The sequence below is a fragment of the Ligilactobacillus apodemi DSM 16634 = JCM 16172 genome, from assembly GCF_001434405.1.
GTDB classification, from domain to species: domain Bacteria; phylum Bacillota; class Bacilli; order Lactobacillales; family Lactobacillaceae; genus Ligilactobacillus; species Ligilactobacillus apodemi.
This window is the reverse complement of the sequence record NZ_AZFT01000053.1, coordinates 899636-956404: the sequence shown is the minus strand read 5'-3', so window position 1 is coordinate 956404 and position 56769 is coordinate 899636. Positions and strand designations below refer to the sequence as shown.

64 protein-coding genes and 2 tRNA genes (2 of these 66 only partly in view) are annotated in these 56769 nt (G+C 39.5%); 60 read left to right on the top strand and 6 right to left on the bottom strand.

The genetic code is table 11. The features are described from left to right. The 19 genes from FC32_RS10035 to FC32_RS09945 all read left to right on the top strand — a co-directional run. Nucleotides 1-1033, top strand: the final stretch of a protein-coding gene (locus FC32_RS10035) for an alpha-galactosidase (protein ID WP_056957427.1). It extends 1163 nt beyond the left edge of the window; 1033 of the gene's 2196 nt are visible here — the last part of the coding sequence; its start codon lies off the left edge, out of view; its stop codon occupies nt 1031-1033. A gap of 161 nt (nt 1034-1194) precedes the next feature. Then, nucleotides 1195-2046, top strand: a complete 852-nt coding sequence (locus FC32_RS10030; protein ID WP_025087840.1) for an alpha/beta hydrolase — start codon at nt 1195-1197, stop codon at nt 2044-2046. 418 nt (nt 2047-2464) lie between these two features. After that, nucleotides 2465-2902, top strand: a complete 438-nt coding sequence (gene fabZ, locus FC32_RS10025; RefSeq protein ID WP_035459647.1) for a 3-hydroxyacyl-ACP dehydratase FabZ — start codon at nt 2465-2467, stop codon at nt 2900-2902. A gap of 78 nt (nt 2903-2980) precedes the next feature. Next, nucleotides 2981-3421, top strand: coding sequence for a MarR family winged helix-turn-helix transcriptional regulator (locus FC32_RS10020; RefSeq protein WP_025086772.1), 441 nt, complete (start codon nt 2981-2983; stop codon nt 3419-3421). Between the two features lie 20 nt (nt 3422-3441). Then, the gene (locus FC32_RS10015) at nt 3442-4419 is read left to right on the top strand and encodes a beta-ketoacyl-ACP synthase III (protein ID WP_025086773.1); all 978 of its coding nucleotides are present in this window, start codon (nt 3442-3444) and stop codon (nt 4417-4419) included. Between the two features lie 21 nt (nt 4420-4440). After that, nucleotides 4441-4686, top strand: a complete 246-nt coding sequence (locus FC32_RS10010) for an acyl carrier protein (RefSeq protein ID WP_025086774.1) — start codon at nt 4441-4443, stop codon at nt 4684-4686. 12 nt (nt 4687-4698) lie between these two features. Continuing rightward, entirely contained in the window at nt 4699-5634 is a 936-nt protein-coding gene (locus tag FC32_RS10005) for an ACP S-malonyltransferase (RefSeq protein ID WP_025086775.1), read from the top strand. Beyond that, the gene (gene fabG, locus FC32_RS10000; protein ID WP_025086776.1) at nt 5631-6362 is read left to right on the top strand and encodes a 3-oxoacyl-[acyl-carrier-protein] reductase; all 732 of its coding nucleotides are present in this window, start codon (nt 5631-5633) and stop codon (nt 6360-6362) included. Before FC32_RS10005 ends, fabG begins: the two co-directional genes overlap by 4 nt. Nucleotides 6363-6382: 20 nt before the next feature. Beyond that, complete coding sequence (gene fabF, locus FC32_RS09995; RefSeq protein WP_025086777.1) at nt 6383-7624, top strand: beta-ketoacyl-ACP synthase II; 1242 nt, start codon at nt 6383-6385, stop codon at nt 7622-7624. A gap of 253 nt (nt 7625-7877) precedes the next feature. Further along, the gene (accB, locus tag FC32_RS09990) at nt 7878-8327 is read left to right on the top strand and encodes an acetyl-CoA carboxylase biotin carboxyl carrier protein (RefSeq protein WP_025086778.1); all 450 of its coding nucleotides are present in this window, start codon (nt 7878-7880) and stop codon (nt 8325-8327) included. Nucleotides 8328-8329: 2 nt separating this feature from the next. Continuing rightward, entirely contained in the window at nt 8330-8752 is a 423-nt protein-coding gene (fabZ, locus tag FC32_RS09985) for a 3-hydroxyacyl-ACP dehydratase FabZ (protein ID WP_025086779.1), read from the top strand. A gap of 14 nt (nt 8753-8766) precedes the next feature. Beyond that, complete coding sequence (gene accC / locus FC32_RS09980; protein WP_025086780.1) at nt 8767-10146, top strand: acetyl-CoA carboxylase biotin carboxylase subunit; 1380 nt, start codon at nt 8767-8769, stop codon at nt 10144-10146. Further along, nucleotides 10133-10996, top strand: a complete 864-nt coding sequence (accD, locus tag FC32_RS09975) for an acetyl-CoA carboxylase, carboxyltransferase subunit beta (protein ID WP_025086781.1) — start codon at nt 10133-10135, stop codon at nt 10994-10996. Before accC ends, accD begins: the two co-directional genes overlap by 14 nt. Continuing rightward, nucleotides 10983-11759, top strand: coding sequence for an acetyl-CoA carboxylase carboxyltransferase subunit alpha (accA, locus tag FC32_RS09970; RefSeq protein WP_035459623.1), 777 nt, complete (start codon nt 10983-10985; stop codon nt 11757-11759). The genes accD and accA overlap by 14 nt, the downstream gene beginning before the upstream one ends. Before the next feature lie 18 nt (nt 11760-11777). Continuing rightward, the gene (gene fabI / locus FC32_RS09965) at nt 11778-12542 is read left to right on the top strand and encodes an enoyl-ACP reductase FabI (RefSeq protein ID WP_025086783.1); all 765 of its coding nucleotides are present in this window, start codon (nt 11778-11780) and stop codon (nt 12540-12542) included. A gap of 106 nt (nt 12543-12648) precedes the next feature. Beyond that, nucleotides 12649-14130 (top strand): glucose-6-phosphate dehydrogenase, encoded by a 1482-nt coding sequence (gene zwf, locus FC32_RS09960; protein ID WP_035459625.1) that lies wholly within the window; start codon nt 12649-12651, stop codon nt 14128-14130. Between the two features lie 67 nt (nt 14131-14197). Next, nucleotides 14198-15283, top strand: coding sequence for a DNA polymerase IV (gene dinB, locus FC32_RS09955; protein ID WP_025086785.1), 1086 nt, complete (start codon nt 14198-14200; stop codon nt 15281-15283). A 58-nt stretch (nt 15284-15341) separates the two neighbouring features. Further along, entirely contained in the window at nt 15342-16292 is a 951-nt protein-coding gene (locus FC32_RS09950) for a DHH family phosphoesterase (protein ID WP_035459628.1), read from the top strand. 14 nt (nt 16293-16306) lie between these two features. Further along, complete coding sequence (locus FC32_RS09945; RefSeq protein WP_025086786.1) at nt 16307-17638, top strand: DEAD/DEAH box helicase; 1332 nt, start codon at nt 16307-16309, stop codon at nt 17636-17638. A gap of 207 nt (nt 17639-17845) precedes the next feature. Here the strand turns inward: FC32_RS09945 and FC32_RS09940 are convergent, their stop codons facing one another. Then, entirely contained in the window at nt 17846-18268 is a 423-nt protein-coding gene (locus tag FC32_RS09940; RefSeq protein WP_025086787.1) for an Rgg family transcriptional regulator, read from the bottom strand. 237 nt (nt 18269-18505) lie between these two features. After that, nucleotides 18506-18670 (bottom strand): helix-turn-helix domain-containing protein, encoded by a 165-nt coding sequence (locus FC32_RS10470; protein ID WP_081780046.1) that lies wholly within the window; start codon nt 18668-18670, stop codon nt 18506-18508. A gap of 217 nt (nt 18671-18887) precedes the next feature. On the opposite strand from FC32_RS10470, the gene FC32_RS09935 reads away from it, so the two are divergent. From FC32_RS09935 to trxA, 11 genes are all read left to right on the top strand, one after another. Then, the gene (locus FC32_RS09935) at nt 18888-19754 is read left to right on the top strand and encodes an ABC transporter ATP-binding protein (RefSeq protein ID WP_025086788.1); all 867 of its coding nucleotides are present in this window, start codon (nt 18888-18890) and stop codon (nt 19752-19754) included. A gap of 12 nt (nt 19755-19766) precedes the next feature. Next, nucleotides 19767-20378: a hypothetical protein gene (locus FC32_RS09930; protein WP_025086789.1), complete on the top strand. Its 612-nt coding sequence runs from the start codon at nt 19767-19769 to the stop codon at nt 20376-20378. A 150-nt stretch (nt 20379-20528) separates the two neighbouring features. Next, nucleotides 20529-20816 (top strand): hypothetical protein, encoded by a 288-nt coding sequence (locus tag FC32_RS09925; RefSeq protein ID WP_056957426.1) that lies wholly within the window; start codon nt 20529-20531, stop codon nt 20814-20816. 287 nt (nt 20817-21103) lie between these two features. Continuing rightward, nucleotides 21104-23749 (top strand): alanine--tRNA ligase, encoded by a 2646-nt coding sequence (gene alaS, locus FC32_RS09920; protein WP_025086791.1) that lies wholly within the window; start codon nt 21104-21106, stop codon nt 23747-23749. A gap of 155 nt (nt 23750-23904) precedes the next feature. Then, nucleotides 23905-24165 carry an IreB family regulatory phosphoprotein gene (locus FC32_RS09915; protein ID WP_025086792.1) on the top strand — a complete coding sequence of 87 codons (261 nt, stop codon included), beginning with the start codon at nt 23905-23907 and terminating at the stop codon, nt 24163-24165. After that, nucleotides 24166-24606 (top strand): Holliday junction resolvase RuvX, encoded by a 441-nt coding sequence (gene ruvX / locus FC32_RS09910; RefSeq protein WP_025086793.1) that lies wholly within the window; start codon nt 24166-24168, stop codon nt 24604-24606. Between the two features lie 16 nt (nt 24607-24622). After that, nucleotides 24623-24916, top strand: coding sequence for a DUF1292 domain-containing protein (locus tag FC32_RS09905; RefSeq protein ID WP_025086794.1), 294 nt, complete (start codon nt 24623-24625; stop codon nt 24914-24916). Nucleotides 24917-25031: 115 nt separating this feature from the next. After that, entirely contained in the window at nt 25032-25283 is a 252-nt protein-coding gene (gene zapA / locus FC32_RS09900; RefSeq protein ID WP_025086795.1) for a cell division protein ZapA, read from the top strand. 12 nt (nt 25284-25295) lie between these two features. Continuing rightward, a complete protein-coding gene (locus tag FC32_RS09895; protein WP_025086796.1) occupies nt 25296-25808 on the top strand; it encodes a CvpA family protein in 513 nt (170 codons plus the stop codon). Between the two features lie 11 nt (nt 25809-25819). Next, entirely contained in the window at nt 25820-28180 is a 2361-nt protein-coding gene (locus tag FC32_RS09890; RefSeq protein WP_025086797.1) for an endonuclease MutS2, read from the top strand. 80 nt (nt 28181-28260) lie between these two features. After that, nucleotides 28261-28572, top strand: coding sequence for a thioredoxin (trxA, locus tag FC32_RS09885; protein ID WP_025086798.1), 312 nt, complete (start codon nt 28261-28263; stop codon nt 28570-28572). A gap of 51 nt (nt 28573-28623) precedes the next feature. Here trxA and FC32_RS09880 read toward each other — a convergent pair whose 3' ends face one another. Next, a complete protein-coding gene (locus FC32_RS09880) occupies nt 28624-29157 on the bottom strand; it encodes a YslB family protein (protein WP_025086799.1) in 534 nt (177 codons plus the stop codon). Between the two features lie 158 nt (nt 29158-29315). Here FC32_RS09880 and FC32_RS09875 point away from each other — a divergent pair, with 158 nt between their 5' ends. The 5 genes from FC32_RS09875 (at nt 29316) to FC32_RS09855 (ending at nt 31236) form a co-directional block, all read left to right on the top strand. Next, nucleotides 29316-29909 (top strand): XTP/dITP diphosphatase, encoded by a 594-nt coding sequence (locus tag FC32_RS09875; protein ID WP_025086800.1) that lies wholly within the window; start codon nt 29316-29318, stop codon nt 29907-29909. Between the two features lie 10 nt (nt 29910-29919). Then, entirely contained in the window at nt 29920-30441 is a 522-nt protein-coding gene (locus FC32_RS09870) for a metallophosphoesterase (RefSeq protein ID WP_025086801.1), read from the top strand. After that, nucleotides 30431-30619 carry a hypothetical protein gene (locus tag FC32_RS09865; RefSeq protein WP_025086802.1) on the top strand — a complete coding sequence of 63 codons (189 nt, stop codon included), beginning with the start codon at nt 30431-30433 and terminating at the stop codon, nt 30617-30619. Before FC32_RS09870 ends, FC32_RS09865 begins: the two co-directional genes overlap by 11 nt. A 43-nt stretch (nt 30620-30662) precedes the next feature. After that, nucleotides 30663-30735: transfer RNA gene (locus FC32_RS09860), tRNA-Glu, on the top strand. Between the two features lie 177 nt (nt 30736-30912). After that, entirely contained in the window at nt 30913-31236 is a 324-nt protein-coding gene (locus FC32_RS09855) for a thioredoxin domain-containing protein (RefSeq protein ID WP_025086803.1), read from the top strand. A gap of 102 nt (nt 31237-31338) precedes the next feature. Here FC32_RS09855 and FC32_RS09850 read toward each other — a convergent pair. Continuing rightward, nucleotides 31339-31411 (bottom strand) — tRNA-Gln (locus tag FC32_RS09850). A gap of 194 nt (nt 31412-31605) precedes the next feature. Between FC32_RS09850 and yjeM the strand changes: the two genes are divergently transcribed. From yjeM to manA, 7 genes are all read left to right on the top strand, one after another. Further along, nucleotides 31606-33087, top strand: a complete 1482-nt coding sequence (gene yjeM, locus FC32_RS09845) for a glutamate/gamma-aminobutyrate family transporter YjeM (RefSeq protein ID WP_025086804.1) — start codon at nt 31606-31608, stop codon at nt 33085-33087. Between the two features lie 359 nt (nt 33088-33446). Next, the gene (locus FC32_RS09840) at nt 33447-34910 is read left to right on the top strand and encodes an amino acid ABC transporter substrate-binding protein/permease (RefSeq protein ID WP_025086805.1); all 1464 of its coding nucleotides are present in this window, start codon (nt 33447-33449) and stop codon (nt 34908-34910) included. Next, nucleotides 34910-35650, top strand: a complete 741-nt coding sequence (locus FC32_RS09835) for an amino acid ABC transporter ATP-binding protein (protein WP_056957425.1) — start codon at nt 34910-34912, stop codon at nt 35648-35650. The genes FC32_RS09840 and FC32_RS09835 overlap by 1 nt, the downstream gene beginning before the upstream one ends. Before the next feature lie 121 nt (nt 35651-35771). Continuing rightward, nucleotides 35772-36980: an MFS transporter gene (locus FC32_RS09830; protein ID WP_025086806.1), complete on the top strand. Its 1209-nt coding sequence runs from the start codon at nt 35772-35774 to the stop codon at nt 36978-36980. A gap of 186 nt (nt 36981-37166) precedes the next feature. Further along, nucleotides 37167-37826 carry a histidine phosphatase family protein gene (locus tag FC32_RS09825; protein WP_025086807.1) on the top strand — a complete coding sequence of 220 codons (660 nt, stop codon included), beginning with the start codon at nt 37167-37169 and terminating at the stop codon, nt 37824-37826. Continuing rightward, entirely contained in the window at nt 37826-38830 is a 1005-nt protein-coding gene (locus tag FC32_RS09820; protein ID WP_025086808.1) for a serine hydrolase domain-containing protein, read from the top strand. The genes FC32_RS09825 and FC32_RS09820 overlap by 1 nt, the downstream gene beginning before the upstream one ends. Nucleotides 38831-38915: 85 nt before the next feature. Then, on the top strand, nt 38916-39875 hold the full coding sequence (gene manA, locus FC32_RS09815; RefSeq protein ID WP_056957424.1) for a mannose-6-phosphate isomerase, class I: 960 nt from the start codon (nt 38916-38918) through the stop codon (nt 39873-39875). Between the two features lie 54 nt (nt 39876-39929). On the opposite strand, the gene FC32_RS09810 is transcribed toward manA, so the two are convergent. Further along, nucleotides 39930-40634 (bottom strand): type 1 glutamine amidotransferase, encoded by a 705-nt coding sequence (locus tag FC32_RS09810; protein WP_025086809.1) that lies wholly within the window; start codon nt 40632-40634, stop codon nt 39930-39932. Then, entirely contained in the window at nt 40634-41983 is a 1350-nt protein-coding gene (locus FC32_RS09805) for a Mur ligase family protein (protein WP_056957423.1), read from the bottom strand. Before FC32_RS09805 ends, FC32_RS09810 begins: the two co-directional genes overlap by 1 nt. A gap of 174 nt (nt 41984-42157) precedes the next feature. Here FC32_RS09805 and FC32_RS09800 point away from each other — a divergent pair, with 174 nt between their 5' ends. The 18 genes from FC32_RS09800 to FC32_RS09720 all read left to right on the top strand — a co-directional run. Next, on the top strand, nt 42158-42748 hold the full coding sequence (locus FC32_RS09800; RefSeq protein ID WP_035459654.1) for a thymidine kinase: 591 nt from the start codon (nt 42158-42160) through the stop codon (nt 42746-42748). A gap of 10 nt (nt 42749-42758) precedes the next feature. Next, nucleotides 42759-43844, top strand: coding sequence for a peptide chain release factor 1 (prfA, locus tag FC32_RS09795; RefSeq protein ID WP_025086810.1), 1086 nt, complete (start codon nt 42759-42761; stop codon nt 43842-43844). Continuing rightward, nucleotides 43837-44673 (top strand): peptide chain release factor N(5)-glutamine methyltransferase, encoded by an 837-nt coding sequence (gene prmC, locus FC32_RS09790; RefSeq protein ID WP_025086811.1) that lies wholly within the window; start codon nt 43837-43839, stop codon nt 44671-44673. Before prfA ends, prmC begins: the two co-directional genes overlap by 8 nt. A gap of 19 nt (nt 44674-44692) precedes the next feature. Further along, on the top strand, nt 44693-45721 hold the full coding sequence (locus tag FC32_RS09785) for an L-threonylcarbamoyladenylate synthase (RefSeq protein ID WP_056957422.1): 1029 nt from the start codon (nt 44693-44695) through the stop codon (nt 45719-45721). Between the two features lie 228 nt (nt 45722-45949). After that, on the top strand, nt 45950-46579 hold the full coding sequence (gene upp / locus FC32_RS09780) for a uracil phosphoribosyltransferase (protein WP_056957421.1): 630 nt from the start codon (nt 45950-45952) through the stop codon (nt 46577-46579). 260 nt (nt 46580-46839) lie between these two features. Next, the gene (atpB, locus tag FC32_RS09775) at nt 46840-47556 is read left to right on the top strand and encodes a F0F1 ATP synthase subunit A (protein WP_025086812.1); all 717 of its coding nucleotides are present in this window, start codon (nt 46840-46842) and stop codon (nt 47554-47556) included. Nucleotides 47557-47589: 33 nt separating this feature from the next. Next, nucleotides 47590-47811, top strand: a complete 222-nt coding sequence (gene atpE / locus FC32_RS09770; RefSeq protein ID WP_025086813.1) for a F0F1 ATP synthase subunit C — start codon at nt 47590-47592, stop codon at nt 47809-47811. Between the two features lie 57 nt (nt 47812-47868). Continuing rightward, the gene (gene atpF / locus FC32_RS09765; RefSeq protein WP_056957420.1) at nt 47869-48396 is read left to right on the top strand and encodes a F0F1 ATP synthase subunit B; all 528 of its coding nucleotides are present in this window, start codon (nt 47869-47871) and stop codon (nt 48394-48396) included. Beyond that, complete coding sequence (gene atpH / locus FC32_RS09760) at nt 48383-48925, top strand: ATP synthase F1 subunit delta (RefSeq protein WP_025086814.1); 543 nt, start codon at nt 48383-48385, stop codon at nt 48923-48925. Before atpF ends, atpH begins: the two co-directional genes overlap by 14 nt. A 22-nt stretch (nt 48926-48947) precedes the next feature. Beyond that, a complete protein-coding gene (atpA, locus tag FC32_RS09755; protein ID WP_025086815.1) occupies nt 48948-50459 on the top strand; it encodes a F0F1 ATP synthase subunit alpha in 1512 nt (503 codons plus the stop codon). Between the two features lie 19 nt (nt 50460-50478). Beyond that, nucleotides 50479-51420: a F0F1 ATP synthase subunit gamma gene (locus tag FC32_RS09750; RefSeq protein WP_025086816.1), complete on the top strand. Its 942-nt coding sequence runs from the start codon at nt 50479-50481 to the stop codon at nt 51418-51420. A 23-nt stretch (nt 51421-51443) separates the two neighbouring features. Continuing rightward, complete coding sequence (gene atpD / locus FC32_RS09745) at nt 51444-52850, top strand: F0F1 ATP synthase subunit beta (protein ID WP_025086817.1); 1407 nt, start codon at nt 51444-51446, stop codon at nt 52848-52850. Between the two features lie 14 nt (nt 52851-52864). Next, nucleotides 52865-53287 carry a F0F1 ATP synthase subunit epsilon gene (locus tag FC32_RS09740; protein WP_025086818.1) on the top strand — a complete coding sequence of 141 codons (423 nt, stop codon included), beginning with the start codon at nt 52865-52867 and terminating at the stop codon, nt 53285-53287. A 324-nt stretch (nt 53288-53611) separates the two neighbouring features. After that, nucleotides 53612-53845 (top strand): DUF1146 family protein, encoded by a 234-nt coding sequence (locus FC32_RS10465; RefSeq protein ID WP_081780048.1) that lies wholly within the window; start codon nt 53612-53614, stop codon nt 53843-53845. Nucleotides 53846-53869: 24 nt separating this feature from the next. Then, nucleotides 53870-55177, top strand: coding sequence for a UDP-N-acetylglucosamine 1-carboxyvinyltransferase (gene murA, locus FC32_RS09735; RefSeq protein WP_025086819.1), 1308 nt, complete (start codon nt 53870-53872; stop codon nt 55175-55177). Nucleotides 55178-55390: 213 nt separating this feature from the next. Beyond that, on the top strand, nt 55391-56383 hold the full coding sequence (gene mreB / locus FC32_RS09730; RefSeq protein ID WP_025086820.1) for a rod shape-determining protein: 993 nt from the start codon (nt 55391-55393) through the stop codon (nt 56381-56383). Continuing rightward, complete coding sequence (yidD, locus tag FC32_RS09725) at nt 56383-56640, top strand: membrane protein insertion efficiency factor YidD (RefSeq protein ID WP_035459631.1); 258 nt, start codon at nt 56383-56385, stop codon at nt 56638-56640. The genes mreB and yidD overlap by 1 nt, the downstream gene beginning before the upstream one ends. A 24-nt stretch (nt 56641-56664) precedes the next feature. Continuing rightward, nucleotides 56665-56769 carry the start of a DUF2969 domain-containing protein gene (locus FC32_RS09720; RefSeq protein WP_025086822.1) on the top strand. 117 nt of this gene lie beyond the right edge of the window, so 105 of the gene's 222 nt are visible here — the first part of the coding sequence; it begins with the start codon at nt 56665-56667; the stop codon falls past the right edge of the window.

The following is a 56769-nucleotide window of genomic DNA, read 5'->3' as shown; positions in this document are numbered from 1 at the left end:
CGCGCGTAAGTTTCCTAAGGGGTTGAAAAATTTTGCTGATTATGTGCACGCCCAAGGCTTACAATTTGGTATTTGGCTCGAGCCAGAAATGATCTCTTATGATTCAGATCTCTATCGGACTCATCCAGAGTATCTGATGCAAGTTCCTAAGCGAACACCAAGTCCATCGCGTAATCAATACATTTTAGATTTGACCCAAAAAGAAGTCCGGCAAAATGTGCTTAAACAATTAAGTGAGTTGCTTGATCAAGGCTTCATTGACTATGTTAAATGGGATATGAACCGCAATATTTCAGATGTTTATGCCCATGCTTTACCAGCAAATCAGCAAGGTGAAGTTTATCATCGCTATATTTTAGGACTATATGAAATATTAGAGCATCTGACCACTAAATACCCTGATATTTTGTGGGAAGGGTGCTCTGGTGGGGGCGGTCGGTTCGATACAGGCTTTGCATATTATATGCCACAGTCTTGGACAAGCGATAATACTGATGCGCTCGCACGACAGACGATCCAATATGGGACGTCACTTGTATATCCGCCGTCGGTCTTTACTGCGCATGTGTCAGCTGTGCCTAATCATCAAACTGGGCGGATCACGCCACTGGCAACACGTGGTGCCGTCGCGATGAGTGCTGTTTTTGGTTATGAGTTAGATCTGACTAAGTTGACTGCTGAAGAAAAAGCAGCGGTCAAGAAACAAGTTGCTACTTACAAGCAATTACGCCCACTTGTTCAATTTGGCGATTTTATTCGTCTAAAAGCCCCAGCTAAGCAAAATCAATGTGCTTGGATGTTTGTGGCCAAAGATAAAAATGAAGCCCTTGTCTTTGTTTTTGATCGTTTAGCTAGCGCGCAGCCAACTCATACACTAACTAAATTGGCAGGTTTAACAGCAAACAAGCATTACCAAGAACAGACGACTAAAGAGATTTTTACGGGGAGTGAATTGATGAACCTTGGTTTCTATGATCCACTTCACCGGCATGACTTTACGGCAGATATGTACCATTTTAAAGCTATTAACTAGCTAACATCATAGAACCTATGACAGCACTTTTGAGCTCAAAAGTGCGATGTCATAGGTTTTTTAGGTAGAAAAAAGTTTTTTGTTAAGTTATCGGAATTCTTGTGATATGATATGGTCGTGTTCTTAGAAATAAAAATAAACGCTAGAAGGGACTAACAACGGTGAGAAGAAAAATTTTGTGGCCACTGGCAATCGTGATCTTAATAGTTTTTGGAGGAGGGTTGATCGTTTCACAAAGTCTACGTGAAAATGCGAGTCAGCAGTACGAAAAGACTAAGGTTCCTACTTTGTTTTTACATGGTTACGGCAGTAGTTATCGCGCCGAAAAATATTTGGTCAATAAGATCGTGAAAGCTGGCGTAACTCAAAATGTTATTCGAGCTAATGTATCTGCTAACGGTAAGGTTACTTTAAGTGGTGCTTTACCCCAAAATGCCTACAACCCATTGATCGAAGTTAATTTTGAGAATAGTCGCGAAAAAGATTATCGTCAAAATGGTAAATGGCTCAAAAATGTGATCGTTAAGCTCCAAAAAACGTATGGTTTTACTAAATTTAATGTAGTAGCTCATTCAATGGGCAATATGACGCTAGCGTATTATATGTTAGATAACGGACAAAATAAAAAATTGCCCCAGTTACAAAAACAAGTTAACATTGCGGGACATTACAATGGAATTTTAGGTGTAGATGATACCGCTAATGAGATGAAGTTAGATGCTGAAGGTAAGCCCAAACAAATGGCGAAACCATACCAAGAGTTGCTGAAGCTAAATGAGACCTATCCCCAAAATCAAGTTTCCGTGTTAAATATCTATGGTGATTTAAAGGATGGGAGCGATTCTGATGGGCGCGTCTCCAATGCTTCATCGCTATCAGAAAAATATTTATTGCGCAATGTAGCTAAGAGTTACCAAACTTTAGAGATCACTGGTAAAAATGCCCAACATAGCAAATTGCACCAAAATGCTAAAGTAGCACAAGCAATCATCAACTTTATTTGGAAAAAATAAAAAAACAGGTCAAGTGAAAAAAGCTTGGCCTGTTTTTTAGTACAATTTGCATGCTTAAACTAGAAATGAGCGAATTTAAAGTATTAAAAAAGTTTAAAAGTTTGAATAACAAAATAAATTTGAAATTTAAAAAATACTTTTTATATTCGTTATAATTTATTTTATTATAAAATAAATTTGGTTTTTAACAAAAAAGATAAATCTTTTTTAACGGCGTTAGACTAATGATATCAAGCGGTATTTTGAAGTTATTAACTATTTTTTGAACTGCAGAAATAAAGTATAGTATTTTATATTTTTGACAATAAAAATGTCAAAAATACGGTTTGACACTGACCGATAAATATAATATTATTCGACTATCGAATATTTTGGTATTCGAAATACTTTGAAAGAGGTGGCGTGTTTGACAAAGATCATGGATGCTCAAGAGATCATGGAGCTTATTCCTAACCGCTATCCAATTTGTTATATTGATTATGTTGAAGAACTCATTTTAGGAGAAAAAGTCACAGCTGTAAAAAATGTGACGATCAATGAATCTTTTTTTAAGGGGCATTTCCCTAACAATCCGGTAATGCCGGGAGTTTTGATTATTGAAACTTTAGCGCAAGCTGCGTCGATCTTGATTTTAAAAGATCCTAATTTTTTAGGAAAAACAGCTTACTTAGGGGCGATCCACAATGCGCGTTTTCGTAAAGTGGTTCGACCAGGTGATGTTTTAAAATTAGAGGTCACAATGGAAAAACAAAAAGAAAATATGGGAGTCGTGAAAGCCAAGGCCTTAGTTGATGGTAAAAAGGTTTGCACGGCTGAACTGATGTTTATCGTAGGTCGAACTGATAAGGAGATTTAATGGTAATTTTGTCTTTTTTCTGCTATTATTTTGATAATCAAACTTTATGGAAACCAAAATATTAAGGCGGGATAATTTATGGATAAGACAAGTAGATACATTAATGACGCTTTGGTTCAGATCTATAGTGGTATTTTGTGGATCGAGGAAAAAGAGTTGAAAAAGAGCCGTTTTAATGATTTAACGATCAAAGAAATGCATGCAATCAATGCAATTTCGATGTACAACCATAAAACTGCTTCAGAAGTAGCGCGTGAGTTACATTTAACGCCAGGCTCTTTGACCGCTACGATCGACCGTTTAGTGAAAAAAGGCTATGTTGAACGAATTCGTGGTAATGACGATCGGCGGGTGATACGCCTTGGTTTAACTAAAAAAGGGCGCCTGATGTATCGGGCACATGATGCTTTTCATCATAAAATGGTCGAAGGATTCTTAAAAGATACCACTCCCGAAGAACTTCAGGTGATCGAAAAAGCGATCAAAAATTTAGAAAACTTTTTAAGTGAACATTCTTAAAGTAAAGTGGAAGTGTGGTAATGGAAAAATTAAAGGTCATTGCGACAGCAAGTGCTTTACCAGCACAACGCGTGACTAACGATGATTTGGCTTTGATCATGGAAACGTCTGATGAATGGATCAAGACACGGACGGGCATCAAGGAAAGACGGATCAGCCTAGCGGAAAATACAGCGCAACTTTGTACTAAAGTAGCGACAAAGTTGTTGGCCAAAGGCAAGCTTACAGCTGATCAGCTCGATTTGATCATTGTTGCGACTATGTCACCAGATAGCAATACTCCAGCGACCGCAGCTATCGTTCAAGGTAATATTCAAGCGACAAATGCTTTTGCCTTTGATATTTCAGCTGCTTGTTCTGGCTTTGTATATGCTTTAAAAACAGCCACAAATTTTTTGAAAGACGAAAAAATCAAAAATGTGATGGTTATTGGTGGCGAAGTCCTGTCAAAGTTGATTGATTGGAACGACCGTACGACTGCTGTTTTATTTGGTGATGGAGCAGCGGGTGTTTTATTAACAGCTAATGATTCTGGGAGTGGAGTCTTAGGCTCTGATATCAAAACTTTTGGTGAGAGTTGTGAGAAGCTGACTGCGGGAACAGATCAAGCATTAGCTGAATTTCCCCCGCAAAGCTCCAAAACTTTACGGTCTGCCTTTAAGATGGATGGTCGTGAAGTTTATAATTTTGCAACAAGACAAGTTCCTGAGTCTTTAAAACGGGCTTGTTTTGATGCACGGATCAAACCTGAACAGGTCGATTTATTTTTATTACATCAAGCAAATGCACGCATCATCCAAAGTGTTGCTAAAAAGATGGATTTACCTTTAGCCAAATTTCCTACAAATATTGAGAGATACGGTAATACTTCGGCAGCTAGTATTCCATTATTATTAGATGAACTGGTAACACAAGGATTGGTGGTACGTGGACAAATTATCGCATTTAGCGGTTTTGGTGGTGGCCTGACTTTAGGAACCATAATTTTGAAATATTAATAATTTTTGGAGGATATTAACATGACAAAAGAAGAAATTTTAAACAAGGTACAAGAAATCGTAAGTGAACAATTAGATATTGAACCACAAGAAGTGGTCTTAACTGCTGATATCAAAGAAGATCTTGAAGCAGACAGCTTAGATGTGTTTGAAATCATGAATGAGTTAGAAGATGAATTAGACATTCAACTTGAAGCAGACGAAAGTATTAAGACGATCCAAGATGTAGTAAATCATGTGGCAACGCAAGTAGCTGCAGCTGATTAAGCGGAGGCATAAATGAAACGAGCGGTCATTTTATTTAGCGGTCAAGGCTCACAAGTTGATGGGATGGGGATAGATTTCTACCAAGCTGATCCAAGGTTTAAAGAAATGATCGATCAAGCATCAGAATTAACTAAGCTTTCGTTACTTGAAGTCTTTAAAAATTGTCAAACAGCAACGACTTTGGAATTGCAACCAGCGCTAACGGCTTTTGAAGTAGCTCTTTTTCAAATGCTGACTCAAGATTTTGAGCTTGAGATCGTTGGTGCAGTAGGGTTATCTCTGGGAGAATATCCAGCTTTGATCGCTAGTGGAGCTCTTTTTGTGCCAGAAGGACTCGCACTAGTTACAAAGCGCGCAAAGTTTATGCAAGCTGAAGCAAAAACTCAGCAGGGAGCACTTGTAGCCGTTTTAAAACCAGATTTAACAGAGCTTAACAAATTATGTCAGCAATGTAGTAATGAACAAGAAATCGTTCAGATCGCTAATTATAATTCACCTAAGCAAGTCGTTTTGGGTGGACATGTTGCTACAGTAGAACGTTTGACCACTAAATTAGCCGTCCAAGGTAAAAAAGTAGTCAAATTAAATGTGGCGGGAGCATTTCACACTCCGCTATTTGCAACTTCTAAAGCGCAATTGGCCAAAGAAGTTACGCAGATAAAGTTTAAAGATCCTGCATTTACGATCTTTAGCAATACGACAGTTGAGCCTTTTACAGCTGAAAATCTGGCATCTATTTTACCAAAACAAGTTATCGAACCAACGCACTTTGCAAAATGTTTAACGCAAACGCTTGAGACCAAACAACCGGATCTTTTACTTGAGATCGGTCCGGGGAATACTTTAAGTAAATTTGCACGGCAAATTGAGCGCAGTATTCCGCGTTATCAAGTTGATACACTTGAACGTTACCGCAAAACGTTGGCTGAATTGAGGGAGCAGGAATGAATTTAACAGGAAAAAATGTCTTTGTTTCAGGATCTTCAAGAGGAATTGGCGCTCAGATCGCGCTTGAATTTGCTAAAAAAGGCGCCAATGTTGTCTTAAATGGACGGACAAAGGTCAGTGAAGAATTGATCGCCGACATCAAAGCACAAGGAGTAACTTGTGAAGTTGTTTTAGGTGATATTTCTAATGAAGCAGATGTCTTGAAAATGGTCAAAGAAGCGACTGAAAAAATGGGAAATATTGACGTTTTAGTTAATAATGCGGGAATCACCGCGGATAAACTATTGATCGGCATGGATGAAGCTTCGTTTGAACAAGTGATCAATGTTAATTTGACCGGGACTTTCCGGATGACCAAAGCATTTTTAAAAAAGATGTGCAAAAAGCGGCAAGGGGTGATCATTAACATTTCTTCGGTCGTTGGCTTGCATGGTAATGCCGGCCAAGCGAATTATGCTGCAAGTAAGGCCGGAATCATCGGTCTTACCAAAACGACTGCAAAAGAAGGAGCCTTACGTAATGTGCGCTGTAATGCGATCGCACCGGGAATGATCGCCAGTGATATGACGAAAGAATTGAGTGCAAAAGTAAAAGATAGCATCAGTGAAAAAATATTACTTAAGCGTTTTGGAACCCCAGAAGAAATCGCACATGCAGCAATCTTTTTAGCTGAAAACGATTATATAACCGGCCAAGTCCTAACAGTCGATGGGGGCCTATCTTTTTAACAGAGTTATGAGGTGTTTAAATGACAAGAGTTGTAATTACTGGGATGGGTGCAGTAACACCGATCGGAAATAGTACAACAAAATACATTGAAGGTTTGTTTCGGGGAGATTTAGGGATCGCACCGATCACAAAATTTGATGCAACGAAAACAGGGATCACTAACGCAGGAGAAGTTAAGGATTTTGACCCATCCTTGCGAGTTGGCAAAAAAGTAGCTAAGCGGATGGATCTCTTTTCACAATATGCGGTCGATAGTGCACTACAAGCATTAGAACAAGCGCAGATCACCCCTGAAAATACTGATCCAAAAGAATTAGGCGTGATCTTTAGTTCAGGGATCGGTGGTTTGACTACGATTCAAGAACAAGTAATAAAGATGCATGAAAAAGGGCCTAAACGCGTTTCGCCGATGTTTGTGCCTACTTCGATCGTTAATATGGCAGCGGGAAATATTGCCATGCGGATCGGAGCCAAAAATATTTGTACTTCAATCGTAACTGCGTGTGCTTCAGGAACTAATTCGATCGGTGAAGCGTATCGCCAGATCAAAGAGAACCGCGCAAAAGTCATGGTCACTGGGGGTTCAGAGGCTTCTGTCAATGAGATCGGGATCGCTGGATTTGCAGCGTTAAATGCACTTTCAAGTGAGACTGATCCTGCTAAAGCATCCGTGCCATTTGCTGAAAATCGTTCTGGTTTTGTGATGGGCGAAGGTAGTGGGGCACTTGTTTTAGAAAGTTTGGAGCATGCTAAAAAGCGTAATGCCACGATTCTAGGCGAAATCGTTGGTTATGGTAGTAATTGTGATGCATTTCATATTACTGCGCCAGATCCAAATGGGACTGGCGCAGCAGATGCCATGCGTTTGGCATTAAAAGAAGCAAAAATCACGCCGGCTGAAGTTTCTTATATCAATGCTCATGGGACTTCGACCAAGGCCAATGATGCAGCAGAATCCAAAGCTATCAATCAAGTTTTTGGTAAGGACAGTGATGTTTTAGTAAGTAGTACTAAAGCAATGACAGGGCATTTATTAGGCGCAGCCGGTGCGATCGAAGCAATTGCGGTCGTTGCTAGCTTACAAAATGGTCAGCTTCCTGTTAATATAGGAATGGAAACTAAAGATAGTGAATGTGAGATCAAAATAGTAACCAAAGACAATGCAACTGTTCCAACTGCGCGTTATGCTCTCAGCAATTCATTAGGATTTGGCGGACATAATGCAGTGTTAGCCTTTAAAAAATGGGATGAACATGAGTAAGTAGGCCTTATTTTAGTTATTGTTTAGCGCTTTTTGCTAAATGTTAGCTATAATAGAGGTAATGGAGTTTTAGCGATACTTATTTTGAATGACAAAATGTTCAATAAAATGAACTAAATTTTGATTTAGTTGATCTATTTACGCTACTGGCGAACAGTAGCAAATAAATTTAAGAAAGGAAAAGCTATATTTCTTTTTCACTATGTGGAATTTTTTTCTGCATAAGCTTAGATTTTATATAGCGGTGAGTAAGTTGGATTTTAACGATATTGAAAGATTAATGAATGATTTTAAACAATCTGAAATGCGTGAATTAGAAATCACCACCGAGGGTTTTCATATTCATTTAAGTAAAAATGAGACCCCATTTCCGTTTAAAGAACAAACGGTAGATCAGCCAGCGGTTTCGGTTGCAACTAATGATACGGCTAGTGATCAAGTTCCTGCTGATGACAAGACAGCTGCGGAGTCGATCAAATCACCAATGGTCGGAAGTGTCTTTTTACAACCAAAACCAGGGGCAGATCCATACGTTACAGTTGGTTCTAAAGTGCACAAAGGTGATGTCGTGTGCATTATTGAAGCAATGAAGATGATGACAGAGATCAAAAGTGATCGCGATGGCGTTATCACTGAAATTTTGGTTGAAAATGAAGATCTAGTTGAATTTGATCAACCATTATTCAAAGTAGCGGGGATGTAAAAATGAAATTAAATAGTGCACAGATCAAAGCATTGATCCCACATCGCTATCCATTTTTGTTGATAGATCGAGTGGAAGAATTAGAACCAGGTAAAAGTGCACGAGCATTGCGTTGTGTAACTGAACATGAAGAATTGTTTGCAACACAAGCAAGTGAACCGATCTTACCTGAGCCTTTGATCATTGAATCATTAGCACAAACTGGCGCCTGTGCCTTGCTTTCGTTGCCACAATTTAAAGGAAAGACCGCGTATTTTGGTGGCATTAAGACCGCTGAATTCTTTGCGCCAGTTCATCCAGGTGATGTTTTAGAATTAGAAGTTCAGTTAGAGAAAATAAAGAGTAGTATCGGTAGCGGTCAAGCCAAAGCGGTGGTCGCTGGCAAAACGATCTGTCAAGCCGAACTAACTTTTATGATCGGATAGAAGAGGTAGGTACGATGTTTTCGAAAGTATTGGTAGCTAATCGTGGAGAGATCGCGGTCCGAATTATTCGCTCTTTAAAGGAGTTAGGAATCAAGTCGGTCGCAATTTACTCCACGGAAGATCGAGAAAGTTTGCATGTTCAATTGGCTGATCAAGCCGTTTGTGTCGGCTCAGCTAAGCCAAAAGATTCATATTTACATATGAAAAATATTTTAGCAACCGCAGTTTTGACAGGAGCACAAGCGATTCATCCAGGCTTTGGCTTTTTATCTGAAAATAGTCGTTTTGTTGAACTTTGTGAGGCTTGTGGGCTAGTTTTTATCGGACCACGGCACGAAACGATCGAGTTAATGGGAAATAAGGCAAACGCCCGGATCCAAATGCAAAAAAATAATATTCCTGTTATTCCAGGAAGTACTGGCTTTTTGGCGGATGCTAATGAAGCAAAAAAAGTTGCGCAAAAAGTTGGTTATCCGGTCTTATTAAAGGCTGCTGCCGGTGGTGGCGGAAAAGGGATCAGACGGGTCAATAATGAAAATGAGCTGGAAAATGCTTTTAATGAAGCTCGCCATGAAGCGTTGATCTCATTTGGTGATGAGCGGATGTATTTGGAAAAGATCATGGAAAATGTAAAACACATTGAAGTGCAAATTTTCCGTGATGATGCAGGTAATACGGTCTATTTCCCCGAACGTGATTGTTCTTTACAACGGAATAAGCAAAAAATGATCGAAGAAAGCCCTTGTGCAGTGATCACGGCTGATCAGCGCAAATATTTAGGTGAACTGGCAGTAAAAGCTGCCAATGCGATCGATTATCGTAACACGGGAACCATTGAATTTTTAATGGATCAAGACCATAAATTTTATTTTATGGAAATGAACACACGGATCCAAGTGGAACATACGGTTACTGAGATGGCAACCGGAGTCGATCTAGTCAAAGCACAAGTTAGAGTTGCTTCTGGTGAAGATCTGCCGTTTAAGCAAAAAGATATCAAGCTATTAGGAACGGCGATCGAGTGCCGGATCAATGCTGAAGATCCGGCGAAAAACTTTGCACCTTCAGTGGGAAAAGTAGATTATCTTTACTTTCCAGTTGGCAATTTAGGGATGCGGATCGATTCAGATCTGTATGCCGGGGTAAAGATCTCTCCTTACTATGATTCGATGATCGCTAAGGTGATCGTTTTAGGTGAAAACCGCCATGAAGCAATTGAAAAACTTAAGCGTCTCTTAGAAGAAATGGTGATCTCGGGTATCAAGACAAATCAAAACTTCTATTTAACGATCTTAGAAGATCAGAAATTTTTAGAAGGTACGTTTACGACCGATTATTTGGAACGGGTATTACTCCCTAAATGGAAGAAGGAAAGGTCAAATGAAACTATTTGAGGAAGCAAATACTTTACAAAATAAACAAGTAAAAGCAAATAAAGCCGCCGAACAAAAAGTACCTGCTGGGTTGTGGATCGCTTGTCCTAAGTGTGGTTATGAAATTTTTCACGAAGATGTAGGACTCTTTCATGAATGTCCCCAATGCTTTTATGGCTTTCGGATCAAAGCACGAGAACGTTTAACGTGGTTAGTTGATTCTTTTGAAGAGTTAGATTCCCAGTTAGACACCGATGATCCGTTGAATTTTCCGGGATACCAAACTAAATTGACCGCAGCTAAGCAAAAAACAGAACTAAATGATTCCATTTTGACTGGAATCGCAACTATTTCAGGGCAAAAATGTGCTTTAGCGATCATGGATCCGTATTTTATTATGGGTTCTTTAGGAAAAATTACCGGGGAAAAATTGACGCGTTTGTTTGAAAAAGCAACCAAGCTTTCTTTACCAGTCATTGTATTTACCGCTTCTGGTGGGGCGCGGATGCAAGAAGGAATCAATTCTTTGATGCAGATGGTCAAAGTTTCTAACGCGGTTGCTGCCCATTCGGCCAAGGGTCTGTTGTATATTTCAGTTTTGACCGATCCGACTACTGGTGGTGTTACGGCTAGTTTTGCCATGCAGGGGGATTTAATCTTGGCCGAACCACATGCGATGATCGGTTTTGCCGGAAAACGTGTGATTGAACAGACGATCCATCAAAAGATCCCTGATGACTTGCAAAGTGCAGAAACAGTGCTAAAAAACGGCTTTGTTGATGCGATCGTTAAGCGCCATGAGCAAAAAAAATACTTAGCACGATTATTAAAATTCCATCAAGGGGGTGGCAAGACAGATGTCACAGAATAAAACGGCGGCACAAATCGTTGCAGCAGCGCGCTCAGAACAAAAAATCACTACGCCAGAACTTATTACTAATTTATTTACTGATTTTTTTGAATTACATGGTGATCGTGTAAGTGCAGATGATGCTGCGATCGTAGGTGGGTTAGCGTATTTTGAAGGACGTCAAGTAACTGTCGTTGCCACTGATAAAGGTAAAACGCCAAAACAGCGAGTCGCTAAGCATTTTGGTTCACCCGAACCGGCAGGCTATCGCAAGGTTTTGCGTTTAGCTAAACAGGCCGAAAAATTTGGGCGACCATTATTGGCATTTGTCAATACCGCCGGGGCTTATCCTGGACGGACCGCCGAAGAACGTGGCCAAGGTGAAGCAATTGCCCGTTGCCTGTTAGAGTTAGGGCAAATTAAAGTACCATTTATCACGATCATTTTTGGTGAAGCGGGTAGTGGTGGTGCGTTAGCAATGGCGTGTGGTGATCGCGTCTATATGTTAGAAAACAGCATGTATACGGTCTTATCGCCTGAAGGTTTTGCCTCTATTTTGTGGAAAGATAGTAAGCGCGCAGACGAAGCTGCTGAAGTGATGCAATTAACGCCGACTGCTTTATTAAAGCAAGGGGCAATCGAAGGTGTGATCGCAGAAGATGCAGATCATACTAAGACTTTAGCGGCGATCAGAGCGGTTTTACGGCGTGAATTAGCCAACTTAGAAAATGAACCGCTCGCTGAATTAATGGCAAAGCGCTATGAGCGTTTTCGCAAATTTTAAAGTAAGGGATTTGGATGTATGGGAGATTTATTAGCAAATAAAACGATTTTAGTAATGGGTGTTGCTAATCGCCGTTCGATTGCTTGGGGATGTGCCCAAGTCATGCAAGAACAAGGTGCGAAATTGATCTACACCTATCAAAATGAACGCTTAAAAAAAAGTTTACTTAAGTTGACTGGTGATGAAGATGCGTTGCTTGAATGTGATGTTTCAAGCGATGAAAGCATTGCTAAAACCTTTGAAGAACTAAAAAAACGCTATGGAAAATTAGACGGGATCGTTCATGCGATCGCCTATGCGCCCAAAGAAGAACTCGATGGTGAGATTACCAATGCGACTAGAGAAGGTTTTAAGACGGCAATGGATATTTCAGCGTATTCGCTTTTAGCGGTAGGAAAAGAAGTGACTAGATTAGAATTGCTAAATGATCCTGCTAGTTTAGTTACCTTGACTTACATGGGTTCAACCCGGGCGATCCCAAGCTATAATACGATGGGGATCGCTAAAGCAGCATTGGAGTCGACCGTGCGTTATTTGGCACGAGATTTAGGTAAATTTGGCATCAGAGTCAATGCGATCTCAGCCGGAGCGATCAAAACATTGGCCGTAACGGGGATCAAGGGTCACTCAGATCTTTTGGAGATCTCAAAGGAACGGACAGTTGATCAAAAGGCAGTTACGATCCGAGAAGTTGGGGGCATGTGTGCCTTTTTGATGAGTGATCTTGCGACTGGTGTGATCGGTGATGTTATTTACGTTGATAAAGGGGTACATTTGATTTAAAGGGATAAGGGCGCTTTAGGAATTTTTCCTAGGCGTTTTTTTGTTAAACAAGATACTTGTTAAACTTAAAGCTAATTAGTAAAATAAAACGTAAGTATACTAAAAAATGAAAGTGGTGCTTAATTTGGTGAAAAAAGAGAAAAAAGCGCTGTTTGTTATTTTCGGTGGGACCGGTGATCTGGCCCAAAGAAAACTTTATCCAGCCTTATTTAATCTCTATAAGCGTGGCTATTTAAAGAAGCACTTTGCTGTGATCGGTACGGCACGTCGCCCTTGGACAAACGATTACTATCGTGATGTAGTTAAATCTTCGATCGATGGCATGGTCGATTCGCAAACCAAGATCAATGAGTTTGCAAGTCATTTTTACTACCAGTCACATAACGTCAACGATGTCGAGCACTATGAAACTTTAAAAGCACTAGCTGACAAACTTGATGCAAAATATGAATTAGCTGGTAATCGTTTGTACTACTTAGCGATGTCGCCTCGTTTCTTTGGGACGATCAGTAAGTACTTGAAATCAGAAGGCTTGGCCGATACAGACGGCTATAATCGCGTAATCATTGAAAAACCATTTGGTCGTGATTATCAAAGTGCTAAAGAGCTTGATGATGAGATCAGCAAGTATTTCTCAGAAGAAGATGTTTTCCGCATCGATCATTATCTTGGTAAAGAAATGATTCAAAATATCATGGCTTTGCGGTTTAGTAATAGCATTTTAAGTGCGATCTGGAACAATAAAATGATCAGTAATATCCAAGTGACTTTAAGTGAGTCGCTTGGGGTCGAAGAACGTGGTGGCTATTATGATACAGCCGGCGCTTTACGTGATATGGTGCAAAATCACATCTTGCAGATCGTTGCCTTGTTGGTGATGGATCGGCCCGCAAGTTATTGTGCTAAAGATGTCCGGCAAAAGAAAGTTGAGACTTTTAAGGCGTTAAAAGTTTATTCACCTGAAGAAGTCAAGGCTAACTTTGTCAGAGGACAATACGGTGAAGGCAAAGATATGCCGGCTTACCGCGAAGAAAATCTAATCGAACCTGATTCGATGACCGAAACTTTTGTTGCCGGAAAACTTGAAGTTAATAATAAAGAGATGGCAGGTGTGCCGATCTATATCAGAACTGGTAAGCGGATGGCAACTAAAGCAACCCGGATCGATATCGTCTTTAAACAAGACAAAGGTTCGATCTATGGTGAACAAGCTTTAGCCGATAATATTTTAACGATCAATGTTGAACCAGATCCAGGGATCGCATTGAGCTTAAATACGAAAAAGATTGGTCAAGAATATGCTACCAAAAAGACGGAACTAAAAAATAGTTTAACTAAAGAACAAGCGGCACGAGTTCCTGAAGCTTATGAAAGTTTGATCTTAAACGTTTTACAAGGTAATTCAGTCAACTTTACGCATTGGGATGAATTGAAATATTCTTGGAAATTCTTAGATGCGATCAGAAAAGCTTGGGATGAAGAAGGACTACCAGTAGATTATTTCCCTAACTATTCTTGTGGAACGATGGGACCACAAATTTCGGATGAATTGCTAGCAAAAGACGGTAACTACTGGATATTTAACTAAATATACTAAAGGGCTGTGATGGATGTCACAGCCCTTTAGTTGCTATGGCAAAGAAAGGTTTTAGCTTATGGAGCGAAAAATATTACATGTGGATATGGATTGCTTTTATGCTTCGATCGAAATGCGAGATGAACCGACACTACGGGATAAGCCGGTGGTGATCGCCCGTGATCCACGAAAAAATGGGGGGCATGGTGTGGTGGCAACCGCTAATTATGAGGCCCGCAAATATGGGATCCATTCTGCCCAAAATGCACAAAAGGCGCTAAAGTTATGCCCTAAAGCAGTCTTTGTGACCCCTGATTTTGAAAAGTATCGTCGGATTTCACGCCAGATCCACGAAATTTTTGCAGAATTTTCTGATTTAGTTGAACCCATTGCTTTTGATGAAGCCTATTTGGATATTACCGCGGATAAAAAAGGCTTAGGTTCAGCTACCTTGACGGCACATCTACTACAACAAGAAATTTATGCCAAGACACAATTAACTTGTTCAGTTGGGATCTCTTATAATAAGTTTTTAGCTAAGTTGGCTTCTGATTTTTGTAAACCGGTGGGGACGACTTTAGTTAGAAAAAGTGAAGTTCAAGCTTTCTTATTTCCACTACCGATCGAGAAATTTCGGGGAGTCGGAAAGAAAACGGCCCCTAAGATGCATGCTTTAGGGATCAAAACTGGTCGTGATCTCTATGAAAAGTCGGAACGCTATTTATACGAAAAATTTGGTAAGATAGGGACCGTATTATACCAACGAGTTCGGGGGATCGATGAGCGCCCAGTAGAATTAAAAGAGCGCAAATCAATTGGCACAGAGCGGACTTTTATCAAATCTTTGCTAAGTGAACAAGAAGTCAGCGATGAATTATTTCGTTTGGCCAAGCGGTTAGTAAGTGAACTAAATACCAAGCAAAAACACGGTAAGACTTTAGTTTTAAAGCTCAGAACGACAACTTTTGAAACCGTGACTAAACGTGTGACCAAACCAGATTTTTTAGCAAATGACGTTGATCTACTAGTTTATTACGCCCAAGAATTATTAGATGAAATCACATTTGCTAGTGATTTAGAGGTGAGATTACTCGGATTAACGGTGACTAACTTAGCTCCGCTTGAATTTGAAAATATTAGCTTGCCATTATTTAAGTTTGATTAACTGAAACGTGGTATACTAAGATGTTAGATGTTAATAATAATAGATAAGGAAACAAAAAATGAAGGTTGAAGAAAAAATCTTAGCACAGATCAAAAAATATGATACAATCATTATTCATCGCCATCAACGTCCAGATCCAGATGCCTATGGCTCACAATGTGGTTTAGCAGAAATCATTAGAGAAACATTTCCCACAAAAAAAGTCTATCAAGTTGGGAAAAACGTCAAAGGCCTAAGCTGGATCGCCACTCCACAAGAGATCTCAGATGAGACTTATCAAGATGCTTTGGTGATCGTTACGGATGCGGCTAATCAACCGCGTGTTGATGATGAACGATATACGACAGGAAAGTATCTCATAAAGATCGACCATCATCCAAATGATGATCCATACGGTGATATTTGTTGGGTCGATAGTGATGCTTCAAGTTGTTCTGAGATCATCACCCGTTTAGTTGAAAACTCAAACGGTGAGTTACAACTAAATGCTAAAGCAGCCCGCATGCTTTACGCCGGAATCGTAGGAGATACGGGACGTTTTATGTATAACGCAACGACTCCTCAAACAATGCGGGCGGCGGCTAAGTTGATGGAATATGATTTTGATGCAAGTCAAGTCAACCGAATTTTAGATGAAGTGACCCCAGAAGTTGCTCGTCTTTCAGCCTATGTGCTTGAAAATATTAAGTATACACCGCATAATGCAGCTTATATTGTGCTAGATAATGAGACCATGACGCAATTTGACTTAGAAGATGCCGGAACTGCCCAAATCGTACCTTTAGTGGGGAAGATCTCTTCAGTCGTATGTTGGACCGTGGTCGTACAACAAAAAGATGAAACATACCGCTTGCGGATCCGTTCTAAGGGACCTGTGATCAATGAACTAGCTAAAGAATATGAAGGTGGCGGTCATCCGCTAGCAAGTGGGGCAGTTTTACACTCACTTGATGATTTAGCTGATTATCTTGCTAAATTGGATGCAATTGCTGCTACTGCAAGTGACTAAGAATAGAGGAAGTTATGAGTAAGACATTTAAAGATTTTAATTTTAAACCATTTATCGATGAAGCTTTAACGCAAATCGATTTTAAGACGCCAACACCCGTGCAAGAGCGCTTGATCCCAGTGATCAAAAAGGGCAAAAGTGTTGTAGGACAATCACAAACAGGTAGTGGGAAGACCCATACCTTTTTGTTGCCGATCTTTAATGCGATCGATCCTGCAAACCATGAAGTACAAGCAGTTATCACCACACCTAGTCGCGAATTAGCTTATCAGATCTATGCTGCAGCTAAGCAGATTGCAAAATGTTCGCCAGAAGAGATCTTGGTGCAAAACTTTGTTGGTGGGACCGATAAAATGCGCCAAATTGAAAAATTAAAACACCGTCAACCACAAATCGTGATCGGCACCCCGGGACGGATCTTAGATTTGATGCGTTCAAATGCTTTAGATGTGCATAATGCGCACTATTTAGTTGTGGATGAAGCCGATATGACACTTGACCTAGGATTTTTAAAAGAAACTGACGCAATTGCTTCAGCTTTGCCAAAAGATCTCCAAATGTTAGTTTTTTCGGCCACGATTCCCCAAAAACTAAAGCCATTTTTACAAAAGTATATGTCAAATCCGGTTGTTGAAGTGGTGGAAAATAAAACGGTTATCAGCCCAACGATCGCTAACTGGCTTTTGTCGACTAAGGGTCGTGACAAGAATCAATTGATCTATCAATTGTTGACGCTAGGTGAACCATATTTGGCATTAGTTTTTGCCAATACGAAAGAACGTGCCGATGAATTAACGAATTATTTGCGGGCACAAGGCTTAAAAGTGGCTAAGATCCACGGTGGAGTTCAACCACGGGAACGTAAACGTTTGATGCGTGAGATCCAAAATTTGGAATATCAATATGTAGTGGCAACTGATTTAGCTGCTCGCGGGATCGATATTGAAGGTGTATCACATGTGATCAATGATGATCTGCCAGAAGACCTTGAATTTTTCGTACACCGTGTTGGACGGACTGGACGCAATAACTTAAAGGGGATCGCGATCACTTTATACGCTCCAAATGAAGAAAAAGAAATCGAAGAGCTAGAACAAATGGGCGTTCACTTTGAACCAAAAGCCTTGAAAAATGGTGAGATCGTGGATTCTTATGACCGCAATCGGCGCCAAAAGAGAAGAACGCGCAGTGCAAGTCTTGATCCTAAGATGATCGGGATGGTCAAAAAAGCTAAGAAAAAGCGCAAACCAGGCTATAAGAACAAGATCAAGCGGGCGTTAAAACGTGATGCACAACAAAAACGCAAGATTGCGCGCCGACAAGAACGTAAAAATCAACGTTCCTAATAAATTTTTAGTGGCTGTAAAAAACGGCGCTATTTTCTTTACTGTGTAATGATATTGTTTCGTTACACAGTTTTTTTGAGTGTTTAAAAAGGATGTGTGTTTGTTAGGCTTACTTTTATTTGTTGCCTTAATTAATGTTAATTGAGATAAGTTACAATAAGCTCTATGAAAATAGTTTTGGCTATTCTCATAGAGCTTATTTTTACATTAGTTTTCTAGGGAGCGAATTCGATTGATTTCTTTAGCAACATCATTGGCACTAACATGAGCCCCCATCTGTTGGAGAATATCACGGTATTTTTCAGCTGTTGCAAAATTTTTTTCACAAAGGGCTAAGAAAGCATAAGCTGTGTTTAAAGAATCAAATTGAAAGAGATTTTTGTATAAGGGAATCTCTTTTTTATCCAAACTTTTGCTTGGGGAAAAGTCATTGTTTGTGATAAGTAAAAAGCTACAATTTTCGATAAGAGCCGATTTTAAGCGAAGTAAGTGAGGGTAGTTAGCCTCGATTGCTTGGAGCGCCATTTGAGCAATTGAGATGGCAATATCTAAATCAAAGAAATAGAGAATATTGTTGAGCAAAAATAAGTCAAATTTTGTCCAAGTATCGATTTTTTCAAACTTTGCCAAACAACACTAGTTTTTTCTTTTGCTGCAGGATAGTTACCATTGTCAAACGCATTTAGACCCTCCAAGATAGTTTTGATATGGAGAACATCTAGATCTTTTTGGGCATTCAAAAAGATGATACAGAGCGAATAAATTTCATTAATTTCGCTAAATTGTGAAGATTGAACAATTGATGTGAATTTATGCACAATTAATTGCTTTTCTGGATAACGATAACCATTGCGAATATATTCAAATTCAACCAACATTTGCGATCAGTTCAAGGGCACTATCATAAGTAGGATGTTGCTTGTTATTCTCAATTTTTGAGATGGAAGTGCGCGAAAGAAGGCCGTTTGCAATGTCAGCTTGTTTTAAGTGTCGCGCTTCACGAATTTGTTTTAATGTTTCGCCAAAGTTCATAATATCCCCTCCTGTTCATGTGAATATAGTTTACCGAAGAAAAATTAACTAAGCTTAGCTGTTATATTTAGCTTAGTAAGTAAAAAGTAATAACGCAATAAATTTGATTGGAAGGGTATAAAATAACAGCGTTTTTGGGGAGCGTTTGTAGTGATACTGTACTTTTCAGTAGCGTTTCTGTTCTATCTGATAATGCGACGAAAGTGGGGAGATAAAAATGACTTTATCTGTTGAAAATCTATCTAAAAAATTTCCAGCCAATGATTTTTATTCATTACAGGATGTAGAATTAACGGTTAAAAAAGGTGAGATCGTTGGACTTATTGGAAAAAATGGTGCTGGTAAAAGTACCTTTTTAAAGCTGATCGCTAAGGCATTACGCCCAACAACAGGAAAAATTGAATATAATGGTGTTGATATCAATAAAAAAGAAAATGTCTTAGAAGATTTTGGAATAATGATCGAAACTGTTTTTTACCCTGAGCTGACAGTGCTAGAAAACATGGTATTTTATTTAGAATTACACGATAAAAACGAGTATCGCGATAATATCCAAAAAACATTAGAGTTAGTAGGTTTATGGCAAGCTAGAAAACGTAAGCCAGGAGATTTTTCTTTTGGCATGAAACAACGAATGGCGTTAGCATTGGCATTAGTGACTGAACCAGAATTTTTACTACTAGATGAACCGTTTGTTGGCTTAGATCCGATCGGAGTAGGCAATTTGATCGGAATCTTGAAAAAGTGGTCCAAAACGCGTGAGATCTCAATGATGATCTCTAGTCATCAATTAGGGGAATTAGAAGAACTTTGTAATCGCTATGTTTATATCGAAAATGGTCGCTTGAAAGAAAGCATTGCCCATCAAACGAATAACGTGTTGTTGATTCATTTAACAAAAGAAACTAAAACGCTCTCATTTTTGGAATCGCCAGAAGTTAAACTTTTACCGGGAAATATTTTAGAGCTTACTGCAAAAGATAGTATTGATTTAAACCGGATCTTTGCAGAATTAGGTGAAAAAAATTTGATTAAAGCCATTGAGGTCAAAGAAAATAAATTGAAAGATTATTTTAAAAACTAGGGGGAAAAGAGCATGAAAACTGGAATTTTTAAACCTGTATTCAAAACAGTGTTCAAGCGTAAAGAAGCTAAGATATTTTTATTGTTCAGCGCATATCCGTTGATCTTACTGCTGGCAACTTTTTTTAAATCAGCTTTTATGAATTTAAATGCGGATAAAGGATCATTGAGCTTTATTGAATTTTTTCAAGCGATGTTAAGTGTTCAATATCAAATGGCATTACCATTGATCGCTCTTTTTTACTTGGTAGTTACTGTCTTTCGTGATGAGATCAAACGGGGCTATCATAAAGATATTTCTAAGAAAAAGATTTTTAACGCTAAAATTCAAAGCTTATGTGTGGTCTATCTGATATATCTTTTATCTTTATTCTTATTCTGTATGTTTGTTTATTATGTTCGTTTAGTTCAGTTTGACTACACCTCGAAGACTTTTTTCCCAGTTGGGGCAGATAATATAGCTTACGTAGTTGTCGGCATTTTAGGGGTAATATTAGTAACTTTTGTAGGTGTACTAGTTGTGGCAGACCTATCATTACTTACGATCAATAGTGTAGCTGTGGTTTTGGGAATATTTTTTGTATTAGTTAGCACGATTTCAAAATATTTTGCAACTATCACGTGACTTTTTCCCAATAGCTATACTGAAATCTACGAAAAAATGGGCTTTGGTAATGCTATAATTTTGATGTTGGTGCTATCCTTTGTTTACGGTGCAGTTCTCACGAGTATTGGCAAAAATTTTTTCAAGAAACTAGAATACTAGGTGAAGAAAATGAATATTTTATTATTGTTTCTAGGGATCTCATTTCTTATTTTAGGTATGCAATTTTTTCGTGGAAAGTGGTTACGGTTGCTAGCGGGAAACTTTTGGGGAGATGAGCAAGGAAAGATAAATTCTGCTGGAGCAATTAAAGCTGGTAAATTACTTGGTCCAGCAGTGATTGTTTGTGGTTTTTCTTTGACATGTTTAATATTTGATGGGTCTAGTTTTTGGCAGATTTTAGGGATCGGATTATTGACCATAAGTGGGCTAAAAACTGAAAATCGCCGAATAATATAAAAACGTTTCTGAGCTTGACAAAAGGGTGATTTTTGCCTATACTTTGCTTTGACTCAGGATATGTCAGTCAGCTATTTTGCTAAAGCGAGAGTCCGGTAGGTGAAAGGACTTGCAAAAGCTGGTTGGTGCTCCCTGAAACTAATATTATTACATGAAAATAACGTGCTCACGTATTTGAGCAACTAAGAGGTTACGACTAACATCGTTGCAAGCAAGGTGGTACCGCGCACTGGCGTCCTTGCTAGCAGCGGTGTTTTTTTACTCTTAGCTAAGGAAAGGATAGAAATATGAAAGAATTATCTAGTGCACAAATTCGCCAAATGTATTTAGATTTTTTTGCTCAAAAAGGCCATGATATCATGCAAAGTGCGCCTTTAGTACCACAAGATGACCCAACTTTACTTTGGATCAACTCTGGGGTCGCTACGATGAAAAAATATTTTGATGGTTCTGTTGTTCCTAAGAATCATCGCATGACAAGCTCCCAAAAATCGATCAGAACTAACGATATCGAAAATGTTGGTCGCACAGCGCGCCACCATACGTTATTTGAAATGTTAGGTAACTTCTCGATCGGTGATTATTTCAAAAAAGAAGCGATCAACTGGGCTTGGGAATTATTGACGAGCGAAGAATGGTTTGCTTTAGATCCTGAAAAACTTTATATCACAGTCTATCCTAAAGATACGGATGCTAAAAAGATCTGGTTAGAAGCTGGGGTTAAAGAAGATCATATCTACGAAGACGAAGATAACTTCTGGGATATCGGTGAAGGTCCATCTGGTCCTGACTCAGAAATTTTCTACGATCGTGGTCAAGCAATGAACAATGTGGCTGAAGACGACCCAGAAAATTATCCTGGGGGCGAAAACGAACGATACCTTGAAATTTGGAACATCGTGTTCTCCCAATTTAACCACAAACCAGATGGAACTTACGAAGAATTACCACATAAAAACATTGATACGGGCATGGGCTTAGAACGTGTCGTTTCTGTTTTCCAAAATGCAAAGACTAACTTTGAAACTGATCTTTTCATGCCACTTATCAAGGAAACAGAAAAATTAAGTGGTAAATATCACTATGGTCAAGATTCTGAAAAAGATATTTCCTTTAAAGTTATCGCTGATCACGCTCGGGCTGTGACCTTTGCGATCGGTGATGGTGCTTTACCTTCAAATGAAGGTCGCGGTTACGTGATCCGACGCTTGATTCGGCGTGCTGTTATGCATGGTCAAAAACTGGGGATCGACCATGCATTCTTGTATAAATTAGTACCGATCGTTGGTCAAATTATGGAATCAGCTTACCCTGAGATCTTAGAACAAGCAGAATATATTGAAAAAGTTATTCGCATGGAAGAAGATCGTTTCAACGAGACCTTAAAAGATGGGGTCGCTTTATTAGACGACTTGATCGCCCAAACTAAAGCTGCTGGTCAAACAGAACTTGCCGGGGCAGGGGTCTTTAAACTTTACGATACTTATGGTTTTCCATATGAATTAACGCTTGAATATGCCAGTGACAATGGCTTAGGTGTTGATAAAGCAGGCTTTGATGCTGAAATGGAAAAACAACGGCAACGTGCCCGTAATGCGCGCTCAAGTGCAAAATCAATGGGCGTGCAAAACGGCTTATTAACTGATATCACAACTTCAAGTGAATATGTCGGTTATAGCGAATTGAGTGCTTTAGGAACTGTGGAAGATATCATTTTAGCTGACGAATTGGTCGATGAAGCTGCGGCTGATACAACCGTGCAAGTTATTTTTGATAAGACACCATTTTATGCTGAAATGGGGGGCCAAGTAGCCGATAAAGGTCTAGTTAAAGATGAAGCTGGTAATGTTGTTGCCGAAGTAATGGATGTTCAACATGCACCAAACGGGCAAAACATGCATACCTTGAAATTGCGCCAAGAATTGGTTAAAGGTAAGACTTACAACTTAGAAGTAAACCGTGAATTCCACAATAAAGTTAAAAAGAACCATACGGCTACACACTTATTGGATCAAGCTTTACGTGACGTTTTAGGTGAACATACTCACCAAGCAGGTTCGTTAGTGGAACCAACTTATCTACGGTTTGACTTTACTAACTTAGGTGCAGTAACAGATGAACAACTACAACAAGTTGAAGATATTGTAAACGACAAGATCTGGGCCAATTTACCAGTTGAAACGGTTGTGACAGACCTAGAATCTGCCCAAAAGATGGGTGCGATCGCTTTATTTGGTGATAAATATGGTGATACTGTACGTGTTGTTAAAGCTGGCGACTACTCCATGGAATTTTGTGGGGGGAACCACGTGGACAACACTAATGAACTTGGTTTATTCAAGATCGTTTCTGAATCAGGTGTTGGTGCCGGGGTACGTCGGATCGAAGCGGTAACCTCTAAGGAAGCCTTTGAATTCTTAGAACAACGCAATGATTTATTACAAGAAACGGCAGCTGAAATGAAAGTTGTGCAATTAAAAGAAGTGCCACGTAAGGTCGAAGCTTTACAAGCACAAATCAAAGAATTAGAACAACAAAAACAAGCGCTTGAAGCAAAATTTGCGAGCCAACAAGCACAAGATATCTTTAAAGATATTGTTGAAGCAAACGGTCATACTTTGATCGCTGCTAAAGTAAATGTTTCTGGAATGGATCAATTACGTCAATTAGCCGATCAATGGAAAGAAAAGAACTTATCTGAAGTGTTAGTCTTAGCAACAGCACCAGCTAAAGACAAGGTCAACTTGATCGTAGCTGTTTCAGATGCGGGCGTTAAAGCTGGGATCAAAGCCGGTGACTTGATCAAAGAAATCGCTCCACTTGTTGGTGGTGGCGGTGGTGGTCGTCCTAACTTAGCCCAAGCTGGTGGTAAAAATCCAGCTGGAATAACGGATGCTTTAGCTCAAGCAAAAGTTTGGTTAGAAAATAAATAAAAGTTACGGCAGTTGGGGCAAATCAAGGGTCCCCAACTGCCGTCTTTTAACAATTATAATATTTTTGTAATATATAATTAGGATTTATTCATTGTAGCAAACCAATTTGTTTAGTAAAATAGTAATGGTAAACAAGATCACGGAGGTGTTTTGAGATGAGTTCGTTGGATAAAACAATGTATTTTGATTTTGATGATGGCGACAAAAAAGATGTACGCGAAACGTTAAAAACCGTATATGCAGCTTTAGAAGAAAAAGGATATAACCCGATCAACCAGATCGTAGGTTATTTGCTTTCTGGTGATCCAGCCTACATTCCACGGCTCAACGATGCGCGAAACCTGATCAGAAGACATGAACGTGATGAGATCATTGAAGAATTAGTCCGTTCATATCTTAACAAGGAGGATAAATAATTGGCACGATTGATGGGGCTAGATGTGGGCTCAAGGACAGTCGGGGTTGCCGTGAGTGATGAACTCGGGTGGACCGCGCAAGGTGTTGAGATCATTAAGATCAACGAAGAAGAAGAACAGTTTGGGATCGAACGGGTCAAACAATTAGTTGATCAATATGACGTGAAAGGTTTTGTCCTCGGTTTACCTAAAAATATGAATAATACTCTCGGGCCACGCGCCGAAGCTTCACAAAATTATGGTAAACTTTTAGAAAATGAATTTGGCTTACCTGTGGATTTTTGTGATGAACGATTGACTACTGTTGAAGCTGAGCGCATGTTAGTTGAACAAGCAGATACTTCACGTAAGAAGCGCAAGCAAGTGATTGACAAGTTAGCTGCTGGATTGATTTTACAAAACTATTTAGACAGTAAAGGAAAATTATTGTCAGAATTATAAGAGAAGGGGTATTTTTATGAGTGCACAAGAAGAAAATTTAATTACATTAGTTGATGATAACGGGAACGAAACTTTATATGAAGTTCTATTTACCTTTGAATCTGAAGATTATGGTAAATCTTACATCTTATTGATCCCAGCTGGTTCAGAACCAGAAGAACAAGTAGATGTTTTGGCATTTTCCTTTAATCCAGATGAAGATGGTGAAGCCACTGATGCGGAACTTTTCGACATCGAAAGTGATGAAGAATGGGATATGGTCGAAGGCGTCTTAGATACGTTCTTAACTGACGAAAATCTAAACGGTTAATTTAAGCATCAAACAATGGAAGTCCTGGATATCTTAGATATTTAGGACTTTTTTAGTTAAAAACTATGATAGAATAGCAAGGTAGAGTGAAATTTTAATGTAGGGGGCTTTTGAAATGCCTGAAGATAAGCGCCGTTTTAAGGTGAAAATTGCTGGCGAAGTTTATACGATCATTGGTAAAGCGCAACCTGAGCATATGGATGCGGTCATCAAGATCGTTGAACAACAATTGGCTGAAATAAAAGAATTGATGCCAGCCTTGAATAATGAAAAAGCAGCGATCTTATTAGCGATCAATGCTGTTTCAGATCAATTGTATAAACAAGAAGAGTTATTAGAATTAAAAGAAGCTAAAGAAGAGCAATAAAGAAAGGATAATATGATTTTAACGATAATAATAATTATTGCTTTGCTACTGGCTTATCGTAGCGGAATGCGTCGTGGTTTAGTAGCAATTGTTGTTAGAACGATCGGCTTTTTAGTTGTAGCTGGTTTAGGGATCTTTTTAGCTCCCAGTGTGGGACAAATGTTAAGTAATATTTTTCCTACGACTGTGAGTCAAGTCTTTTATCAAATGCTTGCCTTTTGGGTGATCGCAATTTTAGGTGGAATCGGCTTGCGGATCATCACAAATGCAGCGAGTTTAACGACTAAAAAAGTCCCAGTGATCTCTCAAGTTGATGGCTTTTTAGGTGGAATGGTTGCGTTACTTTTGATGTATGGTGTCTTGTTTTTTGGTTTGCTGTTAGTTTCGGCTTGGCCAAGTGAAAGCACCCAAGTTCTCCTTGATAATTCAAGCGTAGCGCAATTTATTTTGAATAAAACACCACTTATCTCTGAGCAAGTCTATAATAATTGGCTCAATGGGTCACAAACGACAACTTTTGGTTAAGAGGTGATTGGATGAATCAAAAAAGTTTAAGTGTACTTGAATACGATAAAATAAAGCAAAAAGTGCTTAACTATGCTGTGACTGAGATGGGTAAACGCCAAGCAGAACACTTAACGCCTCAAAGCGATTTTGAAACAGTAGAGCGCCAACTTTTGGAAACAAAAGATGGCGTTGATGTTTTACGGTTAAAAGGTGGCTTACCACTTCCCAAATTAGTGTTGATCACCAAACATTTAAAACGTTTAGAAATTGGTGCAACGTTAAATGGGGTTGAGTTAGCTCAAATCAGTCAAGTCTTACGAGCTACTAATGAGATCCACTGTTTTTTAGCTGCTTTAGCAGATGAAAAGGTCGAATTTCATTATTTATACGAATTAGACCAACAATTAGCGACCTTACCTAAGCTTACCAAGCGTTTGCGGCTTTGTCTTGAAAATGACGGTTATGTAACGGATGATGCTTCAAGCTTATTACGGTCGTTAAGACGTCAGATCACTAATACTGAAGCCACGATTCGTAATCGTTTAGTTGCGTTGACTCGTGGTAGTCAAGCAAAATATTTGAGTGGGGCAAATGTAACGATCAGAAATGAGCGTTATGTTATTCCTGTCAAAGCGGAACACAAAGGAAAATTTGGTGGGATCGTCCATGACCAAAGTTCTTCGGGGCAAACGTATTTTATTGAACCACGTGAGATCGTGGAATTAAATAATCGCTTAAAACAAGAACAAGTCGCTGAAAAAGAAGAAATTTTGCGAATCTTACGGGAGCTTTCCGGTGAAGTTGCCCCTTATACGGCTGAGCTAGCAAACAATGCTGAACTGTTAGGGGAATTTGATTTCATTAATGCTAAGGCGAAATATGCCAAAGAGATCAAAGCAACTCAGCCACTATTGTCTAAAGAAAACGATATTTATTTACGTCAAGTGTGGCATCCATTGTTGCAGATGGATAAAGCCGTAAAAAATGACATCGTTTTAGGAAAAGACTATCAGGCAATGGTCATTACAGGACCTAATACTGGTGGGAAAACGATCACGTTAAAGACTTTAGGGCTCGTGCAGATGATGGGGCAATCAGGTTTATTTATCCCTGCTTTTGAAGAAAGTCGCATTGGGATCTTTAAAGAGATTTTTGCTGATATTGGCGACGAGCAGTCGATCGAGCAAAGTTTGAGCACATTTTCTTCTCATATGACAAATATCGTGAAAATTTTAAAACAAGTTGACCAAGATTCGCTTGTGTTATTTGATGAATTGGGTGCAGGGACTGATCCGCAAGAAGGTGCCGCCTTAGCGATCGCAATTTTAGACGCTATCGGGGCTAAAGGAGCGTATGTTTTAGCCACGACGCACTATCCAGAGCTGAAAACATACGGCTTCGAGCGGGCGCAAACGATCAACGCTTCGATGGAATTTAATGAAGAAACGCTACGTCCAACTTATCGCTTGTTGATCGGGATCCCAGGGCAAAGTAACGCTTTTAATATTTCTGAACGATTAGGTTTAGACGAGGTAGTTGTAGCAGCTGCTCGTGGTTTAGTGACACAAGATAGCCAAGAATTAAATGAAATGATTGCTGATTTAGTCGCTAAAAGACGCCAAGCAGAAGAAGAAGCGATCAGCTTGAAAAAAGACTTAGCTGAAGCGCAAAGCTTACATCATGATCTTTCAGTGGCTTATGAACGCTTTACTAATGAACGAGAACAGCTAAAAGAACAAGCTAAACAACAAGCAAATGAAATCGTTGCAAAGGCCAAACAAGAAGCTGATGAGATCATCAAAAACTTGCGTCAAATGCAACAGCAAACAAGTGCTACGGTCAAGGAAAATGAATTGATCGATGCTAAAGCACAATTGAATTCATTAGAGCAACAACAAACATTGAAGAAAAATAAGGTCTTGCGACGCGCTAAACGCCAACAAGCCTTTAAGCCAAATGATGATGTCATGGTGACTTCATACGGCCAACACGGTGTTTTATTGCAAAAAGTTTCTGATCATGCTTGGGAAGTTCAATTAGGGATCTTGAAGATGAAGATCGATGAGTCAGAACTTGAAAAAATCAAAGTCGAACCTAAAAAAGCTAAGCGTGCCGGAACAGTTTTACGTTCTGCTTCGCAAAGTCATGTTTCGCCCCGCCTTGATCTGCGCGGTAAACGTTATGAAGAGGCCCTAACTGAAGTTGATCGTTATATTGACGCTGCTATTTTAGCGGGCTATCCGTCAGTGACGATCGTTCATGGTAAAGGGACTGGGGCGCTACGTGAAGGGATCACCAAGTATTTGAATTCGAATCGTGCGGTCAAACGCTTTAATTTTGCAGCGCCTAATAATGGTGGCGATGGGGCAACAGTGGTTTATTTCCGCTAGTTATCATTAAACAAATAAGTTTGCTTTTTAGAGCGAGTATGATATATTCTTACTAAATAAAAGTAGAAGGTGAAATAGTTATGGTTAAAGAATGGACAGATGCAGATTACGCACAAGAAACTGCCAATGGGGTAACACTTACAGATTTTTGGGCAACATGGTGTGGCCCATGTCGGATGCAAGCTCCGGTGATCGAACAGTTGGCAGCTGAAATGGGCGATGAGGTCACGATCGGTAAAGTTGATGTCGATAAAAACCAAGCAACTGCAGCTAAATATGGTGTGATGAGTATTCCAACTTTAGTGATTCAAAAAGACGGTAAAGTGGTCGATACTTTGATCGGTTACCATGATAAAGGCACGTTGCAAGCAAAATTAGCACAATATATTTAACGTTAAAGAACCACTAGCAGTCCATTTGCTGCTAGTGGTTCTTTAGTTATGTTAAGCTTTATCGTTTTCTTCTGCTTCGGGTTCATCAGCTACATCTAATGAGAGTGGCTCGATCGTTAAAGGTTTGCGTTCATCGACGCTATCAAGATCGATGGCATCTTTTGGATCGATCTGAGCTAAGAAAGTAACCGAATCATGTGTTTTTTTATCGATGACAACTTCAGTGATAAATCCCAGTTGATTTTGGATAGTTTCCGCCAAAAAACCTGCTTCAAGTAGAAATTCGCTCTTAGGATTTAATTTTTGGCGCATTTTAACAACATCACCAGTTAATTGAAAATATTGTTGATCTTTTTTTGATTTAATGCGTTTTAATTCGCCCCAATCTGCTTGTTCAAAAAAGACTGGGATCTCCTCATCTTTTGCGATCGGGAAATTACGCGCTAAACGTTTTCCCGCCCAATATAAGATGTTATTGTCAGCACCTAAAATTTCAGGTAAGAGTGCATCGCGAATAAGGGCAACCGCTAAAGTAGACTTAGGTTGCTTATCGGCGTTTGCTAGTTCATAAAAGTTGTCTTGCATTAAAAAAGCCACATCCTTAATAATTGTTATCATATACAATTATACCGTGTAAAAAATTTTTTTGTATGACTTTTTAGAATCTTAAACTAGAGTAATTGAAATCTACGGGAGATTTTTGCATAATGAAAGTAGAAATTAGCGTTCAGAGGTGAATTATGGTGGAAAAATTATTGATTGCAACTAAAAATGAGGGAAAAGCGCGAGAATATCGAAGTTTATTTGAACCTAAGGGCTTTGAAGTCATTACTTTAAATGATATCCCAGAAAAAATTGAGATCGAAGAAAATGGTACGACGTTTGTGGAAAATGCTACGATCAAGGCTAAAGCACTGGCAGATAAATACCAAGTGTTAGCATTAGCTGATGATTCGGGGTTAGCGATCGACCAATTAAATGGTGAACCGGGGATCTACTCCGCACGTTATGCCGGTGATCACGATGATGAAGCTAACAAACAAAAAGTTCTCACTAAGTTGGAGGGGGTACCACGTGAAAAAAGAACTGCACATTTTCATTGTGCGATCGTTGTTTGTGACCCTAATAAGCCTAAATTAGTTGCGCAAGGTCAAGTTGATGGTGTGATTTTAACAGCGCCTCAAGGTGAGGGCGGTTTTGGCTATGATCCATTGTTTTATTATCCACCGTTTGAAAAGTCGTTTGCTCAATTAACGATGGAACAAAAAAATAGTGTAAGTCATCGTGGACGTGCCGTAAATGAGTTAATGGAGCAATTTGATCAATGGTGGAAGTAAAGGAGAGAAAATGAAATATTTAGTAGTAAGTGATAGTCACGGTGATAAAGAGATTTTAGAAAAGCTAATTGCTAACTATGCTGGTAAAGTCGATGCAATGTTTCATTGTGGCGATTCTGAATTGGCTTATGATGATGAAGTTTTTACGCATTTTAACGTGGTTTCTGGCAATTGTGACTATGATCAAAATTTAAAAACAGAACAATTCTTTACTATTGGAACTGATAAGATCTTGTTAGTTCACGGGCATTTGTTGGGTGTGGGTTTTGGTTTGAATTCACTTCAATTAGAAATGCAAGAATATGGTGCTAATATGGCCTTCTTTGGGCACACACACCAACTTGGGGTAGAAAAAGTTGCGGACAGATTGATTTTAAACCCAGGAAGTATCAGCTACCCACGGGGCAAATATCAAGCGATCGGTGGGACCTATGCCTTAGTTGAATCACTGCCGACACAGATCAACGTTCAATTTTACAATCGTGACTTAGAACCGATCCCTGAATTGCAAGTGACCTTTGATGGCAAATGAGCTTAAAGCGTTACGGCTACGGATCGTAGTTGCTAGTGTAGCGACTTTGTTATTGTATATTACACGTTTTTATGTGACTGCTAAGTTACTAGTATTTGTCATGCTTGCTTGTGCAGGCTGGACTTGTCTCCTTATTGTTTACTATTTTTGGTTAGTCTGCAAAAAAATATTTAAATAGTTGACGTACTTGCAAAAGAGAGTATACTAGTAAGAGTAGTCATTGCCCGTTGGTCAAATTGGTTAAGACGTCGCCCTCTCAAGGCGGAGTTACGGGTTCGATCCCCGTACGGGTGATATCCACAAAGAAGCTGTTGGATGCTTATGTGTCCAGCAGCTTCTTTAGTATAAAAGTAATATGATAGTAATCTTGTAATTTTATAAATATAAGCAATTATTGGCGAACTAGCACTAAAAAGATGATATAATAGTGGGGTAGATAAAAAGGATTACTGTCAAGTTAGGAGGAGAGACATGCTAAGGAAAACAAAGAATTTCTTACAAGCACATGGTGTCGAGTACGAAAAAGAGCACGTTAATCCATTGATAGTGCCTGAGAGAGTATATGTGCTGAAATTTGGCAAAAAAGACGGCGAATTTGTGAACCGTTTTATTGTTGAGCATAGTTACACCTGGACTGGGCGTGACAAGATCAATAAAATCACGTTGCGACTTCACGGACAAAAGCATCCGCGTGAATTTGCTAACGAAACCAAGTTATTGCAGTACTTGAAAAAACATGCCCATCGTTACGTTAAGGATAAGGATTCTCATAAAAAACGAAGTAAGTGGCGTTAGTAAAAAAGTTCCAAGCTGAGTAGTAAGCTTGGAACTTTTTTAATAGAGTAAATGAAAGCACCCGCTAGATGTTAGTGGGTGCTTATTTTATGTAATATTCGATTGGGCATACAGGGTTCGAACCTGTAAATTATGGATTCAGAGTCCACTGCCTTACCGATTTGGCGAATGCCCAATAAAAACTCAACTACTATAGTTTATTCCTGTGTTTTGATGTTGTCAATACTTTCACTGCTTTTTACATTACAAGCAAAAAATATTTTTTGCATAATTAATCTATAGTAATTTTTAAATATCTCTTGTTAAAAAGGATAAAAAGAGTTATTATGAATAAAAATTAATTATTTTGTATATAGAGAAGGGTTAAGTATGAAAAAAGATAAAATCAAGCTGTTTGGCTTGGTCATGATGATTTTCTCAGCTATCTTTGGTTTTGCCAATACTACGGTAGCTTATGAACAAATGGGGTATGGGAGTATTTTATGGTATATCGTAGCCTCGCTTTTGTTTTTCTTGCCTTGTTCTTTGATGTTGGCTGAATATGGGGCTGCATTTAAAGAAGCCAAAGGTGGGATCTATTCGTGGTTAGCGGGTTCGATCGATGAGAAAATGGCATTTATTGGCACATTTATTTGGTTATCTTCGTGGGTCGTTTGGTTAGTTTCAACTTCTTCAAAAGTTTGGATCCCCTTGTCAGCTTTACTTTCGGGGGCTGACAAAACGGGCTCATGGCACTTATTTGGTTTAGATGCGACCCAAACGATCGGATTATTAGGGATCATTTGGATCTTAGCTATTACTTTCTTTTGTACACGTGGGATGGACTTTATTGCAAAAATTGGTTCGATCGGTGGGATTTTTACGATCGCGTTAAATGTGATCTTTTGTTTGGCAAGTATCATTATTCTAGTAATGAATCATGGTAAACTTGCCCAACCGATCCACGGGTTGAGCAGTTTTACAACTTCACCTAATCCAGAATTTAGTACGACGATCGCCTTACTATCATTTATTGTCTATGCAATTTTTGCTTATGCCGGAATGGAATCAATGGGGGGCGTCATGGATGATGTTGATAAACCAGCTAAGACATTCCCTAAGGCGGTTATTATTTCAACTGTTGTGATCGCATTGAGTTACTCATTGATGATTCTTATGTGGGGGATCAGTACTAACTGGCAAAGCGTAATTGGGAATAAAAATGCTAATTTAGGTAATATTACATATGTTTTAATGAATAATTTAGGGGTAGTTTTAGGAAATTCTCTCCACTTATCAAATAGTACCAGTTTATTACTAGGGGATCTAATGACTCGTTTTGCTGGGTTAGGGATGTTTATTGGTTATTTAGGGGCCTTTTTCATTTTGGTTTACTCTCCGATCAAGTCCTTTATCCTTGGTTCAGATCAAAAACTTTGGCCTAAAAAAATGACTAAATTGAATCGTGCTGGGATGCCAGCCTTTTCCATGTGGTTACAAGCTGGAATCGTGTGTGTCTTTATCTTTTTAGTTGCTTTTGGTGGTTCTGCTGCGCAAAAATTCTACACGATCTTAACTGATATGGCTAATGTTTCCACCAGTTGCCCCTATCTTTTCTTGATCGGTGCCTTTCCATTCTTTAAAAAGAAAAAAGATATTGAACGTCCGTTTGAAGTATATAAGAGTCAATTGTGGACTAATATTATCACTATTTTTGTAATGATCGTGTTAGCTGCGGGGATCATTTTCACTTGTGTTGAACCGATTTTAGAACATCAATATGATACCGCCTTTTGGACGATCATTGGGCCAGTATTCTTTGGTGTAGTGGCTTGGTTATTTTATCAACGTTTAACAGTTAAAGGAAAATAATGTGAAACAGAGTTGTTAAGCAACTCTGTTTTTTAGTGTTTTTTCGGAGTTGTAATGTTATGTTTTGTCACATAGCAAAGTTAGCTTTTAAAGAGATAGTAAAATGTAATAAAAGTTGATATAACAATATTTCTTGGTTTGAAATCAAGTATAAAACGAGTGACATCTAATTTTTTATAATCAAAATTTAATTTTTGCAGTTAAAAAAAGGCGAAAATGGGAGTTTAATAAGCTTTTTTAAGCTTTTTTTGATATGAATTCTAAGCGTAAAGTTATCATTTTTTAAGCCATGTACTATCTTCTGACAAAAATTGTGCTATAATTATTTTATATTAATTCTAATGTAAAGGGGAGTTCCCATGAAGAAGTTTATTGCAATACTAAGTGCAGTCTGTGGTTTGTTTATTTTAGGCTTTTTTGGTCAAAATAATCATGTTCAAGCTGCAGAAAAGACATATACGATCGACACGGATGTAACTTTTCCCCCTTTTGTATATGCCAATACACAAAATAAATACGTCGGGATCGATATTGAACTTCTAAAAGCAATCGCTAAAGAAGAAGGGTTTAAGGTCAATATCAGGCCCGTCGGTTTTAATGCTGCCGTTCAATCGGTTACTGCTGGACAAGCAGATGGGATGATCGCAGGGATGTCGATCACCGAAGAACGGAAACAAAAATTTGATTTCTCCGATCCATATTATTCTGCTGGGATCGTTATGGCGGTCAAAGAAGGTAGTGGGATCAAGAGTCTCTCTGAATTAAAGGGCAAGCGTGTTGCTGTTAAAACAGGTACAGCTGGGGCAGATTATGCGAACTCGATCAAAGATAAGTATGGTTTTGAGGTCGTAACTTTTGATGATTCAGACAGTGTTTATAATGATGTTATCAATGGTAATTCGGCAGCCTGTTTTGAAGATAGTGCTGTGATGTCTTATGCGATCAAGAATGGCTTAGGACTTAAAGTTGTTACGAAGCCAACTAACACAACCGAAGTCGGTTTTGCTGTTAAAAAGGGCGAAAACCAAGAGTTGCTAAAGATGTTTAATGAAGGTTTAGCTAAATTAAAAGCTAATGGCCAATATGAAAAGATCATTAAGAAGTATACTTCTGGTACAGCAACTTCTGAAACAAAGGCTAAAGATACAAGCTCAAGTTCATCAAGTGAAGATCGTACTGTGATGGGGATCTTAAAGGAAAATAAATCGGCCTTTATCTCAGGGATCTTGGAAACTTTGAAATTGACAGTTGTTGGTATTTTCTGTGCAACTATTTTTGGGGTCTTGATCGGTTTATTAGGTGTATTACCTAACAAATTCTGCCGTGGCCTTTCAACGACGATCATTTATATTTTCCGTGGGTTACCATTGATCGTGTTGGCACTCTTTATTTATAACGGGGTCCCAACTTTGATCGGTACTAAAGTTCCAGCCTTTTTAGCAGGTGTGATCACTTTGATGTTAAACGAAGGTGCCTACACGGCTGCATTTGTTAAAGGCGGGATCGAATCGGTCGATAAAGGACAAATGGAAGCCGCTCGAAGTTTAGGGATGCCATTTGGTAAATCAATGCGGCGGGTCATCTTGCCACAAGGTATCAAGTTGATGATCCCTTCATTCATTAACCAATTTATCATTACCCTTAAAGATACTTCGATTTTATCTGTAATTGGCTTGTTAGAATTGACTCAAACAGGTAAAATCATTATTGCCCGTAACTTAGAAGGGTTTAGAGTGTGGGCGATCGTCGCTGTGATCTACCTCGTGATCATCACAGGTTTGACGTTACTTTCTAAATGGATCGAACGGAGGATCAATAACTAATGACAGATTTAAAAGTTAATGTTACTAATTTAAAGAAAAACTATGGTTCAAACCATGTTTTGAAGGGTATTGATTTTAAAGTTGCTAATAATGAAGTTGTCGTTTTGATCGGGCCTTCTGGTTCGGGTAAAAGTACGCTTTTACGGTGCTTAAATAAACTCGAAGAACCAACTTCAGGCTCGATCGTGATCGACGGCAATGATATCAGTGATCCAAAAACAAATATCGATAAAGCTCGCGAAAATATCGGGATGGTGTTCCAACACTTTAACTTATTCAATAACTTAAGTGTTGGTGAAAACATTATGTTAGCCCCTGTTGAATTGGGTAAAATGACCAAAGAAGAAGCACAAGCTAAAGCTAAAGAACTTTTAGCAACAGTTGGCTTATCGGATAAATTTGATGCAATGCCTAACTCACTTTCTGGGGGGCAAAAACAACGGGTTGCGATCGCACGCGCGTTGGCAATGAACCCTGATGTGATGCTCTTTGATGAACCAACTTCAGCCCTTGACCCAGAAATGGTCGGCGATGTGTTGGAAGTTATGAAAGATTTAGCTAAAGAAGGGATGACCATGGTCGTGGTTACCCACGAAATGGGCTTTGCTAAAGAAGTGGCTGATCGAGTTGTCTTTATGGCAGATGGTCATGTGGTCGAAGTGGGCAAACCACAAGATATCTTTGAAAACCCACAACACGAGCGGACCAAATCATTCTTAGAAAAAGTTATTAATATCTAATATTCACTCAAGGACGGTTTTACTTACTCTAGTAAAATCGTTCTTTTTTTGTGTGCTAAATGTTGATTGTATTTTTTTCTTTTTTTTGCTAGAGTGTTAGATATTGCAGGGAGGAATTTTTATGGCAACAGAAGCAAAGCAACCAGCTTCCTGGCGCAAAACTTTTATCACGCTGTGGATCGGTTGCTTTATGACCGGATTGAATTTTTCGATGACGATGCCTTTTATGGCGCTTTATATCGAAACTTTGTATCCCTATGGAAAATTTGAATTGAACCTTTATTCAGGGTTAGCATTTGCAGTTACATACTTAGCTCAAGCGATCGTTTCGCCACTTTGGGGAAGTTTAGCCGATCAAAAGGGACGTAAATTAATGTGTTTGAGAGCATCTGGGGTGATGACTTTCACGATTTTTGCAGTCGGCTTAGTTCACCATGCTTGGACGATCGTGTTACTTCGGTTTATTCAAGGTGCTTTTTCGGGCTATATCAATAATGCAGTAGCTTTTATTGCTGGTGAGACACCACATGAACGGTCAGGGTCTGTCATGGCTAATATGATGACAGCCAATGTGACTGGGAATCTGTTAGGACCTTTAGTCGGGGGCTTACTAGCCGGTTTTGCCGGTTATCGCGTGACCTTTTTTGTTTGTGGTGCTATGATGGGGATCGTCTTTTTATTGACACTCTTTAATACTAAGGAACACTTTACGCCGATCCCTGCAAAAAAAATGAAGCCGATGAAAGAAATTTTTCGGCAACTTGAAAATAAGAATTTGATTTTTACGATGTTTGTCACAACATTATTTGTGCAATCGGCGCTAATGTCGATCGCCCCGATCGTCAGTTTGCTAGTTAAATCATTGATGCATGGTGCCGGTAACGTCTCGCTTGCCAGTGGGATTGTGGCTGCCATGCCAGGATTTGGGACTTTATTAGTAGCCTCACGTTTAGGTGTCAAAATGGATAGTGTAGGGCCGTTAAAAATTTTGACCTTAGGGTTAGTAGCGGCTACACTAGTGTTTATTCCGATGTATTTTGTAAGTTCGCCGTGGACGCTAGGATTTTGGCGCTTTTTATTAGGAATAGCCAATGCTGCACTTTTGCCAGCGGTCCAAACAGTTTTAACGATCAGTGTGCCTCGCGAAGCCTTTGGGCGGATCTTTAGTTATAACCAATCTTTTCAAGCAGCTGGTTCGATGATCGGTTCAATGATGGGGGCTTTTATTTCAGGGCTCTTTGATTATCAAGCAGTCTTTGTTGTTACAGCAATGCTGATGTTTATCAATTTGATCTTGATCTTAAAAATGCGTCGTGCAACAGCTGCTTAAAAATGAATCAACTACTAAATGTCTTTTAGCAATGAGAAAACTCATTGCTAAAAGACATTTTTTTATTGTAGAGCTAAAGTTAGTTTGGATATTTGAGTAATCGGCGATAAAATACTTGGCATGTTTTGGGTCAAAAAACTATAATAATATTCAAGAGTTTTATTTAAGAGAGTTGGTGAAGTAGGAGTGATTCACTTTTATTTAGTTCGACATGGACAAACAAAATTAAATCGTTCGCGTCGGTTGCAAGGAACAACTAATTCGCCCTTAACTAAAAAAGGAATCCGCATGGCCAAGCGGTTAGGCAAGGAATTAGAAAATATTCGCTTTAGAGCGGTGTATACCAGTGATTTAAAGCGCACCCAAGAAACTGCGCGCTATATTTTAGATGAAAATAAGTGTGGGCATCCCCGGATCTATTGTGATCCAGATCTTAGGGAATTGAGTTTTGGTAAGTTTGAAGAGGCCAAAAATCTTAAGATGATCCCCACGGCTTTACGAACGTTAGGGATTCGGCAGATCGTGCGCGCTTTTGCCAATGAAGAACATGTTTCTGAATTAACGGAACTTTTCCGTACAATGGATGGTGAAGAAGAAATAGAGACTTCAGTTCATCTAGAGCAGCGCTTTACGCGAGCGTTGAAAACGATTGCTTGTGAATACGAAGGAGAAGACTGTAATATTTTGATCGTTACACATGGGTTGATCTTATCAAACTTTTTAGAGGCTTTGAATGGAGATGTTCCGCTATTTTTAGTCGATAATTCACGTGCTAGTCGCGTTGATTATGAAAATAGCGAGTTTAAAATAATTTATATCAACCAATTAAAGCAAGAGGAAAACTGATGAACGAACAAACAACAACATTACTCCATCGACTGGTGACTGAAAAAGTTGTCCCAGGTGTTTCTTATGCATATCTACATCAAGGTCAGCTTCAAACCGAAGTCTTTGGGGACGCACAATTAGTTCCGACTGTAGAGCCTCTAAAAAAAGGAGCATTGTATGATCTAGCTTCTTTGACCAAGGTGATCGGAACCACTACGGTTATTTTAAAATTAGCCGAACAAGGCGCATTGAAAATCGATGACCCAGTCGCTAAATATTTGCCTAAGTTTACTGATGAGCGGGTCACTTTAAGACACTTGTTGACGCATACTTCGGCTTTGAGTGGTTATATAAAAAATAGAGATGAATTAAATGCCACAGAACTGATGGCGGCGTTATATACTTTAAAACCAGCTGCTTGGTTAGGTAAAAAAGTTGTTTATGCAGATATTGGTTTGATCTTATTAGGGCAGATCATTGAACAATTTTACCAATATCCAGTTCAACAAGTGATCACTAAAGAAGTATTAGCACCTTTAAACATGTCTGATGCGACCTTTACCCCAGAAAAGGCACGTTGTGTTCCGACTGAGCTTACCGCTAAACGTGGCTTGATCAAAGGAGTCGTTCATGATCCGAAAGCCTATGTTTTAAAAGAACACTGTGGCTCAGCAGGCCTTTTTGCGAGTTTAGCAGATCTAGTGACATTTACTAAGTGGATGTTAGCGCCTGAAAAAAATACCGCTGTGTTGCAGCCACAAACGATCGTAAATTTATTTGCTGATCAAACACCTACTAAAACATTAAAACGTTCACTTGGCTGGGACTTGCGTTATGACTCAACTAATACACCTTGTTTGTACCATACTGGTTTTACTGGGACGTTTATGTTGCTTGATCAAAAAGGACAAAATGCATTGATCGTGTTAAGCAATCGGGTCCATCCAACTGCCGATAATGAAGAATTTTTAGTGCGTCGTGATGAGATCGTAGCAAGTTATTTAAGCGAAAAAGATCAATGAGCCTTTAGATGCCAGTCGCTTTTGAGAGCTAATGAGATCAAGTGGTGTTAAAATATAAATATAATATTTATGCGAGGCGAGAAACATGTGTGAACCATTATTTTTAGAACCGTATTTTCAAGAAAAAATTTGGGGTGGCGATCGCTTAAATACGATTTTTGGCTACTCGATTCCAAGTGACCATACTGGTGAATGTTGGGCGATTTCAGCTCATAAACATGGAGCTTCGATCGTAAAAAACGGGCCCTATAAGGGAGAATCTTTAGCAGAAGTTTGGCAAGCTCACCGCGAAGTTTTTGGTGATGCTAAAGGTGATGTTTTCCCATTATTGACTAAGATCTTAGATGCTAAAGAAGACTTGTCAGTTCAAGTTCACCCTGATGATGCATATGCTAAGGAACATGAGGGTGAGTTAGGTAAAACTGAATGCTGGTATGTTTTAGCGGCTGATGAAGGTGCATATATGTACTATGGCCACCATGCGCAAACCAAATCAGAATTGCAAAATGATATCGAAACTAAGGCTTGGGATAAACTTTTGCGTAAAGTTCCGGTTAAAGCTGGTGACTTTTTGTATGTACCAGCCGGAACGATCCATGCGATCGGTAAGGGCATCATGGTGCTTGAAACACAACAAAGTTCAGACACTACTTATCGTTTATATGATTTTGACCGCATTGACCAAAAAACGGGGCAAAAAAGAGAACTCCATTTACAACAATCGATCGATGTCACAACAGTCCCACACCAAGATCCTAAATTAGCGATCACAACTACGACTGAAGGGACTAAAACGGTCACTAAGTTTGTAGATACTGACTTTTTTGCCGTTTATAAATGGCAAGTGAAGGGTACCGCGCTTTTTGCCAAAGAAGCACCATATACGTTAGTTTCAGTGATTGCCGGGCAAGGACAACTTGAAGTTTCGGGGCGTACTTATGAACTTAAAAAGGGCGTTCATTTCATTTTACCAGCGGACGTAAAATCATGGACGATCGCAGGTGACTTAACGCTGATCGCTGCGACTCCAGGCGAAAAATTATAAATAAACTAAAAAAGACGAATGACTTGATCCTGCGAGTCATTCGTCTTTTTTAGTTTAATAAGTTGGTTTGATCGTTAAATTTTCTTGTGCACTAAAGTCAGCGTCTGGATATTTGCGCTTTAAAGCGGTCAATAAGATCCGCTTAGCGAGTTCACCGTTACGCGCTAAGATCGGACCGTGGAAATAGGAACAATAAACATTTTTATAGATTGCACCTTCGCCTTGATCTTCACCATTATTACCGTGGCCACTGACTACCTTTCCTAAGGGACGTTCATCTTCGCCTAAGAAAGTTACGCCGTTATGGTTTTCAAAGCCATGATAAGTTTGCCCAGTTTCTTCATTTTTGATCACGATATCGCCGATGAAACGGTTGTTATCTTGGCTTTTAGTGTAGTGGTCAAGTGCGTGGATCCCTTCGATCCGTTCCCCATGCGCACCGATGTAGTATTTACCTAACAATTGATAACCACCACAGATCGCAAGCATTGGACCGCCATCTTCAATATAAGTTATCAAATCATCTTTTTTATGTTGGATATCTTTGGAAACGATGACTTGTTCGTAATCTTGGCCACCGCCAAAAAAAGCGATATCAAATTTTTTAGGGTCAAATAGTTGGTCAAGTGAAATGATCTCTGAAGTCAATTCAACTCCCATTTGTTTGGCATAATATTCTAATGCTAAAACATTACCAATATCGCCATAGGTATTTAACAGATCACCGTAGAGATGAGCTAAATGCAATTGATATTTCATTAGTCCATTCCTCCTTTGATATATCCTTCATCGGCTAAAAGCTTACGCAATTGTAATACAGCCGTATAGGTCGCTAACACATAAATGTGCTCGGTCGGCATTTGTTTGATAAATGCTAGCACATCTTTTAAACTTTCGCGTTGCGCGAAGTTTTCTTCGGGAACCCCAGCAACACGCAATCTAAAGGTGATGTCTTTGTAGCGTTCACCACCAGTTAAGACGCTAGGGATCTTATCAAATGGTAGATTCTCGAAGTTTCCGTCCCAAATCCAGCTAGTATCGATCCCATCAGCGTAATTAGCATTCAAAAGTACTGCTAAGGAGAAAGGCTTGTCGTCGGTTTTGATCATTTCTAAGACTTGATCAAGTCCGACGGGATTTTTAACTAAGATCATCGTAACTTCCTTGCCATCTAAGTTGATCACTTCTTGACGTCCAAAGACTTTTTCATCATTTTGACTAAGTGCTTGGCAGATCGTTTCAGGAGCAACATCAAATTGAGCGCCGACTGCATATGCAGCTAAGGCGTTATAAATATTGTAAGTCCCCCCGATGTGCAACTGGACGGGGTGATCATTGATCTTAAAGCTTGAAGATTGCGGTGTTTGTTGGGTGAGCGCTGTTACTTTATAAGTTAATTCAGGGCGCTTAAAACCACATTCAGGGCAGAAATATTTACCCAAGTTACTATAGGAACGATATTTAAAATGTAAGATGTGTTGGCAACTTGGACACAAGAGCCCATCTGTATTAGCTGGGGCAAGTTGTTCCTTTTCGGTTTGGTTTTCAAAGCCGTAATAGATAACTTTATTAGGCAGTTTCTTACTATTAAAAATCGGGGCATCACCATTTGCGAGGACTAGCGCATCGGGATGCATCAAAACACCTTTTAAGATCTTGTCATAAGTTGTATAGATCTCACCGTAACGGTCCATTTGGTCACGGAAGAGATTAGTTAAAACAAAAAGTTTTGGTTTGATATATTCGCAAATGATCGGAACGTTAGCTTCATCTGTTTCTAACACAGCGATTTTTTTACCTGATTTGCCGGTTTTAGCCGTCAAAAAGGCGGTAACGATCCCTTGTTTCATGTTTGAACCACTCTTGTTAGTCAAAACATTTCCATATTTAGCCTCTAAAACTTTAACGGTCAAAGCAGTGGTCAAAGTTTTTCCGTTTGTTCCGGTAATGATCGCGATCTCGTAATCTTTAGCTAATGCTTGTAAAACATCGGGATCGATCTTTAAGGTCAATTTACCAGGAAGTGAAGTGCCACCGTGCATAAAATTATGCAAAAACCAATGTGAGGTCTTGCCGGCAGTAATGGCTAATGAACTTTTTAATGACATATAAATTCCTCCGATTGTTTAATGTCAACTTGTATCTTACCATAAATTGGCAGGTGAGGTGAGTAGAAAGTTTTAATTTAATTTGCGAGCTAGCATGATGTCAAAGTTTTTAATGAAATTTAGCCTTAAATCGGATATACTAGTTTAGGAAACATTAAAAGGATGGTGGCGTCAGTGGCACAGCTTTTTTTTCGCTATGGAGCAATGAATAGTGGCAAAACGATCGAAATCTTGAAAGTAGCCCATAACTATGAAGAACAAGATAAGAGCGTAATTATTATGACAAGCGGTCTAGATGATCGTGATGAAGTGGGCTATGTTTCGAGTCGAATTGGGTTAAAGCGTAAAGCCTTCCCGATTTTTGAAGAAGATGACCTCTTTTTAAAAGTCAAAGAATTAGATCCAAAGGCTGCGTGTGTTTTAGTTGATGAAGCACAATTTTTAAATAAGCATCATGTGTTAGAATTAACACGTGTCGTTGATGAATTAAATATTCCGGTGATGACCTTTGGTTTAAAAAATGATTTCAGAAATGAATTATTTGAAGGGTCTAAATATCTCTTATTGTATGCCGATAAGATCGAAGAAATGAAAACGATCTGCTGGTTTTGTAACAAAAAAGCAATTATGAATTTGCGGATCAATGATGGACGACCAGTATATTCGGGTAAGCAGATCGAAATTGGTGGCAATGAGTCTTATTATCCGGTGTGTCGTAAACATTACGTTGCGCCACCAACTGATATAAATAATACTATTAACTAAGGAGATTCTAATGGATAAGTTATTTGACAGATTGCAAATGCTTGAAGATCGTTACGAAGAGTTAGGCGAATTGCTCTCTGATCCAGAAGTGATCGCAGATACTAAGCGTTTCATGGAACTTTCAAAAGAAATGGCTGATTTGCGTGAAACGGTCGAAAAATACAATCAATATAAACAAGTCATCCAACAGATCAAAGATGATGAAGAAATGCTCAATGCAGGGCTTGACGATGACGAAATGACAATGATGGTCAAAGAAGAATTGGCTAATTCAAAAATTGAAAAAGAACAGCTCGAAGAAGAGATCAAGATCTTATTACTTCCAAAAGACCCTAATGATGATAAAAATATCATCATGGAAATTCGTGGGGCTGCCGGTGGGGATGAGGCTAGTCTCTTTGCGGGTGATCTCTTTACAATGTATAGCAAATATGCTGAACACCAAGGTTGGAACATTGAAGTGATCGACAAGACGATGACAGAAGTCGGTGGCTTTAAAGAAATTGCCTTATTGATCAACGGTAAGAGCGTTTATTCTAAGCTAAAATATGAATCTGGTGCTCACCGGGTACAACGGATCCCAGTAACTGAATCACAAGGACGAGTGCATACTTCGACTGCGACAGTAGTTGTTATGCCCGAAGAAGAAGATGTTGAGATCGAAATCGATCCAAAAGACATCAGAGTTGATGTTTACCGTGCTTCTGGTGCTGGTGGTCAGCACATCAACAAGACTTCTTCAGCTGTGCGGATGACTCACTTACCAACTGGGATCGTTGTTGCCATGCAAGATCAACGTTCCCAACAACAAAACCGGGAAAAAGCAATGAAGATCTTGCGTGCGCGGGTTTATGATTACTATGCTGCGCAAGAGCAAAGCGCTTATGATGAAAACCGGAAGTCTGCTGTCGGTACCGGGGATCGTTCCGAACGGATCAGAACGTATAACTATCCACAAAACCGGGTAACAGACCACCGGATCGGGCTTAGTTTGAATAAACTTGACCGCATCATGAATGGTGAATTAGAAGATGTGATCGATGCTTTAGTTCTTTACGATCAAACTAAAGCCTTAGAAGAATTACAAAATGGATAATGTAACGGTATTTAAAGCTCAGAAATGGGCTTTTTCTTTTATCGCAGAACATCAAAAAGAGACTAGTGCAGCTGAATTGCTCTTGCAAGGTCAAATGAATTGGAGTACAACAGAGATGTTAGTCCATTACCAAGATGTTTTGTCGCAAGAGCAGTGGGCGTTATTTAAAGCAAATGTGATCAAATATTGCCAAGGTTGGCCGGCACAGTATTTGTTAGGCAAAGCAAATTTTTTTGGCTTAGAGTTAAAGGTGACCGAAGATACGCTGATCCCTCGGCAAGAGACCGAAGAATTAGTCGAGTGGATCTTAGCCGACCATAAAAATCCCGAGCTAACGGTTTTAGATATTGGTACTGGGACAGGAGCAATCGGCTTATCGCTTAAAACAGAACGTCCGACTTGGCAAGTGACCCTTAGCGACATTTCACCTAAAGCCTTGGCGATAGCTAAAGAAAACCAAGCACGTTTAAATGTTACGACCACACTAGTCGAAAGTGATCTGTTGACAAATATTGTAGGAACATTTGATGTGATCGTCTCAAATCCTCCATATATTGCCACAGATGAAGCTGATTTAATGGATGAAAGTGTCTTAAAACACGAACCAAAAACGGCACTGTTTGCCCCAGATAATGGATTGTATTTATATAAGCAGTTGGCTAAGCAACTGACGGGGCATTTGCGTCCACATGCGACGCTTTATCTTGAGATCGGTTTTAAACAAGCAAAAGCAGTTACGGAGATTTTTGCCCAGGAATTTCCTCATGCTACAGTGCAAGTTAAACAAGACATAACGGGCCACGATCGCATGGTCAAAGTGAGTTTTTAATTAAGAAAGGAATCGAAAAATGCTGATCACAAAAATCTATACGCAAAAAGAGTTGAGCGAAGCTGCGAATGAATTGCGGCTAGGTGAATTAGTCGCTTTTCCGACTGAAACAGTCTACGGGCTAGGTGCCGATGCGACTAACGAACAGGCCGTCAAACGCGTCTATTTAGCCAAAGGACGCCCCTCAGACAATCCGTTGATCGTCACGGTCTGTTCTCGTGAAATGGTCGAAGAGTACACGGGAAAATTACCCGCAGATGCGGTTAAATTAATGGATGAATTTTGGCCTGGCTCATTAACGATCATTTTAAAGATCAAGCCTGATGCACTTTCTAAGGCAGTTACTGGTGGGTTAACGACCGCTGCCTTTAGAATGCCAGCTAATCAAGTTACTTTAGAGTTGATCAAAGAAGCAGGCGTCCCCTTAGTAGGACCTTCAGCTAATTCTTCGGGTAAACCTAGTCCGACAACGGCACAACACGTCTTTCATGACCTTGAAGGCCGTATCAAAGGCGTGGTTGATGATGGCCCGACAACGGTGGGGGTCGAATCGACGATCGTTGACCTTAGCGCAAAAAAACCAGCCGTGTTGCGTCCAGGTGCGGTAACACCAGAAGAAATTGCTGCTGTTTTAGGAAAAGAAGTTGTTTCAGATAAGCATCATGTGGGACAAACTGAGGTTCCTAAAGCTCCAGGGATGAAATACAAGCACTATGCTCCTGATGCCCAAGTGTTGATCGTTAAGGCTGACCAATGGACCGATGCTTTAGCTTGGGCTAGTCAACAAAAAACTAAGGTTGGCGTCATGGCACTGGATGAAAATCTTGCTAAGGAAACTTTGCCAGCAAATGTCGAAGTATTTTCTTTAGGTAAAGATGTAAGTTCTGCTAGCAATCATCTTTTCGCCGGGTTGCGCTACTTTGATGATCAAGTGGATTATATTTTGTGCGCTGGAGTACCAGAAGTTGGCTTAGGTGAAGCCTATATGAACCGGCTACAAAAAGCTGCCGGCAACGTTTATTTTAGTTCCATAAAAAAAGATAACTGACAGTTTAAACGAGCTCTTTTCCTTTAAAGGTGAAGAGCTCGTTTGTGTAGTCTGATAGTTAAGGATGTATAATGATGGTGTCATTAGTAATGATACTTTTTACTAATGATAACTAGGGTATTTTGGGAACAAAAGTACGGTATTTCTAATAATCATAAATCTTAGTGGTAAATGCTAAAATTTTCGGCTAAAATAATAACAAGGGTCGAACAAAGGAGGAAAATTATAATGGGTAAATTTGAAGTCTTAGATCATCCATTGATCCAACATAAATTAACGATTATTCGCGATAAGGACTGTGGTACACGGGCCTTTCGTCAATGCGTTGATGAGATCGCAACTTTGATGGCATATGAAGTTTCGCGCGATATGCCACTTGAAGATGTTGAGATCCAAACACCAATGGGCAAAACGACTAAAAAACGTTTAGCCGGTAAAAAAGTGGTCGTTGTTCCAATTTTACGGGCAGGTCTTGGAATGGTAGAAGGGATCTTGAACCTTATTCCAGCTGCTAAAGTAGGCCACATTGGGATGTATCGTGATGAAGAAACGATGCAACCACATGAATACTTTGTCAAGATGCCAAGTGATCTACCAAACCGTGATGTGTTTGTGGTTGATCCAATGCTCGCTACTGGTGGTTCAGCTATTATGGCGGTCGATGCTTTGAAGAAACGTGGAGCACAATCGATCAAGTTTGTCTGCTTAGTGGCTGCGCCAGAAGGTGTTAAAGCTTTACGTGATGCTCATCCAGATATTGATATCTTTGCAGCTGCATTAGATGATCATTTAGATGAAAATGGTTATATTTTCCCTGGTTTAGGTGATGCAGGTGATCGCTTGTTTGGTACAAAGTGATCACTTGACCCTTCGACAAGTGTTTAAATTTGTCGCGTCTCTAGTGGAGGTTGAACAAAAAGTTGCGTAAATCCTGTAATAATTGCGTTTTTACGTTTAAAATCTAATCAAATTTCAGCTTTGAAATTTGATTAGAATGGTGGTATTATTTCTTTTGTATTCAAAAAATAGCGTTTGAGACTATTTTCTTGGATCTTAATCTTATGGTTCGACCATTTTGTTCAACCGTATTGATCACAATTGAAAAGAGGTGAAACTTGGTGAATGAAGAAGTTCAAGTTGTGAAGCTTTTTGGAATCCCATTTAACGTAGGTAACTGTGTTTCGGGTCTTGTTTCAGCATTAATCGTTTTTGGCCTTGTTTATTGGTTTTCACGTAAATTAGAGTTAAAGCCAAAGGGCAAGCAAAACATGATCGAATGGCTGATCGACTTTACAAATGGAATCGTTAAAAGCTCCATGCCTGATGAACAGGGGAAAAAATATGGACTCCTTATTTTTACTCTCTTCTTGTTTATCTTCGTTTCCAACCAATTGGGGCTGGCGATCCAGCTTCCGATTAATGGTGTAAACTATGTTAAAAGTCCAACCGCTTCGCCGGCAACTACTTTGACCTTAGCTTTCTTAGTATTGCTTTTAGCCCATATGATGGGGGTCGCGAAGTTTGGATTTAATGGCTATGTTAAGAATTCGTATTTCAGCCCGATGCCGGCATTGTTCCCGATCAATGTTTTGGAACAGTTTACGAATTTCTTGACATTGGCATTGCGTCTATACGGTAACATTTACTCTGGTGAAGTGCTGTTGACAGTTATTCATGATCAACTGGCTACATCACATGCGCCGTGGACGTTTATTCCAGCTATTCCACTTGAAATGGTATGGCAGGGATTTTCAATCTTTATTGGATCAATCCAAGCCTATGTTTTTGTAACATTAACAATGGTATACATTTCTCAAAAGGTCGAAAAAGAATAATTATTGTAGGATTAATTAAGGAGGATTTTAATTATGTCAGGTTTAGCTTTACTTGGTGCAGGTCTTGCTGCAGGTCTTGCTGCTATCGGTACAGGTGTGGGTAACGGTTTAGTTATCGCAAAAACTTTGGAAGGTATGTCACGTCAACCAGAACTTTCAGGTCAATTACGTACAACAATGTTCATCGGTGTTGGTTTGATCGAAGCTGTGCCGATCATCGCTATCGTGCTTTCATTCATGTTGATGGCTAAATAATCTCTTTTCTATCAGTATAAGTTGTTGGAATATTGAAAGATTAGGAGGTGTCAATGAATGAACTCAGCATTATTATTGGGTGCTGCCGAAAGCGGTGTACAATGGGGCGATTTCTTATTTTATTTGATCACGTTCCTTCTTTTGATCGCACTCGTCAAGCATTTCGCTTGGGGTCCTGTGACCGAAATGATGGAAAAACGTGCTGATAAGATCGCTAATGATATTGATTCAGCAGAAGATGCGCGTAAAAAAGCAGAAGAACTCGCAGCAAAACGTGAATCAGCGCTCAAAGATTCACATGTTGAAGCTTCTAAAATCATTGATCGTGCAAAGAAAAACGGTGAACAGCAAAAAGCTAACATCGTGAACTCCGCACAAGCAGAAGTCAACACATTGAAGAAGAATGCTAAAAAAGATATTGAGCAAGAACGCCAAGAAGCGCTCTCAAACGTGAAAAATGACGTCGCTACTTTATCTGTTGAAATTGCTTCAAAGATCATTCAAAAGGAATTGAGTGAAAAGGATCAAGAAGCCTTAGTTGATTCTTACATTGAAGGGTTGGGGAAGCAAGATGGCATTAGATAATCAAACAGTAGCTAAGCGTTATGGCAAAGCTTTATTTGAAACTGCTAAAGAAAAAGATGTTTTAGCTGAAACTGCTAAGGAATTAGCACAAATCAAGCAAGTCTTGCAAGCAGAACCACAATTTGTTGATTTTATGACAAGTGCTGCAATCAAACATGAAGACAAATTGACGATGCTAAAAAATCTACAAACAGGTGCCTCAGAATTAACATCAAATCTGTTGGCCATGTTATATGATTATAGAAGAATCGCCAATCTTGAAGGCATTATCGATGAATTTAGCAGATTAAATGATGTAGATAATAAAACAGTACGTGCAACGGTCACAACTGCAGTTAAACTAGACGAAACGCGTAAAGATAAGATTGCAGCTGCCTTTGCAAATGTTGTCGGTGCTAAGAAAGTAGAACTAGAAACAGTCGTGGACCCAGATATTATTGGGGGCGTTGTTTTGAAATCAAACACGTATGTCTTTGACGGCTCTATTAAATCTAAGATCGAAAACATTAAACGTCTGTTGCTAAAATGATTTTTAAAGAGGTGAGACTTTTATGAGCATTAAGGCTGAGGAAATCAGTGCTCTTATCAAGCAACAATTAGCTAACTACAAAGACGAATTAACTGTCGATGAAGTTGGTACTGTTACTTACGTTGGTGACGGGATCGCTCGTGCTAATGGTCTTGATAACGCCCTTTCTGGTGAACTTCTTCAATTTGAAGACGGTACATATGGGATGGCGCAAAACTTAGAATCAAACGATGTCGGTATCGTTATCTTAGGTGCTTATAAAGGCATTCGTGAAGGCGATACGGTCAAACGTACCGGTCGTATTATGGAAGTTCCTGTCGGTGAAGCTTTGATTGGTCGGGTTGTAAATCCTTTGGGTCAACCGATCGACGGATTAGGGGATATCAAAACAGATAAGACCCGTCCAGTAGAACGCAAAGCTCCTGGCGTTATGGAACGTCAATCAGTTAACGAACCATTACAAACAGGTATCAAAGCGATCGATGCCCTTGTGCCGATCGGTCGTGGTCAACGTGAATTAGTTATCGGTGACCGTAAGACTGGTAAGACATCAGTTGCTGTTGATACAATTTTAAATCAAAAAGATCAAGACATGATTTGTATCTATGTTGCGATCGGTCAAAAGGAATCAACTGTTCGTACTCAAGTTGAAACATTGCGTAAATATGGGGCAATGGACTATACGATCGTTGTTTCCGCTGGTCCTTCTTCACCAGCTCCATTATTATGGTTAGCTCCATATGCTGGTGCTGCAATGGGTGAAGAATTTATGTTCAATGGTAAGCACGTTTTGATCGTGTATGATGATCTTTCAAAACAAGCTGATGCTTACCGTGAACTTTCCTTGATCTTGAGACGTCCACCTGGTCGTGAAGCTTACCCAGGTGATGTTTTCTACTTACACTCACGCTTATTGGAACGTGCAGCTAAACTTAGTGACGAATTGGGTGGCGGTTCGATGACTGCTTTACCATTTATCGAAACTAAAGCTGGGGACGTTTCGGCATATATCCCAACTAACGTTATTTCGATCACTGACGGACAAATTTTCTTGGATAGTGATAACTTCTATTCTGGTATTCGTCCTGCGATCGATGCGGGGACATCTGTTTCACGTGTTGGTGGTTCCGCTCAAATCAAAGCGATGAAGAAAGTTGCTGGTACTTTACGTTTGGACCTTGCTTCATACCGTGAATTGGAATCATTTGCTCAATTTGGTTCTGATCTTGATGAAGCAACACAAGCTAAATTAAATCGTGGTCGTCGGACAGTGGAAGTTTTGAAACAACCATTGCACAAGCCACTTCCAGTTGAAAAACAAGTCTTGATTCTTTATGCATTGACACACGGCTTCTTAGATAGTGTCGCTGTTGATGATATTTTGAAGTATCAAGATGAAATGTTTGAATTCTTCGATAGTAACCACAAAGATCTTTTAGATCACATTGCAACAACAGGTGAATTGCCTGAAACAGATAAATTAGATGCAGCAATTAAAGAATTTGCCGCTTCTTTTCAACCAAGTTCAAAATAAGAAAGGGTGGTGAGAGCTAATGCCTGCTTCTTTGCAAGAAGTTAAGCGTCGAATCGCTTCGACTAAAAAAACTGGGCAAATCACAGGTGCGATGCAAATGGTATCGACAGCTAAGTTAAACCAAATTCAAAAGCATTCTGAGAGTTACCAGACTTATGCTTCGAAGATTCGTAGCGTAATTACCCATTTGGCCCAATCTCACCTTTTAGATTCTGCTTCGGCAGCTAAAAGTCAGACAAGCCAAGAGGGTAAACTCAACACCTTAGGTATGCTAAAACAAAGACCTGTGAAAAAGACTGGTATTGTCGTAATGACATCAGATCGTGGTTTGGTAGGTAGTTACAACAGTAATGTTATCAAACAAACGATGGATCTCATTAAAGATGGTGGCCACAATAAAGATGATGTGGTGATTATTGCCATCGGTGGTACTGGTGCTGAATTTTTCAGTAAACGTGGCTATAATGTTGCTTATGAATATCGTGGTGTCAAAGATGTTCCAACATTTAGAGAAGTTCGTCCGATCGTTGAAGCAATTGTTACGATGTATGATAACGGTTTGTATGATCAATTATTTGTTTGCTACAACCATTTCGTTAACTCATTGACTTCGATTTTCCGCGCTGAAAAGATGTTACCGATCTCTGCTGAAAACATGGGGGTCGATGATCTTGCCGTGGCAGATGAAGAAACTAATTATCACATTGAATATGAAACAGAACCTTCGCGCGATGCGATCTTAGAAGTTATTTTGCCGCAATATGCAGAAAGCTTAGTCTATGGTGCTCTTTTAGATGCCAAGACTTCTGAGCATGCTTCTAGTTCAACGGCGATGAAGTCTGCTTCTGACAATGCTAAAGATATTATTTCAGCCTTAGAACTTCAATATAACCGTGCACGTCAAAGTGCGATCACGACTGAAATTACTGAAATCACAGGTGCGCAAGCTGCCTTAGATTAGAATGATTAGGAGGAATTAACGAAATGAGTTACGGTAAAGTAGTTCAAGTTATCGGCCCAGTTGTCGATGTCCAATTCCCTCTTAGTGAATCCTTGCCTGATATTAACAACGCTTTAACAGTTGAACGTGAAGATGGTTCACAATTAGTGATCGAAGTTGCACTTGAACTTGGTGATGGTGTAATGCGTACGATCGCGATGGATTCCACTGATGGTCTTCAACGTGGCGCAAAAGTAGTTAATAATGGTGCGGCAATTAGCGTACCAGTTGGTGAAGATACTTTGGGACGTGTATTTAACGTCTTAGGGGAAACAATTGATAATGGTCCAGAAATCAGTGCAGATCATCGCAGAGATCCAATTCACCGCGATGCTCCTGCTTATGACCAATTAAATACAAGTACAGAAATTCTTGAAACAGGGATCAAAGTTATTGACCTTTTAGCACCATATATTAAAGGTGGTAAGATCGGTCTTTTCGGTGGTGCCGGTGTTGGTAAAACTGTTTTGATCCAAGAATTAATCCACAACATTGCACAAGAACACAACGGTATTTCCGTGTTTACTGGTGTTGGGGAACGTACTCGTGAAGGTAATGACCTTTACTTTGAAATGAAGGAATCTGGCGTTTTAGAAAAGACAGCCATGGTCTTTGGACAAATGAACGAGCCACCTGGAGCTCGTATGCGTGTGGCCTTGACAGGTTTGACAATTGCGGAATACTTCCGTGATGTTGAAGGTCAAGATGTGTTATTGTTCATCGATAACATTTTCCGCTTCACGCAAGCTGGTTCTGAAGTTTCCGCCTTATTAGGACGTATTCCTTCTGCCGTTGGTTACCAACCAACACTTGCAACTGAAATGGGTCAATTGCAAGAACGTATCACTTCAACGAAGAAAGGTTCAGTTACATCGATCCAAGCCGTATACGTGCCTGCCGATGACTATACTGACCCTGCTCCAGCTACAACCTTTGCTCACTTGGATGCCACAACTAACTTGGAACGTTCCTTGACTCAACAAGGTATCTATCCTGCTGTCGATCCGTTGGCTTCAACTTCAAGTGCTTTGTCACCTGAAATCGTGGGTGAAGAACACTATCATGTAGCAACAGAAGTGCAACATGTTTTGCAACGTTACCGTGAATTACAAGATATCATCTCAATTTTAGGGATGGATGAATTATCAGATGAAGAAAAGGTCATCGTTGCGCGTGCACGTCGGATCCAATTCTTCTTGTCACAAAACTTCCACGTGGCGGAACAATTTACAGGCGTCCCAGGTTCTTATGTTCCTGTTAAGGAAACAGTTAAGGGCTTTAAGGAAATTCTTGAAGGTAAATATGATGATCTTCCAGAAGATGCTTTCCGTAGTTGTGGTCCAATTGAAGACGTTGTGAAAAAAGCTGAACAGATGACACAAGGCAATTAAGGAGGTAGCGTCCAATGGATGAAAAACCTGTATTAACTGTCAACGTGGTCACACCTGATGGGCCTGTTTATGAAAATACGACTGATCTAGTAATTTGTAAGACAACAGTTGGTGAAGTTGGTATTATGCCAAATCGTTTACCATTGCTTGCTTCGCTTGCAATTGACGAGATCCGGGTGAAAACAGGCGAAGATACGTTTGATGAAGTTGCTGTTAGTGGTGGCTTTATCGAATTTTCTAACAATGTTCTTTCTGTAGTTGCATCAGCGGCTGAAAGAAAAGAAGAGATCGATACTTCGCGGGCTGAACGCGCTCGTAAGCGCGCTGAAGCGCGAATTGCTAAGGCCAAAGAACAAAAAGACGACAATGAATTGCGTCGGGCTGAAGTTTCTTTACGCCGTGCAATCAACCGTTTAAGTATTTCAAACAAGAAGTAATGAACCTATTTAAAGCTAGCTAGAGTTAAATCTAGCTGGCTTTTTTGTTATAGTTGATTATTTTACATTTATAAAAAATATAAATATGAATAAATGTATTTCTACCAATACTACAAGCTTTATCACTATATTAAATATAAATAAAGTTTATAAGAATGACAGTGACTTTGTCAATAAGTGTTTAGCAAGAAAAAGGTCGAAAAACACAAAATTATGCCTAGCAATTAAAATATAATTTTTAAGCGACTTGGCGGTAAATGAGTGACCGAAAGTTAAATTTATGCTATGATTATTTTGGATTGAGTAAAGAAGAGAGGGAAGAAAATGCAATATTTAGGAATAATGTCACTGTTGACCATCATTAGTCATTTTGGTTTTATTACCTTAGCTTTTGTTGCGCTACAATCTCTGCGACTCGATCGCTACATTGATTCTAATAAACAGCGCCATTTCCGTTGGGTCTTGGTGATGACATCGGTTGCCTTAGGGTACATGTGTAGCTCATTTTTCTTGAGCTTTATGGACAGTGTAGTACATCTATCATACTTGATTAAATAAAATAATTTTTCGGAGGAATATCAATTGGAAAAGATTATTGTGCGTGGTGGAAATAGGTTGAATGGGACCGTTGAAATTGAAGGCGCAAAAAATGCAGTCTTACCAATTTTAGCAGCTGGGATCTTACCAAGTGAAGGTCGTACGATTTTAACCAATGTACCAATTTTATCTGATGTTTATACTATGAATAACGTGATCCGTTTTCTAAATGTTAAAGTTGGTTTTGATGAAAAAAATAAAACGATTGCATTGGACGCAACGGATGAGTTATCTTACGAAGCACCTTTCAAATACGTATCTAAAATGCGGGCTTCGATCGTTGTTTTAGGGCCATTATTGGCACGTTTAGGTCACGCTAAGGTGGCAATGCCTGGTGGTTGTGCAATCGGCTCTCGTCCGATCGATTTACACTTAAAAGGCTTAGAAGCTTTAGGGGCAACGATCGAACGCCATGATGGCTATATTGAAGCCATGGCTCCTAATGGTTTAGTAGGGGCAAATGTTTATCTTGATTTCCCAAGTGTTGGTGCAACGCAAAATATTATGATGGCAGCAACCTTAGCGAAAGGGACAACGATCATCGAAAACGTTGCGCGTGAACCTGAGATCGTTGATTTGGCTAACATTTTAAACAAGATGGGGGCTAAGATCAAAGGTGCAGGGACAGAAACCCTAAAAATCGTTGGGGTCGATCATCTTCACGGAACAGAACATTCCATTATCCAAGACCGGATCGAAGCAGGTACTTTTATGGTGGCAGCTGCGTTAACTAAGGGAAATGTTTTGATCAAAGATGCTGTCGCAGAACACAACAAACCATTGATCTCAAAACTTGAAGAAATGGGTGTGCAAGTCTTAGAAGAAGAAGGTGGCTTACGCATCATTGGTCCTGAAGTCTTAAAACCAACGACGATCAAGACCTTGCCACACCCAGGCTTCCCAACAGATATGCAACCACAATTCTCGATCTTGCAATTAGCAGCGAAAGGGACAAGCATTTTAACGGAAACTGTTTTTGAAAATCGGTTTATGCATTTAGAAGAAATGCGCCGGATGAATGCCGACTTCAAGATCGAAGGCAACTCAGTGATCATTTACGGTCCAACTGATTTTTCTGGTGCTGAAGTAGCTGCAACTGACTTACGGGCAGCGGCTGCTTTAGTTTTAGCAGGCTTAGTTTCACGTGGGATCACCCAAGTTACTCATTTGCAATACTTAGATCGTGGATACTACCATTTCCACCAAAAATTAGCTGCTTTAGGCGCACAGATCAAGCGGGTAAATGATATTACCAGTGAAGAGTATGTCATTGCTAAAAAGGAAACAATTTAAGTAAGAATTAGTTATTTAGAGCAGAGTGAGCACGACACTCTGCTTTTTATTTTACTAAGAATTTTTGAAATTAATAGTTCAAGCTAAAATAACACATTTGTCCCTTTCAACTATTATGATATAATTACCTGTGTATAAATTGAAATACTATAGTTAGCAAACTGAAAATAGTATTATGATTAAAGATTTAAAATGTAAAAGGAGAAATATTTTATGGCTAAAGATATCGGTATTGATCTTGGTACAGCAAACGTGTTGATCAATGTCAAAGGTAAAGGCATTGTGTTAAATGAACCGTCAGTTGTAGCAGTCGATACGCAAACTGGCCGGGTCTTAGCTGTTGGCTCAGAAGCATATAAAATGGTCGGCAGAACTCCCAGCAATATTAGGGCAATTCGCCCATTAAAAGATGGTGTCATCGCCGATTTTGATATGACCGAACAGATGCTATCTTACTTCATTAAGAAGTTAAATGTAAAAGGCGTGATGTCAAAACCGGCTATTCTGATCTGTTGCCCAACAAATACAACTGATATTGAACGAAAAGCGATTCGCCAAGCGGCTGAAAAGTCTGGTGGGGGCGAAGTTTACTTAGAAGAAGAACCAAAAGTTGCGGCAGTAGGTGCGGGCTTAGACATTTTCCAACCATACGGTAACATGATCATTGATATCGGTGGAGGGACAAGTGATATTGCTGTTTTATCCTTAGGCGATATCGTGATCAGCCGTTCTTTGCGCAATGCGGGTGATAAGTTAAATGCTAATATTGCTAATTATGTGCGCCAAGAATACGGTTTGGTCATCGGTGAACATACCGCTGAAAAGATCAAGATCGAGATCGGTAGTGTGATCGAAGGCCACCGTGATAAGGAAATGACCGTGCGTGGTCGCGATGTAGTGAGTGGTTTACCAAAATCTATTCGCATCACTTCGGACGAAACTGTAGCGGCGATGAGTGATACAATGGACGCCATGATCGCTGCTACTAAAGAAGTTTTAAGCGAAACGCCACCAGAATTAGCATCTGACATCATTGATCGTGGAATCGTGATCACAGGTGGTGGTGCTTTATTAGACGGGATCGAAGCTTTATTTGCACAAGAATTAACAATCCCAGTGATGATCGCTGATACACCGCTTGATGATGTGGCAGTAGGTTCTGGTAAGCTCTTAGAACATTTAGAACAATTAAAGAAACATAAATAATGAGTATTTTGAGCAAGTTACTTATTTTACCGGTTAAGTTTTACCAAAAGGGAATCTCACCCTTATTTCCACCGAGTTGTCGTTATCATCCGACCTGTTCGACTTATATGATCCAGGCTCTTGAAAAACACGGCGCCTTTTTGGGCTTGCTGATGGGAATAGCCCGAATTTTTCGGTGCAATCCTTTTGTTAAAGGTGGGTATGATCCGGTTCCGGATTATTTTACTTTACGTCGTAATAAAAATCCGGACAAATGAAGCATTTTAGTAGGGGGATATAACTTGTCTAAAAAAGAAAGAAATATTCAAATCGTTGAAAATGAAAAAATGGTCAATGGAGACCTGATTTTAGAATTAACGATCAAAGATGATTTGATCGGACGAGTT

What these genes read in the sequence shown, in the direction of transcription:
- fabZ (WP_035459647.1), top strand. Translation starts at nt 2,465, where the DNA reads ATGGATGCTCAAGAGATCATGGAGCTTATTCCTAACCGCTATCCAATT.
- FC32_RS10020 (WP_025086772.1), top strand. Translation starts at nt 2,981, where the DNA reads ATGGATAAGACAAGTAGATACATTAATGACGCTTTGGTTCAGATCTAT.
- FC32_RS10015 (WP_025086773.1), top strand. Translation starts at nt 3,442, where the DNA reads ATGGAAAAATTAAAGGTCATTGCGACAGCAAGTGCTTTACCAGCACAA.
- FC32_RS10010 (WP_025086774.1), top strand. Translation starts at nt 4,441, where the DNA reads ATGACAAAAGAAGAAATTTTAAACAAGGTACAAGAAATCGTAAGTGAA.
- FC32_RS10005 (WP_025086775.1), top strand. Translation starts at nt 4,699, where the DNA reads ATGAAACGAGCGGTCATTTTATTTAGCGGTCAAGGCTCACAAGTTGAT.
- fabG (WP_025086776.1), top strand. Translation starts at nt 5,631, where the DNA reads ATGAATTTAACAGGAAAAAATGTCTTTGTTTCAGGATCTTCAAGAGGA.
- fabF (WP_025086777.1), top strand. Translation starts at nt 6,383, where the DNA reads ATGACAAGAGTTGTAATTACTGGGATGGGTGCAGTAACACCGATCGGA.
- fabZ (WP_025086779.1), top strand. Translation starts at nt 8,330, where the DNA reads ATGAAATTAAATAGTGCACAGATCAAAGCATTGATCCCACATCGCTAT.
- accC (WP_025086780.1), top strand. Translation starts at nt 8,767, where the DNA reads ATGTTTTCGAAAGTATTGGTAGCTAATCGTGGAGAGATCGCGGTCCGA.
- accD (WP_025086781.1), top strand. Translation starts at nt 10,133, where the DNA reads ATGAAACTATTTGAGGAAGCAAATACTTTACAAAATAAACAAGTAAAA.
- accA (WP_035459623.1), top strand. Translation starts at nt 10,983, where the DNA reads ATGTCACAGAATAAAACGGCGGCACAAATCGTTGCAGCAGCGCGCTCA.
- fabI (WP_025086783.1), top strand. Translation starts at nt 11,778, where the DNA reads ATGGGAGATTTATTAGCAAATAAAACGATTTTAGTAATGGGTGTTGCT.
- zwf (WP_035459625.1), top strand. Translation starts at nt 12,649, where the DNA reads ATGAAAGTGGTGCTTAATTTGGTGAAAAAAGAGAAAAAAGCGCTGTTT.
- dinB (WP_025086785.1), top strand. Translation starts at nt 14,198, where the DNA reads ATGGAGCGAAAAATATTACATGTGGATATGGATTGCTTTTATGCTTCG.
- FC32_RS09950 (WP_035459628.1), top strand. Translation starts at nt 15,342, where the DNA reads ATGAAGGTTGAAGAAAAAATCTTAGCACAGATCAAAAAATATGATACA.
- FC32_RS09945 (WP_025086786.1), top strand. Translation starts at nt 16,307, where the DNA reads ATGAGTAAGACATTTAAAGATTTTAATTTTAAACCATTTATCGATGAA.
- FC32_RS10470 (WP_081780046.1), bottom strand. Translation starts at nt 18,670, where the DNA reads ATGAACTTTGGCGAAACATTAAAACAAATTCGTGAAGCGCGACACTTA.
- FC32_RS09935 (WP_025086788.1), top strand. Translation starts at nt 18,888, where the DNA reads ATGACTTTATCTGTTGAAAATCTATCTAAAAAATTTCCAGCCAATGAT.
- FC32_RS09930 (WP_025086789.1), top strand. Translation starts at nt 19,767, where the DNA reads ATGAAAACTGGAATTTTTAAACCTGTATTCAAAACAGTGTTCAAGCGT.
- FC32_RS09925 (WP_056957426.1), top strand. Translation starts at nt 20,529, where the DNA reads ATGAATATTTTATTATTGTTTCTAGGGATCTCATTTCTTATTTTAGGT.
- alaS (WP_025086791.1), top strand. Translation starts at nt 21,104, where the DNA reads ATGAAAGAATTATCTAGTGCACAAATTCGCCAAATGTATTTAGATTTT.
- FC32_RS09915 (WP_025086792.1), top strand. Translation starts at nt 23,905, where the DNA reads ATGAGTTCGTTGGATAAAACAATGTATTTTGATTTTGATGATGGCGAC.
- FC32_RS09905 (WP_025086794.1), top strand. Translation starts at nt 24,623, where the DNA reads ATGAGTGCACAAGAAGAAAATTTAATTACATTAGTTGATGATAACGGG.
- zapA (WP_025086795.1), top strand. Translation starts at nt 25,032, where the DNA reads ATGCCTGAAGATAAGCGCCGTTTTAAGGTGAAAATTGCTGGCGAAGTT.
- FC32_RS09895 (WP_025086796.1), top strand. Translation starts at nt 25,296, where the DNA reads ATGATTTTAACGATAATAATAATTATTGCTTTGCTACTGGCTTATCGT.
- FC32_RS09890 (WP_025086797.1), top strand. Translation starts at nt 25,820, where the DNA reads ATGAATCAAAAAAGTTTAAGTGTACTTGAATACGATAAAATAAAGCAA.
- trxA (WP_025086798.1), top strand. Translation starts at nt 28,261, where the DNA reads ATGGTTAAAGAATGGACAGATGCAGATTACGCACAAGAAACTGCCAAT.
- FC32_RS09880 (WP_025086799.1), bottom strand. Translation starts at nt 29,157, where the DNA reads ATGCAAGACAACTTTTATGAACTAGCAAACGCCGATAAGCAACCTAAG.
- FC32_RS09870 (WP_025086801.1), top strand. Translation starts at nt 29,920, where the DNA reads ATGAAATATTTAGTAGTAAGTGATAGTCACGGTGATAAAGAGATTTTA.
- FC32_RS09865 (WP_025086802.1), top strand. Translation starts at nt 30,431, where the DNA reads ATGGCAAATGAGCTTAAAGCGTTACGGCTACGGATCGTAGTTGCTAGT.
- FC32_RS09855 (WP_025086803.1), top strand. Translation starts at nt 30,913, where the DNA reads ATGCTAAGGAAAACAAAGAATTTCTTACAAGCACATGGTGTCGAGTAC.
- yjeM (WP_025086804.1), top strand. Translation starts at nt 31,606, where the DNA reads ATGAAAAAAGATAAAATCAAGCTGTTTGGCTTGGTCATGATGATTTTC.
- FC32_RS09840 (WP_025086805.1), top strand. Translation starts at nt 33,447, where the DNA reads ATGAAGAAGTTTATTGCAATACTAAGTGCAGTCTGTGGTTTGTTTATT.
- FC32_RS09835 (WP_056957425.1), top strand. Translation starts at nt 34,910, where the DNA reads ATGACAGATTTAAAAGTTAATGTTACTAATTTAAAGAAAAACTATGGT.
- FC32_RS09830 (WP_025086806.1), top strand. Translation starts at nt 35,772, where the DNA reads ATGGCAACAGAAGCAAAGCAACCAGCTTCCTGGCGCAAAACTTTTATC.
- FC32_RS09820 (WP_025086808.1), top strand. Translation starts at nt 37,826, where the DNA reads ATGAACGAACAAACAACAACATTACTCCATCGACTGGTGACTGAAAAA.
- manA (WP_056957424.1), top strand. Translation starts at nt 38,916, where the DNA reads ATGTGTGAACCATTATTTTTAGAACCGTATTTTCAAGAAAAAATTTGG.
- FC32_RS09810 (WP_025086809.1), bottom strand. Translation starts at nt 40,634, where the DNA reads ATGAAATATCAATTGCATTTAGCTCATCTCTACGGTGATCTGTTAAAT.
- FC32_RS09805 (WP_056957423.1), bottom strand. Translation starts at nt 41,983, where the DNA reads ATGTCATTAAAAAGTTCATTAGCCATTACTGCCGGCAAGACCTCACAT.
- prfA (WP_025086810.1), top strand. Translation starts at nt 42,759, where the DNA reads ATGGATAAGTTATTTGACAGATTGCAAATGCTTGAAGATCGTTACGAA.
- prmC (WP_025086811.1), top strand. Translation starts at nt 43,837, where the DNA reads ATGGATAATGTAACGGTATTTAAAGCTCAGAAATGGGCTTTTTCTTTT.
- FC32_RS09785 (WP_056957422.1), top strand. Translation starts at nt 44,693, where the DNA reads ATGCTGATCACAAAAATCTATACGCAAAAAGAGTTGAGCGAAGCTGCG.
- upp (WP_056957421.1), top strand. Translation starts at nt 45,950, where the DNA reads ATGGGTAAATTTGAAGTCTTAGATCATCCATTGATCCAACATAAATTA.
- atpE (WP_025086813.1), top strand. Translation starts at nt 47,590, where the DNA reads ATGTCAGGTTTAGCTTTACTTGGTGCAGGTCTTGCTGCAGGTCTTGCT.
- atpF (WP_056957420.1), top strand. Translation starts at nt 47,869, where the DNA reads ATGAACTCAGCATTATTATTGGGTGCTGCCGAAAGCGGTGTACAATGG.
- atpH (WP_025086814.1), top strand. Translation starts at nt 48,383, where the DNA reads ATGGCATTAGATAATCAAACAGTAGCTAAGCGTTATGGCAAAGCTTTA.
- atpA (WP_025086815.1), top strand. Translation starts at nt 48,948, where the DNA reads ATGAGCATTAAGGCTGAGGAAATCAGTGCTCTTATCAAGCAACAATTA.
- FC32_RS09750 (WP_025086816.1), top strand. Translation starts at nt 50,479, where the DNA reads ATGCCTGCTTCTTTGCAAGAAGTTAAGCGTCGAATCGCTTCGACTAAA.
- atpD (WP_025086817.1), top strand. Translation starts at nt 51,444, where the DNA reads ATGAGTTACGGTAAAGTAGTTCAAGTTATCGGCCCAGTTGTCGATGTC.
- FC32_RS09740 (WP_025086818.1), top strand. Translation starts at nt 52,865, where the DNA reads ATGGATGAAAAACCTGTATTAACTGTCAACGTGGTCACACCTGATGGG.
- FC32_RS10465 (WP_081780048.1), top strand. Translation starts at nt 53,612, where the DNA reads ATGCAATATTTAGGAATAATGTCACTGTTGACCATCATTAGTCATTTT.
- mreB (WP_025086820.1), top strand. Translation starts at nt 55,391, where the DNA reads ATGGCTAAAGATATCGGTATTGATCTTGGTACAGCAAACGTGTTGATC.
- yidD (WP_035459631.1), top strand. Translation starts at nt 56,383, where the DNA reads ATGAGTATTTTGAGCAAGTTACTTATTTTACCGGTTAAGTTTTACCAA.